The organism is Paenisporosarcina sp. (genome assembly GCF_049671445.1).
Classification (GTDB): Bacteria; Bacillota; Bacilli; order Bacillales_A; family Planococcaceae; genus Paenisporosarcina.
In genome coordinates this window covers 1-48185 of sequence record NZ_JBATUX010000074.1, presented here as the reverse complement: position 1 = coordinate 48185, position 48185 = coordinate 1, and the positions used below count along the sequence as shown (strand labels likewise).

Genomic DNA, 48185 nt, shown 5'->3' with positions numbered 1-48185 from the left:
AATTGTATCCAATATGGTGATTCAAGACCTTGAAAATTATAAAGAAGCAATTAAAGAGATGTATCGTTTGTTGGTTAAAGGAGGAAGTTTTGTCTTTTCAATATTACACCCTTGTTTCGTAACACCAGTTTGTGGGTGGGAGAAAAATAAAGAAGGGGAGAAGTTACATTGGAATGTAGACAATTATTTTTATGAAGGTGTCTATGAACAAAATTACCCTCAAGGTCAAGCAGATAAAGTGTTGTTTTTCCATAGAACATTAACGAGCTATTTTAACGCGATAACAGAAGCGGGTTTTATTCTAGAAGGTTTGGTTGAACCAAAGCCATCCAAAGAAATGCTAGAAAAATACCCTTCTTTCGAGGAAGATTTTAGATGCAGTGATTTTATCATGTTTAAATTGAGGAAGTAATTTTAGAGTGATTTGCAGGATATACAAGGTGTTGCAAACTAAGGGAGTGTTTTTTATGAAAGGTATCGACTTAGAATATCGTATAGTCGGAAATGGGGAGTCCACACTAATCTTAGAGACAGGGATTGGTGGTTCGTTTTATAATTGGTACTCTTTTATTCAAGAGATTAAGAAACACTTTACTGTAGTTTTGTACCATAGGGCAGGGTACGGGAATAGTCCAATTTCAAAAAAGGCTAGAACAACCAAAAATATTGCAGAAGAACTTAATGATCTTGTTGAGGAAATAGGAATTACCGATAAATTTATTTTAATGGGACATTCTTTCGGAGGTTTATGTGCCCAACAGTACGCACTAATGTACCCTCACAAAATCAAGTGCTTAATTCTTGTTGATTCCACTTCTCACAACTTTCAAAAGCTATACGATCTTACTATTCCTGTAATGAATTCCTTGATTTCAGTTGATGAGAGAATAAAAATTAATTTAAATAACTCACAACAAACAAAAGAAGAACTACAACTAAAGTACACAGATATGATTAATGATTATAACAAGATTTTACCATCCCAAGAAGTAAAAGGTTTTGAACAGTTCATGACAAATCCACTCTTATACAAAGTCATTGCCAATGAATTTGAAAACTTTGGGGAAAGCAGCAAAACCATACAGGCAATGGGTGAGTTTCCTCAGATTCCGTTAATAGTCATAGCAAGAGATAAAGAGATTTCAATCAAATCCTTTACCGAAAATGACATACCTGAGGAAGAAGCCGTTTTATATGAACACGTATGGCGGGAGCTGCAGATAGAGCTATCTCAGTTGTCTAGTAAAGGAGAGTTAGTGATTGCGGAAGGCAGTGACCATCAAGTCCATCTTGATCGACCTGACACTGTAATTCAGTCTTTAAAGAGATTTTTATAGATTCAATCATAGTAGTTTGAAATGAAGGAGAATGTCGGTTGGATGTAATCGCAAGGAATTTCAAAAATATTTTGATTGTCATGTTATTTTTAGTTACTGTAATAAATGTTCTTGTCCAGGATGATCAAGTTACAACGGTATTTAATGTAAGTGCACTAATTCTGGGTATCATAGTACTCATAATTTCAAAACGCCAAAACAAATAAAGTACAAAAGACTGTAGCCAAGAGATTTTGTTACAGTCTTTTTGTAATTTATTGGGTGAAACCAATTAAATTGTCTGCGAAGCGGATTAATTTACCGGCGTAGCCGAATAAACATCAGTTGAAGCTGAATAAACCTCTAGTGAAGTCGATTAAAAACGGAACTTCATTAGCAATTGAAGCCTTAAGTTGTTACAGACATTCCTTGACCCGCGAGATCCTTCATCATATTTCCTACACCGGCACCTGATGCTCCAGACATTCCTGAACCAGCAAAATCCTTCATTAATTTGTTAACTTCTGGTCCAACTCCTGTTTGGCCCATCATTCCTTGTTGTTGCATCATGGCTTTAAGTGGGCAAAACTTAACCGTTCCTTCGGCTGCTTTCATTGCGCCTAATGCCACCATCATGCGACCTTTGTTACATTGAGGGTTGCGGGAAAGTTTAGCGGTGCCGTAAGCGAGCATACTAAGTCCAAGTGAAAGTCTTGCGAGTGCATTACGCGTACTTATGTTTTGAGTTTGTGACATTTCTATGTTTCCTCCTGTCTGAATTTTCGAATAAGTGTTGATGCGGTCTGTATTTTCCCTAGTGGCTATGCTAAAATTAAGGAAATACAGCTTGTCGCCATAACGGGGCAGGCTGCTGTCTTTTATTAAACGGATTACCGTAATTCTTAATAACAAATCAGTTTAAAAAAGAAACATTGTTCGTGAAAGGGGAATGGATAACATGCAACACCCTTTGTGGAAAATTGGGGAAATCCGCCATCAAATCAGCATGATTGATGGGAAAGCGAGCCCCGACAAAATTATTGTGAATGCTACATACTTACATAGTGTTTTAAAGAAATGGGTAGAAGGAAATATTTGGATTTCGAAAGATCGCATTGTGTATGCAGGTCCAGAGATGCCGACGAATGTGACGAATGCAGAAATAATTGATGCAAGTGGACAGGTAATCGTGCCCGGATATATTGAACCTCATGTTCATCCATTTCAACTTTATCATCCCCAATCATTTGCTGATTATGCAGCTCAATTAGGTACTACTACTTTTTTATCAGACAATCTCATTCTCTTTTTATTACTCGAAAACGAGAAAGCGTTTACACTGTTAGATCAACTAAATAAACTGCCATTTTCTTTTTATTGGTGGGCAAGATTTGATTCTCAAACAGAGCTAGAAAATGAAGAACAATTGTTTACGACTAAATCGATTAGTGAATGGTTGGATCGCCCTGAAGTATTAATGGGTGGAGAATTAACTGGTTGGCCAAGATTATTAGCTGGTGACGATCAACTGTTGTACTGGTTGCAATCGGCGAAAATGAAAGGCAAAAAAGTGGAAGGTCATTTTCCAGGTGCATCTGAAAAAACGTTGGCACGCATGCGATTACTGGGAAGTGATGGTGACCATGAGTCAATGACTGTCGAAGAAGTGGAACGTCGGTTATTGCATGGATTTGCCGTAACTCTGAGGCATTCTTCGATTCGACCTGACTTACCACATTTACTAAAAGGCATTGTAGACAAAGGTTTGGATGTTTTTGACCACTTAATGATGACGACAGATGGCTCAACACCTTCGTTTCATATCGATGGTGTGATGGATAAATGTATCCAAGTAGCGCTTGATGCAGGAGTTCAACCAATTGATGCGTATCAAATGGCTTCCTACAATGTGGCTCGATATTACAACATGACAAGTTTGCATGGTTTTATAGCCACAGGAAGAATTGCATCTTTAAACTTCTTGGAAAATGAACGAAATCCAGTACCAGTAAGTGTTTTGTCAAAAGGAGTCTGGATGAAAAAAGATGGCCAAAAAGTTCAGCAATTGCCAACAATCGATTGGTCTGTTTTAGGTGAATTAGAGTTGCCATTCGATTTACATGATGGTGACTTTCAATTCTCCATGCCATTTGGAATTGAAATGGTCAACGATGTAATAACGAAACCATATAGTGTATCAATTTATACGGGCGAAGCTAGTTTAAGTACTGAGCATGATGAGAGTTATTTGATGTTAGTAGACCGCAATGGAAAGTGGCGGGTCAATACAATGATTAAAGGTTTTGCAACATCTGTGCAGGGTTTTGCCTCATCTTACTCGAATACAGGAGATATTATCCTCATTGGTAAAAACCATGATGATATGTTGGCAGCATTCAATGAAATGAAACGATTAAAAGGCGGCATTGTACTAGTTGAGGATAATGAAGTCGTGGCTCATATTCCACTTCGTATTGGTGGCGGCATGTCGGATGAAAAAGTTGAGGATTTAATTAAACAAGAAATTACATTGAAAAAAGCATTACACGAAAGAGGCTATAAATATGGGGATGCTATTTATACGTTACTGTTTCTACAATCGACGCATTTACCGTATGTCCGTATTACCCAACGAGGCATTTTTGATGTAATGAAAAAATCCGTGTTGTTCCCTTCATTTATGAGATCTTAATGAAATAGGAAATATCAATTCAAACATATTGTGATTAAAGTAATGTATTTTGCATACGTAATAAGAAGAGACTAACCAACACTATTTGTAGTTTACAATTAGGGGGATTTTGGGAAATGAAGAAATGGCTGTTTATGATAGTCTTGCTTCTTATGGTGACTGGCTGTTCAAAAGATAAAGAAGAAACAGTAGATACAGAAGAACCAATAATTACAGATGAGAATTCACCTGAAGAAACGGACGAAAAAGTAGTACTTCCTTATGCTGCGCCATTTTCTGGGGAACGTTCGGAAGAAGAATTTACGAATCGTCCGGTGCTTGTGACCGTTAATAATCATCCAAAAGCAAGACCTCAATCAGGCCTTGCAAGCGCGGATATTGTCTATGAAATGGTGGCAGAAGGCAATATCACCAGACTATTAGCTTTATATCAAAGTGAATTGCCTTCACAAATCGGTCCTGTTCGAAGTGCACGCGATTACTTTATCAATATTGCAAAAGGATTGGACGCTTTCTATGTAGCACATGGCTATAGTCCTGATGCACAAATGATGTTGAGAAATGGTGAAGTTGATCATATCAATGGCATGCGCTATGATGGTACGCTCTTTATTCGTTCAAACGAACGCGTGTCTCCACACAACTCGTATATTACAGGTGACCATATCCTTGAAGGAATGGAAAAAGAGGGTGCACGACCGACGATTGAAAAATTGCCGAGTTTTGAATTTTATAATTCTGCACAAGATGTACCACTTAGTGCACTAGCAAGTATTATCGATGTCCGCTATGGTAGTAGCGAAGACTTTCACCATATGTATTCGTATGATACACTTACTCAACAATACAGTCGTACTTCTGGTGGGACAATCACTCTAGATAACGAGTCACAAGAAGAAATTAGTTTGGCTAATGTTCTGTTTTTTGAAGTGGTACATCAAACAATTGATAAAGCAGGACGTCAACAACTCGATTTATCATCGGGTGGAAAAGGCTATTTATTCCAAGCGGGTGTCATGAAAGAAATTGAATGGCAACAAGTAAATGGTGTGCTTGTCCCCATGGAGAATGGTCAACCTGCTAAACTCGTTCCAGGGAAATCTTGGGTTCATTTAGTGAAAACCAATCCTGGTCTCGACCAGATGGTTACTTTCACGCCTTAATAACGAAGCAGGCTTGAAAAGGAGGTCAATTATTATGCAGGTAGATAAAATACGTGGCCATCAAACAGATCAATTGTTTAAAGCCATTTTAGAATTGAAAGATTTAGAAGAGGTCTATCGATTTATTGATGATCTATGTACAATAAGCGAAATTCAATCGTTATCTCAACGATTTGAAGTTGCGCATATGTTACGTTTGAAGAAAACATATGAAACGATTAAAAATGAGACCGGTGCCAGCACAGCAACCATTTCGCGTGTACGTCGTTGTTTTGATTATGGAAACGATACATATGATGAAATGCTCGGTCGCTTATATCCAGACGAAAAACCATTTCAATTTCCAAAGTACTGAACAGAGACCAACTCTGTTCAGTTTTTTTGTTATACTAGATAGATGTAAAAGTATTACGATAGGTGGGAGTCCATGGAGTATTTACAGTGGCGTCACGTTTTTAAATTAGATCCTGCAAAAGTGCTTTCTGATGAAGCGCTAAAGCAAGTGTGTGAATCTGGAACAGATGCCATATTAATCGGTGGAACCGATGGCGTGACATTAGAATTAGTGGTCGATTTATTAATAAAAGTTAGACAATATACAGTACCTGTTGCCCTAGAGATTTCAACAATAGAAAGTGTTACACCTGGTTTTGACTTCTACTTCATTCCTTCTGTGTTGAATAGTTCGAAAACGACGTTCGTTAAAGATCTACAAGTCGAAGCAATAAAAGAATTCGGCGATTTTATGGACTGGACTGAGCTTGTACCCGAGGGATACTGCATTTTGAATCCAGATTGTAAGGCGGCACGTGTAACAGATGCCCAGACCGAATTAAGCGTAGATGACGTGATTGCTCATGCCAGATTAGCTGAACACTTTTTTAATATGCCTATTTTTTATTTAGAATATAGCGGGATGTATGGTGACCCAGCAGTGGTAAAAGCAACAAAAAAAGTCTTAACAAAGACACGTTTGTTTTATGGTGGTGGGATTACATCTGCACATCAAGCGTCTGAAATGGCTAAAATAGCTGATACGATCGTAGTAGGAAATCATCTCTATGACAACTTAGACGAAGCCCTTGAAACAGTAAAAGCTGTGCACGCCCTGTCTCTTTGACAATTAGCTGTAGCAGTTTATAATTAAAGAACTAATGTTCGTAAAAAAGGACGGTGCACTATGGAAGTAATCGTACAGAATTTATTAAAAGGGATGAATCCCGAACAAGAAAAAGCTGTAAAAGCTACTGAAGGACCTCTACTTATCATGGCTGGAGCGGGTTCTGGTAAGACGCGCGTATTGACGCACAGAATCGCTTATTTAGTCGTTGAAAAAGAAGTATATCCTTCTAAAATATTAGCCATTACCTTTACAAATAAAGCGGCAAAAGAAATGCGTAACCGTGTCGATGGTTTATTAGGAAATGGAACAAGTCAAAGCATGTGGGTATCAACATTCCACTCGATGTGTGTGCGTATTTTACGACGTAATATTGATCGCATCGGCTATTCGAAAAGCTTTTCTATTTTAGATACATCAGAACAACTAACCGTAATTAAACGTATAATAAAAGATCAAAATATTGACTCCAAACAATTTGATGCTCGCTCGATGTTAAATATCATTAGCTCCGCAAAAAATGAGTGCATGGACGCTCAAACATTTGCGAATCAAGCGAATCAATTCAATCCATATGAGAAGACTGCAGCACAAGTTTACACGGCTTATGACAAACGTCTTCGTAAAAACCAATCCCTCGACTTTGATGATTTAATCATGACAACTCTAACTCTCTTCAAACGTGTACCGGATGTCTTGGAGTTTTACCAAAACAAATTTCATTATATCCATGTCGATGAGTATCAAGATACGAATAAAGCACAATACGAACTTGTGCAAATGCTAGCAGCTAAATTCAATAATTTATGTGTAGTAGGCGACTCGGATCAATCGATCTATCGCTGGCGTGGAGCGGATATTCAAAACATCATGTCCTTTGAAAAGCATTATCCAAACGCACAAGTGATTATGTTGGAACAAAATTATCGCTCGACAAAACACATCTTAAAGGCTGCGAATGACGTGATTAAAAACAATACAGGGCGTTACCCAAAAGAATTGCGAACAGACAATGGTTCTGGTGCAGCGATAAACGTCTACAAAGCATATGACGAAAAACAAGAATCACAATTTGTGGTTAAAACCATTCAAGAATTAATGGAAAAAGACAATCATACTCTTGATGATTTCGCTGTTTTATATCGCACGAATGCACAGTCTCGTGTAATAGAGGAAGTTTTGCTTAAATCGAACATGTCGTACACTATTGTTGGAGGTACGAAGTTCTATGATCGTAAAGAGATTAAAGACTTACTGTCGTATTTACGATTAATTGCCAACAATGAAGATGATTTAGCTTTATCACGTATTATTAACGAACCAAAACGAAACATTGGAGCGACTTCATTTGACCGTATGGCGAGGTTTGCAATTGAACAGGATCGTTCCATTTTTGATGCACTACAAGAAGTAGACTTCATGGGCTTGCCTGCTAGAGCTGCTAATGAAGCTGCAAAGTTCCACGAAATGATGTCTGGATTCATAAAAATGCAAGAGTTCTTATCAGTTACGGAGCTTGTAGAACAAGTTTTAGATAGGACAGGTTATCGCAATATGCTAAACAATGAAAAGACCATTGAATCGGAAAGCCGTTTAGAAAACATTGAAGAGTTTTTATCTGTAACGAAAGCGTTTGAAGAACGCAGTGACGATAAAACGCTCGTATCCTTCTTAACGGATTTAGCGTTAATTTCTGATTTGGACAAGTTGGATAATGAAGAAGACGTCTCTAAAGGAAAAGTAGTTCTGATGACGATGCATGCTGCAAAAGGACTTGAGTTCCCGGTCGTGTTTATTATCGGTGCAGAGGAAAATGTCTTCCCACATTCACGTTCAATCGGTGACACGGATGAAATGGAAGAAGAACGTCGTCTTATGTACGTAGGAATCACACGTGCTGAAAAGCGCCTATATATTACATGTGCTCAAACGCGTACCTTATTCGGTCGAAGTGGTTTCAATAATCCTTCTCGATTTATCTCGGAGATCTCAGAAGACATTTTAGAACATGTAACCTTAAAACAATCTGCAGGGACTGGCAGAAGTAGCACGACTAGCCGAGCGGTACCAAGCACAACTCGTGCGGCTGTTAAACGTCCTGCATATAATGCTTCTGGCGGAGACAAGCTTGGATGGACAACCGGTGACAAAGCCGTCCACAAAAAATGGGGCACTGGAACCGTTGTCAGTGTACGTGGTGAAGGCGAGAACACAGAACTCGATATCGCATTCCCAAGTCCAACTGGTATTAAGCGACTGTTAGCTAAGTTCGCACCTGTTGAAAAAGCATAAGTAGATGAACTTTAAAAAGTCCGCTCAAAATAGCACGTCGAATCTCTTCGTTGGCTTGCTTTTCCGTTCCTCACGTATTAATTACAAGAGGAACTTCTGCAATACTTACATCTTGTAAGCACTGCAGAAGCCAGCACATTCTGTGCAAGTGCGGTACTCAAAGGCTACTCCGACTAGACCTTCTTGGCTCTTTTGATGCCCCTTTTTAAAGTTTTATTAAGAGAACATGTGGTCAGAACAATATAAATAGAAGAGCATGTTATAAAGAAGAGGGAATCGGCTCCCTTTCCGCGGACGAACAGGCAAGCCTCCTCACTCGTACCTCGCTGCGGGGTCTTGCCCGCCCGTTTTCCGCGGGGAGTCGCATATTCCCTAACTATGGGAACACAATGTAAGTGAACCTTTAGAAAAGCTACGTCAAATAATGTAATTGATATTAAAGAATCTACAAAAGAGTACGTTTGCGCCTAGCATGCCGCAAGAGCGTGAAGAATGAGACCCACAAGTATGTGGTTTTCATACTTGTTGGCTCATGCGTAACGTGCGGCAAGCGCAAATGTACGATAAACAACAATATAGTTTAACAGAGCCTTTTATTTAAAGAACGAGCGGAGGAACGTTTCAATGGATAAAGTTCAATTAGAAGAACGTGTAAAAGAACTTAACCAACTTTTACATGACACAGGTTATGCCTATTACGTGCTGGATCAACCGCTCGTGCCAGACGCGGTTTATGACCAATATTTACAGGAACTTATTGCTATAGAAAGTGAATTTCCTGATTTAATCTATCCGGATTCTCCTACTCAACGAGTTGGAGGAACAATCCTTAAAGGATTCAATAAAGTAGCACACACTCATCCAATGCTTAGTCTATCGAATGCATTTGGTCGAGAAGATTTAGACGATTTTGATCGACGTATTCGTGCAAGCATCGGGGATGACTTTTCCTATGTATGCGAATTAAAAATAGATGGCTTGGCCATTTCACTGACTTATGAAAAGGGAGTCTTCGTGCGCGGAGCCACTCGTGGGGATGGTCGCGTAGGGGAAGACATTACCGAAAATTTAAAAACCATTCGTTCCATTCCCTTGCGATTGAAGAAACCGGTCACGATAGAACTTCGTGGAGAAGCCTATATGCCGAAAAAATCCTTTATCGCGTTAAACGAATTTCGTGTTAAGAACGAAGAAGAACAGTTCGCGAATCCTCGAAATGCTGCAGCGGGATCTTTACGTCAACTTGACCCGAAAATTGCCGCGAGTCGTAATTTAGCAATCTTCGTTTATGGCATTGGAGGAGACGGAGAAGCTTATCAATTAGATAGTCACGCAGAAGCGCTCGATTATTTAGATGAATTAGGCTTTCAAACCAATAAAGAACGAAAAACGTGTCATTCAATTGACGAGGTACAAGCCTATATCGAAAAGTGGACAACAAAACGACCTGATTTGGCATATGAAATCGATGGTATCGTTATTAAAGTAAATCGTTATGTTCACCAACAAGAATTAGGATTTACAGCAAAAAGTCCGCGATGGGCAACAGCTTATAAATTCCCGGCTGAAGAAGTAGTGACAACATTGCTTGATATTGAATTAACAGTAGGGCGCACTGGTGCATTAACACCAACCGCGATACTTGAACCAGTAAAAGTAGCGGGAACGACAGTCGGACGTGCTTCTTTACACAACGAAGATTTGATTCGTGACAAAGACATTCGTATCGGAGACACGGTCATCATTCGTAAAGCGGGTGACATTATTCCAGAAGTCGTAGCTGTGGTTATGGAAGCGCGTAAAGAAGACTTACCGGTATATAAAATGCCAACACATTGTCCGGTATGTGAAAGTGAACTAGTTCGAATTGAAGGAGAAGTAGCGCTGCGTTGTGTGAATCCTCAATGTCCTGCTCAAATTACAGAAGGACTGATTCACTTCGTATCGCGCAATGCGATGAATATAGATGGACTTGGTGAAAAAGTGGTGGAGCAATTATTCCGCGAAGGGCTCATTCATGACGTCTCTGATTTATTTACTTTAACAAAGGATCAATTAGTTCAACTCGATCGAATGGGCGATAAATCGGCAACGAATCTAGTAGCCGCTATAGAGGCATCGAAACAAAATTCAATGGAGCGGGTGTTATTTGGATTAGGAATTCGACATGTGGGCGAGAAAGCTGCCAAAATACTATCTGAAGAACTAGGTGATATGAAAACACTTGCACAAGCAACTCCCGAACAACTCATAACCATTCATGAAATAGGCGATAAAATGGCGGATTCAGTTGTTCGTTATTTTGATAATGAAGAAGTGCAAGAATTGATTAAGCGACTCGAGGATCTAGGTGTTAATTTGTCTTATACAGGCAAGAAAGTAGATCTTTCGAATCTTAATCATGTGCTGACGGGTAAAACAGTTGTATTAACTGGGAAATTGGAACAATTGACACGACAAGAAGCAAAAGAGAAAATAGAACTCGTAGGCGGAACTGTCGCTGGAAGTGTTAGTAAAAAAACGGACATTGTCATCGCAGGTGAAGATGCCGGTTCAAAACTTGATAAAGCTCAGACTTTAGGAATTCCAGTATGGGATGAAAATCGTCTAATTGAAGAATTAAACTAATGAAGGAGTCCTTCCTATAATGAAACGAACTAGCTGGATTCCAGCCATTATTTCCTTAGTATTAATCGCTGGTTGTGCACCAGACTTGGCTAAAGATACGGAAGTTATTAATGAAACAGAGAAAAACGAAGAAGTAGCGACAACGATTATTCCAAGCATGCAAATTTCGCAAGAATACTACCGAACTCTTTTACCGTATGCACCAAGTAAAAGCAGAGGATTAGTCGTTACAAATATTTATTCGAAATATGATATTAAAGAAGTCGAAAATGGTTTACTGCGTTTATCTCAACGTACATTTTCTCCGGATGATTACCTTTTCCAAGAAGGACAGATGTTAAATAGTGAAACGTTGGGTAATTGGTTACAAAGAAAAAGAGAAGAAGTTAAAGATAAAGATAAAAAGAAAGATGATAAACCGAAACCGAATATAGGTTTAAATCCCTTACTACCTGGCGGGGAAATCACAGCTGAGTTAGCTAAAACAGACCCTATGTATTTGGCGCACATCGTCGAACAAAATTACATGGTGAAAACGAAAGACAATAAAATCAAACTCGGTGGCGTTTCTATTGGGTTAGCCATGAACTCTGTTTTTTATTACAAGCTTGGTGATTACGGTCCATATGAACAACCGATCCCTCAAGCGACAATCGAAAAACAAGGGAAAAAGATGGCAGATGAAATTATCAAACGTATGCGTGAGATGCCTGGCCTTGAGGAAGTTCCCATTACGGTCGGACTATTTAAACAAGAAGACCGCAATTCAATTGTACCAGGTAGTTATTTTGCATACAGTGTAGCGGATGAAGGCAAATCGTTAGGAGAATGGACTAATATAAATGAAGAATACGTCATTTTCCCTCAACCTGCGTCTGAAGTTAAGTATCGTGAAGTCAGTGATTCATTTAACAACTTTAAACAAGATGTTGAAGAGTATTTCTCCAATTATACAAGCATAATTGGAACAGGTTTCTATCAAGAAGATCGTATTAAAAAATTGACCATTGATATTCCTATCCAGTTTTATGGATCGGCAGAATTAATTGGTTTTACACAATATATGACAGGACTTGTGATGGAACATTTCCCTGCATCCATGCATGTTGAAGTCAGTGTCACGTCAATTAATGGACCTGAAGCAATTGTTATTAAAAAAGCAGACGATAAAGAACCTTATGTCCATATTTATGATTAAAATGTAGGTTGAGACACTTAATCTGGAAATAGATGTATGAGTGACAGCTTAAAGCTCAAAACTAGATACAAAATTAGAACAAGAATAGGGATAGCTTCAGTGCTGTCCCTATTCTTTTAATGTGAGAAATGATATGATATTAGGCATGATTGTGAATTCGGAGGTGTAAAAATGGCGAATATATCAAAAGAAGAAGTAAAGCATGTTGCCCATTTAGCGCGACTTTCTATTACAGACGAAGAAGCTGAAAAGTTTGCAGGTCAACTTGCAGCAATTACAAATTTTGCTGAACAGTTAAATGAACTAGACACAACGAATGTTGTACCAACTACTCATGTCTTACCACTTGTAAATGTTACACGTGAAGACAAGGCTGTTGCAGGACTTGACCGTGATAAAATGATGAAAAACGTTCGTGAGCAAGAAGATGGCCAAGTAAAAGTACCATCAATCTTAGACTGATTTTGACGTAAGGAGGGACTTCCCATGACATTATTTAACCATTCATCCAGTGAACTTCAAGCAATGATACATAACAAAGAACTTACCATTGCGGATCTTACTGCTGAAGCATATAACCGTATCGAAGCATTAGATGGCGATGTGAAAGCCTTTTTAGCTTTAAATAAAGACCAAGCCTTTAAACAAGCCGAAGAAATGGATCAAGTGCCTACTTCTGAACGTGGTCCTTTATTTGGATTGCCTATTGGCGTAAAAGACAATATTGTAACGGAAGGCATTGAAACTACATGTTCTTCTAAAATCTTACAAGGATTTAACCCGATTTACGATGCAACAGTTGTTCGCAAATTGCGCGAGGCTGGCATGATCACAATTGGTAAATTGAACATGGATGAATTTGCTATGGGTTCATCAACTGAAAACTCAGCTTACAAAATCACACGTAACCCATGGGATTTAGATCGCGTTCCGGGTGGTTCTTCAGGTGGTTCTGCAGCTTCAGTGGCAGCAGGAGAAGTACCATTCTCATTAGGATCTGATACAGGTGGATCTATTCGTCAACCTGCATCTTTCTGTGGTGTTGTTGGGATGAAACCAACTTACGGTCGTGTATCTCGTTTTGGATTGGTGGCTTTCGCGTCATCTCTTGATCAAATCGGACCAATTACACGCAATGTAAGAGACAATGCACTTCTACTTGAAGCCATTTCAGGTGTCGATGAACACGATACAACATCTGCAAACGTAGATGTACCAAGCTTTGTGGAGTCATTAACTGGAGACATTAAAGGTCTTCGCATCGGTGTTCCTAAAGAATATTTAGGAGACGGTGTCGGCGAAGCTGCTAAACAATCGGTATTAGACGCGTTAAAAGTATTAGAATCTCTTGGTGCAACGTGGGAAGAAGTATCTCTTCCACACTCTAAATACGGCTTAGCAACTTACTATTTACTATCTTCTTCTGAAGCCTCTTCAAACTTAGCTCGTTTTGATGGGATTCGCTATGGTTTCCGTGCAGAAAACGTGGAATCATTGATGGAATTATACAAAGAAACGCGTGCTCAAGGTTTTGGAGACGAAGTGAAACGTCGTATCATGCTAGGAACATTTGCGCTGAGTGCAGGTTCTTATGATGCGTACTATAAAAAAGCACAACAAGTTCGTACATTGATCAAGCAAGATTTTGATCAAGTATTTGAAAAATACGATGTCATTATTGGACCTACAACGCCTACACCAGCATTTAAAGTGGGCGAGAAAAACGATGATCCATTAACGATGTATGCAAATGATATTTTAACAATACCTGTAAACTTAGCGGGTGTACCTGGAATTTCGGTTCCATGTGGATTCTCTGAAGGAATGCCACTAGGCTTACAAATTATCGGAAAACACTTTGACGAAGCAACGATTTACCGTGTAGCTCATGCATTTGAGCAAGCAACAAGCTTCCATAAAGAAACTCCTCAACTATGGGAGGGAGCAAACTCATGAACTTTGAAACAGTTATTGGTTTAGAAATTCACGTAGAGTTGAAAACAGATTCAAAAATGTTTTCTCCAGCACCTAACCATTTCGGTGCTGAACCTAATACAAATACACATGTAATCGACCTTGGTTATCCGGGCGTATTACCTGTTGTTAATAAACGCGCAATTGATTACGGGATGAAAGCTGCATTGGCATTAAACTGTGAAATTTCAACACACACGAAATTTGACCGTAAAAACTACTTCTATCCGGATAATCCAAAAGCGTACCAAATCTCTCAATTCGACCAACCAATCGGTGAACATGGCTGGGTTGAAATTGAAGTAGATGGCTACAAAAAACGCATTGGGATTACGCGTTTACATTTAGAAGAAGATGCTGGTAAGTTGTCACATACGGATAAAGGTTATTCACTTGTCGATTATAACCGTCAAGGAACACCATTAATCGAAATCGTGTCAGAACCAGATATTCGCACACCTGCTGAAGCATATGCGTACTTGGAAAAAGTAAAATCAATCATCCAGTACACAGGAGTTTCAGATTGTAAAATGGAAGAAGGTTCACTTCGTTGTGATGCCAATATTTCATTACGTCCATATGGTCAAGAACAGTTCGGTACAAAAGCTGAATTGAAAAACTTGAACTCGTTTAACTTTGTACGTCGTGGCTTAGAACATGAACAAGTTCGTCAAGCTGAAGTATTACTTGGAGGCGGAGAAATCCTACAAGAAACTCGTCGTTTTGATGAGTCAACTGGTAAGACTTTGTTAATGCGCGTAAAAGAAGGCTCAGACGATTACCGTTACTTCCCAGAACCAGACTTAGTTGATCTTGTAATTGACCAAGCATGGATGGATCGTATTCGCGCGGAAATCCCTGAACTTCCAGACGCTCGTAAACAACGTTATGTTGAAGAGTTAGGATTGCCATCTTATGACGCAATGGTCTTAACATTGACGAAAGAAATGTCCGATTTCTTCGAAGCAACGATTGCACTAGGTGCTGATACAAAACTTGCATCGAACTGGATGATGGGAGAAGTTTCTGCATACCTAAATGTTGATCAAAAAGAATTACATGATACAAACCTAACTCCAGAAGGATTAGCTGGCATGATCAAGCTAATTAGTGATGGAACGATTTCTTCGAAAATCGCGAAAAAAGTATTCAAAGAGCTTGCGGACAATGGTGGAACAGCTGAACAAGTCGTGAAAGATAAAGGCTTAGTTCAAATTTCTGACGAAGGCGCCCTTCGTGACATCGTTACTCAAACTCTTGATGCGAATCCGCAATCTATCGAAGATTTCAAAAACGGTAAAGACCGTGCGATTGGCTTCCTAGTCGGTCAAATCATGAAAGCTACAAAAGGACAAGCGAACCCACCGCTTGTAAATAAAATTCTACAAGACGAAATTGCAAAACGATAAACTTGAAAAAGCGACTCCATGAATTTGGAGTCGCTTTTTTTGCATTTTAAAGTGATTGTTGTCGAGTATGTCTCACCTAGTTAACTTGCATATGAACCCTATTTGAGCGATAAAGTGTCGAGTTTGAACGATAAATCTCCAGATTGAGCGATAAATCTCCAGTTTGAGCAATAATGTGACTAGATTGAGCGATAAATCAAAAAGCAGCCAGTAATCCTGTCTCACTCACAAGATAAGTTAACCTAGCGAAACAAAATCTCTAAATACTGACTCTTCCATTGGGAGCATATTTGTTTATAAAATAATGTCGAAAAAGGACTTATTTCCTGGGGAATATTTGTCGAATCAACTCTCAAAAAGAAAATAAAAAAGAAAGTCACATACAACTCTAATTAATAAAGCAAGCAATTTCACATAAAAGGTATTACTTTGATTAATAAAGAATAGATTTTATAAGAACTCATTGTGTGGAGAAAGATTATTCAAAAAGAACAGGAGTGAAGTGATGGATTCAAATCGAACCATTGTCAATGCTTTTACTGGGGAGGAGATTACTTTCCTTAAAACTTCTAAAGAAACACATGATAAATATATCCTTATTAAAGTTTATTTACCGCCTCATTCAGAAGGTCCGCCTTTACATTACCATTTGGCATTTAATGAACTTTTTGAAGTCATTGAAGGAGAATTGACTGTGCAAGCCAATGATGAAAAAACCATATTAAAAGAACAAGAACAATTGCTTGTTGATAAGGAAGTGCATCATCGATTCTCTAATGAATCCGATCAACCAGTCAAATTTTTTGTGACACTTACACCTGGTTCTCAATTTGAGGAATCAATGAGAATAGGCTATGGCTTGATTGCAGATGGAAAAACGAACAAAAAGGGCATCCCAAAAAATATTTTTCATTTAGCTATGCTTTTAAAAATGCAAGATACTAATTTAGCAGAAGTGCCATCATTTGTTCAAAAAGCGATATTTGGAAATGCAGCTTCTATTGGGAATCGCTTAGGGATGGAAAAATCGCTTAAAAAGTATCTCTAGATAATAAGGAAAGCCTCTCGATATCACCGAGAGGCTTTCCTTATTTATCCTGTAAATACTTGATCGTAAGGGAAACGATAGTTTACTTTTTTCGGTTTCATTAATAAGAAAAACAAAGTAAGTGGACCAATGCGCCCAACAAACATGACCATGCTTAGTAATACTTCACCTAGGTCGCTTATTTGACCGGTGATGCCCATCGACAGTCCGACGGTTCCAAAAGCAGACACGACTTCGAATGCGAGAGGCAAGAATGGGATTTTTTCTGTGACAGTTAACATGAAGATAAATCCAATGACGAGCAATAAACTAATGGTAGTAATGGCGAGTGAGCGAATCACTGTATCAATACGAATGGAGCGTCCAAACACATCGGGCTCTCCTCTTTGGCGCAAGAATGCAATTGTAGCTAGAATAACAACCATAAAGGTGGTTAGTTTAATTCCTGACGCAGTCGAAGCACTACCTGCACCAATAAACATCAGCAACATTGTAAACAAAATTGTCGGATCTTCCAACTTGCCAAAATCCACTGTATTGAATCCAGCAGTACGAGGAGTCACGCCTTGGAAATAGGATGTCATAATTTTCTCGTATAAAGGCATATTACCTAATGAGCCAGGATTTCCGTATTCCAATAAGAAAAACGTGAGAGCAGCTACAGTGTTTATGATAATCGTACCGACAATCATCATTTTTGTGTGCAGAGACCATTTACTAAATGAGTTTTTTTGATAAATGTCTATTACCACCGTAAAACCTAGCCCGCCTAAAATGAAAAGCAAAGATAATATGATGTTGACGATCGGATCGCCAGAGAAGCCAATCAAGTTGTCTGGAAACAAAGCAAAACCGGCGTTATTAAAAGCTGAAATCACATGAAAGACACTTAAATATAAAGCTTCAGGAAAACCGAATTTAGGTAACCAGTGCATCGTCATAATGAAAACAGCTACAGCTTGAACCGTTAAAACAAACGTTAAAATTAACTTCACTAATTTTACGATTCCACCAACCGAGTTTTGATTGAAAGACTCTTGCAAGTAAATGCGATTTTGAAGACCAATACGTTTACCAAGGAAAATCAATAACGCTACGGCAAATGTCATTAAGCCAATACCGCCACATTGGATAAGAAACATTAGTACCACTTCTCCAAATACAGTCAACGTGGTTCCTGGGTCAAAAACGCTGAGTCCAGTCACAGTAGTTGCCGATGTAGCAACAAACAATGCATCCGTCCACGATATAGGTATGGTTGTAGCAAAAGGGAGCTTTAAACACAGTGTTCCCATGAATATTAAAAACAAAAAACTTCCTGCTATTACTAGAGGGGGTGAGATTTTAATGCTTTTCTTTTTGACGTTACGCATTCAGACACTTCCTATTTTTAAGAATCCAAAATAATAGCTAACTCTATGCTTCTTTAATTAATCTGTCAACAAGAAATTTGATTCATTTGAATGAAGCGAGTAAACTGATTTCAAAGGAGTTGGTTTATTAATGAAAACTGAACAACAATACTTTGAGGAAGCCATTTCTCTGCAAGAATATATGGACAAAATGGACTCGCATAAAGACAATAGTCAAGTAATTTATAATCAATTTCATGTCCCACAAGATGATGAATTTATTACGTTATTAAAAGAAAAAGCTTCACACATATTGGTTATCACAGAAGATTGGTGTGGCGATGCGATGCTGAACAACTCCATTTTACGTCGAGTTGCGGAAGCGGCAGATATTGAAGTTCGAGTGGTTTACCGAGACCAGACATTAGAATTAATGGACCGCCACTTAACAAATGGTGGTCGTTCAATTCCGGTTTATTTATTATTAAACCAAAAGGGTGAAGTTATTTCAAAATGGGGTCCACGCGCACCCAAATTACAAGAATACATCCTAAAACTCAAACAAAATCTACCGAATTCAGAAGACCCAACATTTAAAGACAAACAAAAAGAATTTATTGAAAAAGTTACTGCAGAGTATGTTTCGACACAAGAGTACTGGTTATGGGTATATGAAGACATTCGCAAAGAATTTACAGCGGCCTTACAAAAACAGTCATAATTGTTCTTAACCTCGCATTCGTATATAATAAAGAAATCAAGCCGAGGCAGTTGTCCGGCTTCTTTTCGTGGCTATTAGATTGCAGACGATGTATTGATGCAACTTTTTAATCGCGTACGAGTCCTATTAATTGTTGAAAATGTAAAGCAGGAAGGAAATGTGTGTATGAAACGTGCACGTATTATTTATAATCCTACATCAGGCCGTGAACTATTTAAAAAACACTTGCCAGAAGTACTAGAAAAATTAGAGGTTGCTGGTTATGAAACCTCGTGTCACGCTACGACGTGTGAAGGCGACGCGACAGAAGCAGCAAAACAAGCAGTAAAACGAGGTTTCGACCTTGTAATTGCAGCAGGTGGCGATGGTACGTTAAACGAAGTCGTTGCAGGAATCAGTGATTTCGAAGAACGTCCTAAAGTCGGCCTTATTCCTATGGGAACAACAAATGACTTTGCTAGAGCATTGCGCATTCCTCGCGATATTACTAAAGCGGTGAACATTATTATAGCGGATGAAACCATTCCGGTAGATGTTGGCGTAGTCAACGATCGCTATTTTATTAATATCGCGGGCGGCGGAAAGTTAACCGAATTGACGTATGATGTTCCAAGTAAGTTAAAAACAGTTCTTGGTCAACTAGCATATTACTTAAAAGGCATCGAAATGTTGCCTTCAATTCGCGCTTCTCAAGTACGAATCGAGTACGATGATGAAGTATTTGACGATGAAGCCATGATGTTCTTAGTCGGCTTAACCAATTCTGTAGGCGGATTTGAAAAACTTGCGCCGAACTCAAGCATTAACGACGGGAAATTCACTTTGTTAATCTTGAAAAAATGTAACATCGCAGAGTTTATCCGTTTAGCAACACTTGCAATTGGTGGAAATCATTTAGATGATCCACTGGTGATTTACAAAAAAGCGAGTCACATAAAAGTAACAGCTGACGCCCATGTTCAACTGAACTTAGATGGTGAATACGGTGGTAACGCACCAGCAGTATTCGAAAACCTACACCGTCATATCGAAGTGTTTGTTCCTATGAAGGACATTCGCGAACAAGATCGTCCATAAATAACTGATGACCGCTACCTTTATAGGTAGTGGTTTTTTTGATTCGCTCATAGAACCGCTGAAACCGCTGATAGTCGACAGAGATGCGCTGATAGACGACAAAAAAGCGCCGATAGACGACAGAGAACCGCCGATAGACCGATGAAACCGATAAAAGCGCTGATAGACGACAAAGATGCGCCGATAGACGACACAAATCCGCCGATAGACGACAAAGAACCGCCCATAGAAAAGGGTTTGACCATTTATCTATAAATTACCTCCTTGCCATTGCGAATGAAATGTTTAAAACGGAGCATTCTACTTTCAAGGAGGTGACAGATATGGCTAACAATAATTCTGGAAGTCGTAACAAACTTGAAGTTCCTGGAGCAAAACAAGCTTTAGACCAAATGAAATATGAAATCGCACAAGAATTTGGTGTTTCACTAGGAGCAGATGCTACTTCTCGCGCAAATGGTTCAGTTGGTGGAGAAATTACAAAACGCTTAGTACGACAAGCTCAACAACAAATTGGCGGAACTACAAATCGATAATTTTCTTAAGTAAAAGCGCTCTGTACAGTAGTGTGTATTCAACCGATTTAATCATTCATCAAAAGTGAATGTTAATTTTTAATAAGAAAGAGCGTTTCCTGGAAAGATGGGAAGCGCTCTTTTAGCGTTATAACAACTTATATAAATAATATTCATTCGTTGGATTGCCATCAATTATTAAAGAATGTACTTTTTCGCCTTCTAAGGTGAATCCCATTTTTTTATATAGATTGAATGCCTTGTCATTATCTTTAATGACTGTAAGCTCAAGTCTAGTTAGTTTGGCTTCTTTTGCCCAATCAAATAGTTGATCGAATAATTTAGTGGCAATGCCTTGTCCTTGATACATATCCAATACACCTAACACAAGATAAGCAGAATGCTGGTTGCGCTGGAACTGATTGCCGATTGCTGCAATGAATCCAACCAAATGGTTTTCAACTTCTGCAACAAAGATGATGCTGTTCTTTTTCGATAAAATCGTTTCAATCGATTTTGCTTGCTGTTCAGGAGTTGTTTGTCTTTCACCAGGTTCGTATAACATAAAATTCGACTCATCTAGTTTTTTGCTGAGTGCTAAAAATTGTTCTGCATCATTTACTTCAATCGGTCTGATTTTCATTTTGTTTCCCCCTTAAATCTACAACAATTCCAATGCTTCACCTTGTGCACCTGCGAGTTGCGGTAAGGTTTCAATTGGTTCAAAGCGGAATCTGAACGTCAGCCCGTTGTCTACACCATCACTTTCGACAATATGTTCCCAGTTCACTTGATCACCAACGTAATCCAAGTGGAAGAAATTGCGTTCATAGGCAGTATCTTTTCCTTGTGGATAGTAGTTATATTTATGAACTTTGCCCATAAATGATAGAGCATCTCGGACAAGTCCGGTTTCTTCGTTAATTTCTCGGTATAGTGCATCAATTAATGGTTCATCTTCTTCGATTGTGCCACCTGGAACTTGCAAGCCAGCTTCAGGAAAGTCTTTGTGTTCAAAAACGAGCAATTCTAAATTAGGTTCTTGTCCTTTTGTAATATAAGCTAGGACTTTTCGTTTGGTTTCCATGCTGTTCACCTCTAAATTAAGTATGATTTACCTAGAATACAAAATAATCCAAACTTTCGCAATATTAATTTTCTGCGCTATTCACATTTCCTTCACAAGTGCGTGACAAAATGGATACATCCCGTTATTTTAAAGGAGTTCAAATGGGGTATGATAGGAAGTAAGGGTGGTGACTTCATGTATAAGAATCACGAGAGAAAATTGATGTGGGTTGTATTTATCGTTGCAGCCATTATGATGTTGTCGATACTAGGTCGGATTTTCGGAAGTTAAAGGGAGGGAATTCAAATGGGAAATGAAGAAGCTGTATTCTTTAGTCGCATTTTAACAGAATTGACACTATCGTTTCATATTATCTATGCCACGATTGGTGTTGGTATTCCACTTATGATCATGATTGCACAGTGGGTCGGAATTAAGAAAAATGATGAACACTATATATTACTGGCAAGACGCTGGGCTCGTGGATTCGTAATCACCGTTGCTGTCGGAGTCGTGACAGGAACAGCCATTGGTCTACAGTTATCATTATTATGGCCGAACTTTATGGAACTAGCAGGTAATGTTATTGCTTTACCACTATTTATGGAAACGTTCGCGTTTTTCTTTGAAGCTATTTTCTTAGGAATTTATTTATATACATGGGACCGTTTTGAAAATCAGAAAAAGCATTTATTAATACTGATTCCAGTTGCTATTGGCGCGTCTTTTTCAGCTGTGTTCATTACCATCGTGAATGCGTTTATGAACGCACCTCAAGGGTTTGATTTAGTAAATGGGGAGTTAATCAACATTAACCCATTACTAGCTATGTTTAACCCAGCTATGCCTACTAAGGTTGCTCATGTTGTGGCAACGGCATACATGACGTCAGCATTCGTGTTAGCATCAATTGCTGCTTACCGTTTATTAAAAGGCTCAAATCATGTCTACCATAAAAAAGCATTATTCTTAACGTTAAAGCTAGGATTAATTTTCTCTATTGCAACAGCTATTATTGGAGACTTTTCCGGTAAATATTTAGCAGAATACCAACCTGAAAAGTTAGCAGCTGCCGAATGGCATTTTGAAACAGAAGAAAATGCATCACTGGTTATGTACGGTATATTAGATGACGGTGAAGTAAAGTATGCAATCAAAATTCCTTATGCTCTTAGTGTGTTGGCACATGGGAATCCATTTGCAGAAGTTAAGGGACTTGATCAATTCCCTGAAGATGAAGTACCGCCACTTTATATTCATTACTTATTTGACTTAATGGTGACCATTGGGATATCACTAACAGGATTATCCGCTCTATATGTCTTCGCTACATGGAGAAGATGGTCGTTTGTTCAAACCAAATGGTTCCGCTGGATACTGGTTGCAGGTGGTCCGCTAGCGATGCTCGCAATCGAAGCAGGTTGGTGGTTCGCAGAAGTAGGGCGTCAACCGTGGGTACTACGAGGTATCATGCGTACTGAAGACGCTGCGACTACAAGTGGTCAAGTAGATCTCATGCTCGCGTTATTCGCAGGTCTTTATTTAATACTTGGAATCGGAAGTGTTGTTGTACTTAGACGCATGTTCAAAAAGAATCCAGTTGAGCAGGAAATCGAAGATCGACGTAAAGAACAGGGTGGTGATCTAACATGACACTTGAAATAATCGGAATTTCAGTCTTATGGATGTTTTTATTCGGTTATGTTATCGTGGCATCAATTGACTTTGGTGCCGGATTCTTCAATGCGTACAACACCTTAACAAGACGTGAACATATTTTAACGAATATTATCGAGCGTTATTTATCACCAGTATGGGAAGTAACGAATGTATTTCTAGTGTTCTTCTTCGTTGGTGTCATCGGGTTCTTCCCGAAAACTGCCTTCTATTACGGAACAACACTATTAGTGCCAGCAAGTATTGCCATCGTCTTACTCGCAATACGAGGTTCATATTACGCGTTTGCCATGTATGGTTCATACGGACATAAAGGATATACGTTCATGTATGGAATGTCAGGATTATTCATCCCAGCATCACTATCTGTAGTACTGACGATTTCTGAAGGTGGATTTATTTCCATGGTTGATGGAAATCCTGTCTTAGATTACCTAGGATTATTTACGAGTCCTTTAACGTGGAGTATTGTCGTCTTGAGTATTACCGCATTGCTGTATATCTCGGCCGTATTTTTAACATGGTATGCCAATAAAGCGGGAGATTCATCCGCAACAGAATTACTTCGAAAATATGCACTCATCTGGTCTTTACCAACGATGATTACAGCAGGAGGCATCATTTTCGAGTTACGAAGTCATAATCCTGAACACTATGCACGCATCTTGGATCTATGGTGGGTATTCGGACTGTCCTTCTTGCTGTTTGTCGGTACCGTATGGCTCATTTGGAAACGCAAAAACTACGGTCTAGCGTTTGGTTTATTAGTCGGCCAGTTTGCGTTAGCATTCTTCGGATACGGGATTTCACATGCCCCGTACTTGTTGTATCCGTATTTAACGATTTACGATAGCTTCACCAACGAAGCGATGGCGATTGCATTGATTGTTGCGTTTGTTGCCGGTTTAGGATTATTGCTTCCTTCGTTGTATCTATTGTTGAGACTGTTCTTATTCAATAAAGACTACGTTCGTGGAAACAAGGATTATCATGCCTAAAGGAGGCCAATCACATGAATGATTTCTTCATATTTTACGCACCATTTATCGTTTTAATTGGCTCGATTATCACAGCATTTTGGTTCGCGCCAAAAGACGGACCTGTGCGAGAAAAAGAATAAATCAAAACGCTTGGATAAGATTCATTATCCAAGCGTTTTTTTGAGTACTGAGCTACTTTTTTGACTTGTCGTGTGAGTACTGTCCACTCGCTGTGGGTTTTCGTCCATTCAACCTGATTTTCCGTCCACTCGCTACCAGTTATGGTCCATTTAACTTGGGTTTCCGTCCACTCATGAACCATTTCAGTCCATTCGCTTGGAGGAGGACACCAATCCTCTGGAAAAAGACACCGGTTATATTAGAATCAATCAATGTACTATTCTATTTGACATAATCGGTAAGAATATAATACTATAGTAGTAATTAGTTGAATCGTAACTCCTAAAGGGGAGTAGCTTTTACAGCAAGGTCGTCATTACGGAGTTATTATTCTCCCGGCTTTGTTGGCAACGACTTCGTTGTTAGCAAGACCTTTACCAATTGGTAGAGGTCTTTTATTTTTTAAACCTTTGCCGTTTCTGGTAAAGGTTTTTTTCTATTTACAGACCAGAAACGCACCAATGAATTGGAGCACCTCAGCTATAAATATAAACAGGAGGATATCAATGATACTGAGGAAATACATGGCGCTATTAGGAGTAGGTTCTGCACGAATCGATTTAATTCTTGAGAAGGATACGTACGTTGTGGGGGAACAAGTAAAAGGTGTTTTTGTGGTCAAAGGCGGACTTATTGGCCAACAATTGAAGCGAATTGATTGTGATTTAGTGATGTCTGATGATGAAAATCAAAAGGCTAAGGGGAAAATCGTTGACTCCATTACGATTTTTACGACTAAGTACATTCACTCGAATACTGAAAATCACATCCCTTTTACATTTCGCATTCCGAACTCGTTATATGTAGGCAATCTGATGTCGTACCGTTTCAAATCTAGTCTGGCTTTCAACGAAGGTGTAGAAAGCTTGGATCATGATGTCATAACGATTTTACAAACAGAATAATAGGCTTGTTAAATGAACAAAGTCACCAACAACTATCGGAAATTTGAAAGGATGAAATGATATGGATGTATCAATATTATTAGAATACGGATGGGTTTTACTTTTACTAATTGGTCTTGAAGGACTACTGGCAGCAGATAATGCACTTGTACTTGCGATTATGGTAAAGCACCTCCCAGAAGAAGAGAGAAGACGGGCATTATTTTACGGACTAGCAGGCGCATTCGTTTTCCGTTTTGCTTCTTTGTTCATCATTTCCTTCCTAGTCGATGTTTGGCAAATACAAGCAATAGGAGCTTTATATCTGTTATTCATTGCGATTAATCACATCGTTCGAAAACTTTACTTCAAAAATAAGATTCAAAAAACTGATGTAAAAGAAAAGAAGAAATCGGGATTTTGGGGAACAGTTTTCAAAGTGGAATTGGCGGATATCGCTTTTGCAGTTGACTCGATTTTAGCGGCGGTCGCGATGGCAATGACTCTTCCAAATACTAACCTTCCTGAAATTGGGGGGTTAGATGGTGGAAAGTTCCTCGTCATTTTTGCAGGAGGATTAATTGGTTTAGTTATCATGCGTTTCGCAGCAAACTACTTTGTGACATTGTTGCATGCGAAGCCGGGTCTTGAAATTGCAGCGTTTGCGATTGTCGGCTGGGTGGGTGTGAAACTTGCTGTCCTGACTTTGGGGCATCCAGACGTAGGCGTGATCTCATATGAATTTGCACATTCTACTGAGTGGAAACTCATCTTCTACGGAGTGTTACTAGGGATAGCAGCAGCTGGTTGGTTCTTGACGAAGAAACCGGACGAAGAACAGCTTACAGATAACCGCGATATATAAGATGAAAATGGACTCTTTAAAATGGAGTCCATTTTGTTGCATATTAACTGTTCAGTACTTGATATAACATCAAATTTCCTTATAAAGAGCCAGTATTTTCTAAAGGGATTGCACTAAACTCAATATCATATTAAAATGTAATAAAATAATGATACAATAATCGGTTAGTTAGGGTTCTATAAAAAATATAGCAAGTTTGCTTATAAGCAATACAATAGAATCATAAATTTCTCTTATAAAAAGGTTGAAAATGAACGTGGAAAATATAAAATATTTCTCATTTTGCATTCAGAACTCTAGCTGAAATGAAAATATATAGAAGAGAAGGAATGATTACATGAATAGCAAAATGAGTCAGTTGCTTGAGGACAGAAAGAATGTTCATGTACTGTATTCGTATAATGAAGTAGAGCATTACATTAAACAGGTATTGGGGTTTATCGAAGATGGAATCGCCTCTGGAGATTACGTTATTCTGATCGAAAATGACCGTCTTTATCCTATCATTGACAGAGAACTGAGCAAACGCTTAACGAAAGAACAAATGGAGTTCATTCACTTTGTAAATAGCATGGATTTTTATTGGTCAAGTGGCAGTTATCATCCTCCTGCAATTGCTGAATATTTTAATAAAACGGTACAGCCATACGTGGAAAACAAAGTCTCTTTCCGCTCTTGGGCACATGTGGAATGGGCATCGATGGAAGAGCCGCTGCATATAATTGCAGATTTCGAAAATATAGTAGATGAAGCGGTAAATGAATTATCATTTCCATTAATTTGTGCGTACGAAGGTAAGAGAATGCCAGACTACCTCAAGACGATTTTATTGGAAACACATCCATATGTTCTAATGGAAGATGATTTTATCATCTCGGAAAAATACCAGCCATCGAATGTGTGAAATAATAGAAACACGCTTAGGAAAATCTCTCCTAAGCGTGTTTTATTTTTTTGCTCTGCATACTAATTGTCGAACATCAGCTATCCATAAACCAGTTCATTTTTCAATCAAACCTGTTATTCAAATAAAGATTCAACTAGAGAGTTAGGAAGAGCACTTTCTCCACCGATGATATAATACTTTTCAGCTAAATCAGCATACTTAGAAATTGTATCTTTCGTTGTTTGCTGGGCAACTGAAGGATTCGTTAATATTACCGGATTGCCATGAAGAGCTGCTAAAGCAGAACCAGACAGTGCATCCGGATAATTTGATCCAGTTGCAATAAATGCGCTAGACATATTTAGTTCACTAGCAAAGTGATTAATAATGCTACTATTTGTTTCGTAACGAGTTACCCCGTTGATTCGCATATGATTTGGGAAACCAATAGCAACTTTATCTGGAACAACAGACGATCCGCCAATAACAAAAGTCTGACTAAAGTTGCTAGATAGAACAAACTGGTTAACAGAAGTAGGAATTGCATTTTTCTTCGTTAAAAGAATTGGCATGTTAAGTGAAGCGGCGATAGGTGCAATTGAAAGAGCATCTACAAAACTTTCGCCTGTAACAACTACTGCTCGATTTGCACTACCAAGTTGTTTAGCAATATTGACAGATGTTTCATAGCGATCTGAACCTTTAATTCTAGAAATATTCGTAATTCCTAAAGCATTTATATCTTTTTCAACATTAGCAGTGATAGCGGATACTCCACCAATTAATATTACTTTTTTAACTTTTAGTCGTTTAAGCTCAGCTTTCACAGAGGCCGGAAGTGCGTTTGTATCTGTTAATAAAAGAGGAGCTTTATTTTTATAAGCCAGTGGTGTGGCACTTAATGCATCTGGATAATTTCTTCCTGTTGCTATGACCGCAACGTCTGATTGTACCCAGCCTTTTATTGAAACATTTACAGCTGTTTCATAACGACTAGAACCAAAAATACGCTCCACTGTAGCTTCTTTTTTATCAAGAGAACTTACTGCACTGTAAGCATCAAGTCTTCCCCAGCCTGAAACATTATCATATCCTGGTACAGGCTGTTCAACGGGGTAAGGATTTTCTCCCGGATATTCTGGATATTCCGGATATTCACCAGGATATGGATACTCTCCATTACCTGGATTATCTTGTTCATCAAATATGACATCATGTGCAGTTTTCGTTAAGATTTTTTCTACTTCACTTGGCAATAAGTCTGGATTTCGCGCGAGAAGAATGCCTGCAACTGCCGCCACATGTGGTGTCGCCATAGACGTTCCACTCATATATGTGACATTGCCATCTGGCATAAGACTTGGTATCTCTGTTCCTGGTGCAACAAGGTCTATTCCTTTTCCATAATTGGAATAATCCGAAACAATGTCAAGACGATTTGTTGCTCCTACTGAAATTGCATACTTTGAAGATGCAGGATAAGCGATTCCAGGGGATCCATCATTTCCAGTCGCTGCTACAATAGTTACGCCACGATCATTTGCGTATTTGAGCGCATATTCGAGTACTCTACTGTACGAGCCACCTAGACTAAGATTAATGACGTTAGCTCCTTTGTCTACCGCATATTTGATGCCGTATGCAATTTGCTCCGTGTCACCACCACCACTTTCATCTAGCACTTTAACAGGTAAAATTTTAGCATGTGAATTGATACCAGACATTGAAAACTGGTTATTTCCTTCAGCTGCAATGATACCTGAAACATGAGTACCATGACCGTTATCATCCATTGCATTTGAGCTATTATTTATAAAGTTATAACCATCATCTGCGAGTACACTCCCACTTAAATCTGCAAGTGTATAATCAACCCCAGTATCTACCACTGCAATGATCGTTTCATTTAAGGGATTTCCTTTTAGCAATTCTTGAAGTTTTTCAAATTGAATATCAGCATCAGCTATACCATGACCACTTCCATCATTCTTTAATGACCATTGATAAGGATATTGTGAATCAGCTGATAACGCATGGTATTGCTGAACAGGTTCAACGAATTCTACTTCAGGAAGGTTAGAAATTTTCACTGATGCTGCTTTTAAAGAATTAGATGATACATTTAAACTAGACGAGTTGTCTTCGACTTCCATCACAAACATATTCGGGAAGACAGAGCCCTTCATTCCTAGAGGGGCAATAGACTGAATGCCAATTGCTTCTGTTTTCGCTTGAAGGTTGCTTAGTTTTGCACCATTTTTCATTTTAACAAGTAAACGGTTTTCATTGCTGCTTACATTTGTTTTGGTAAATCCGCCCTTAGTTAATATAGAAGAGACAGTTTTATTTGTTAGATTTGATATATCTATACTCTTACCAGTTTTTTCGATTTCATCTTTTAAGAAATTTGGAACTGACTCTAGAGCAGTTGCATACAAATTATTGATTGATTTCTGATCTTCTTGTGTAATTTTGTAAGTACTTGAACTGCCATTTGTTGCAACGTTCGTAAATAAACCCTTCAATTGCATTAAATCATTATAAACGTTATCTCTTAACGTTTTGTTGAATACCATTTTTGAACTGACGAATGGAGCAATTTTATAGTACATTGCTGAAAGATCTTTGCCTTTTTCTGTTTTTGCTAGTACATCTTCACGAATAGTTCTTAAATCTTTTAAAATACTTTTACCGTTTTCTCGTTGTTTTGTACTTAGTTCTGCAGGACACTCTTCCGCCATGACTAGATTAGATGGAGGTAGTGTGATGCCATCATAGCTTATTGTGTAAGGAGTAACCGTATCCTCTATTTCACCTTCACTATATTCGTCCACATAAGATTCAATCTTTATATAATAAGGTCCAACCCATGCAATCGGAAAATCAATGATTGCAGGTGCATTTGTATATGAATATCCCATATATCTTTCAAATGCGCGATTGTCTATCGCATTTTCTAAACTAGAGAAAATTGTTATTATTAACTCTTTTTCGGATTGAAGCTTCATACGTAAATGAGTGAAATCTTCAATTTCACTTTTTGTAGGATCAATTTTATACCAATGAGTTTGTTCTGAAGACTCAAAAACATCTTCTACTGGAGTTGAGAGGATTAATGTTTCTTCCTCTTTAGGTACGTTTGCTTCATTTGCCTTAATTTCCTTCAATGGAAGCTGACTGAAGAATAATACTGAAATTAATAAAACAACCATAAATCTAACAAACTTTCTTTTCATTTAAAATACCCTCCATTTAGTATATTGAAAAAATACCTACATTTTCCATTAAACAGGAATCTACTAATTTATGCAATCAATATTTCTGAATTCATAAACTTTAATTCCAAACAATAACAAAGATTCTAGACATTTAAAAATGGGCACTTTATTTTTGAATTTGAGCTATAAATAAAAGCTTTTTTCCTACTACTATTGAAATTCTAAAATAGTAATAAAAGGGATGGGGAAAGGGGGATCGAACGGTGGAATAAATTATTGGAGAAACTGAAAAAACGCTTGATAATCCAAGCGTCTGAGATGGTCCTAACAATATTCTTTTTTAATAATAGAAACGTTTTCCTCATGGCATCCTTTTGTGAAGTTCGAGGGAAACGACATTTCTTTTTCCAATCTAAGAATTGGTTCTTCATCTTTTCGAGTCACCGCATCTATTAACCGTTCAAGATAATCTTGTGCTAGTTCGACTCTTCGTGTCATTTCTGCCTTACTCTCGGTAACTTGTCCATGTCCAGGAACGAGTATCTCTACAGAATGTGAATCCAATATCATCCGCGCTTTTTGCAATGTTTCAAGATAAGCTTTCGCGCTATCAAATAAATAGGGAAGTTCAAAGTCTGACAGATAATCACCTGTAATCCAAATACCTAAAGGCTCAATGATGGTAAACAGCCCATCATGTGTATGTCCAGGTGATAAGTAAAAGGTGAATTTGGTATCGCCTACTACTAACTGCTGCCCGTCGTTTTCAATCACAATATCAATCGTGGGAAACTCAATATCATACGGCCGTTCTACATAGTATTCATTGTCAAAAGACTGGATTAAATCCAGTTTGTATTGTTTTCTAGGATGCTCATGCATGCCTTTGCTGCCGATTACTTTCGCATCCGGGAATGCGTGGTAGCCGATAATATGGTCAAAATCGCCATGTGTAAATAATAAATACACATCTTTACCTTTTCGTATGTGTGCCACGTGTTCTTGAATTTCCTTAACTTCAAGGGGTAGCCAGGTAGGATCGACAACTAAGATCAAATCATTCGTTTCAATGACTGAACTGGTGGTCTTCCATAGAGCGCTTTGAAATACGGTTAGCCCGTCCTTTTGAAAGGCAATCATATCGTCTTTCCAGTTGATGGAATCAATAAAATTTTGCCCGTACTTTTACGACTTTCTAAGTATCGATGAGCTTCTTGTCCATCATGCAATGCAAAAGTAGTCGGCATAGATACGCGTACTTTTCCTTCTGCCATCCAGCCGAACAATTCACTAGATCGAGTCACACGCTGTTCAAGGGAAGTGAGGACATTCCAAAGGTCGCCGCCTGTCAGAGTTTTAGATGTATCCATCAACATTCGAGGGTCAATCGAAACTGGGTCGCCGCCAGCCATTCCATAAAACACAACGGTACCTCCGATGCGTGTTGCTGCAAAACTATCCATCAATGTAGAACCAACTGATTCGTAGACAACATCCACACCTTTACCATTCGTCTCATCAAGTACTTCAGAAGTCCAGTCATCTGAGTAGAGGAAAACTCGATCCGCACCAGCTTCTTGCGCTGCCACAGCTTTTTCCTTAGTAGAGGTTAAGCCAATTACCTTACCGCCAAGTAACTTCGTAATTTGAATAAGAAGTTGTCCTACACCACCAGCTGCTGCATGAACAAGAACCACATCGCTGTTTTTTACCGTGTAACTGTCCTTCGTTAAATAATGTGCCGTCAATCCTTGCAACAAAACAGATGAAGCTTCTTCAAACGAGATGGTTTCCGGTAGGGGGATGGCTTTGTCCATTGGAACAGCCACTAACTCAGCATTGGCAAAAGGGACATCCGCAAAAGCAAGGCGATCTCCTATTTGAATACCTTCTATACCTGCGCCAACTTGTTCTACAATGCCTGCGCCTTCATAGCCTAATATATAGGGAGGATTCCCTTCTAAATGATAATTTCCTTTCCTTCTATAGACGTCGGCAAAGTTCAAGCCGATTGCTTTCATTCGAATTAATACTTCGGTCGGTCCGATTACAGGGTCCGGCATGTCACGGTATTCTAAAACTTCCGGTCCGCCAAATGTGTTATATATAAGTGCTTTCATTATAAAAACTCCTCTTTTTAAGAATGAATTCGTGTAGACTCATTTCATCATACCAAATGGACAGAAATAAGCTAAATAGAGAGGACGAATAGAGTCATTTCGAGAGTGAAATAGGCGAATGGTCGGAAAGTGGTATTAAGTGGTCGGAAATAGTCAATGAATGGGCGGAATGTAAGCATAATTGGGCGGAAAGACCGTTTAAATGAACGCAAATAGAGGTTAAGTGGGCGAAAATAATAACAAGATGAAATTCAGCATTGAAAATAGTTCATTATTTCCATTATTTATCAATTGATGAAACTTTACTTTCCTTAGAGACGTATCCAAATTAATTGACATGAAAGTAATCGAATAAAAGGAGTTGTTATGGATGGGTTTGTTTAGAATGTTGTTCTCAAAACATAAGTGTTTAGTCTATACTGCCTTTGGAAATGACAATTATTATAAAGTGGTAGGAAAGTTAAGTGGGGATGGAGTTTCGTATGAAACGGTCAGCATAAGGAGCGCAAATATGAATCAGTATTTTAGTAACAATGATTTTACTCAATACGATATCTATGTGAAAGAAGTAGATAAACATAAAGCGCAGCAAGCCATTCGCAGGTAATGGGGTACCAAAAAAGGTCTCACAGGCGATTAACGCTTGAAAGACCTTTTCGTATGACCTAACTGGATTAGACTTACATCCACTCACTTATATAGTAGCGAAATTGTTTTCTCCACCAATCCCAGTCGTGATGGGAATCATGACCCCAAAAATCAATTCGAGCTCATACAGAGGTAAATAAATTAATATATGCACGGCGCAAAGAAACGATTGAACGAGTATTTGCAGATGCAAGGCGATTCTTACTTTTGCTGCCATGAATCTTAAAAAGATAGCCACCTGAAAGTGGGTAACTCCAAACTGGCATAAATTATGCCAAGGAGAGGTCTATTTATCAGTAAATAAACCATAAATTAACAAAATAGCTTCCGAGAACCAACTAAGAAGGTATTTTGTCGACAATCTGACACTTTGATGCTATCAAAGTGTTTTTTACGTTGTAATTTATTTAGTGTTGAATCTTGTTTCATAGACGAGCATAGAGGAGTAGTCATCATCAGGTACAGCATATAATTTTATTCCATGATCCGTATTTTCTAGGTATACAGGGTTACGTGTAATAGTATGCCCTTGAGGTGAAAATAAAGAAATCGGCAGTTCATGTTTAGTATCCATCGATTTCATATCTAGTAATGCAAGGCCGCCTAGTTCATATTTAGCTACATTACTACCTTGCTGTGGCAGTTCTGTAATACCGCTGCAAATCATATTATCATTTCCTGCACTTTCACAGTCCTGATAATCGATAAAATGACTGGGGTTTCTTGTCTTGCTCAGTACTTTTCCTTTTTGATCAAACTCGTAAAATGTTCGTGAACCCCAGCTTACCGCCTTTATTTTTCCTTTTTCACCGTCACGTAAGATCCCGCCGATATGGTCATTCGTTCTAAACATTTCCTGTGGTTTCAAGGTTTTCGGATCCACTTTATAGATTATGGATTCACTGTTGGGGCGGTATTCAGCAACCGATACCCAAATCGATTCCCCATCAAAAGCAATACTACCGGGATGATACATATCTCCTTCACCTAGTTTAATATCTTGTAACAGTTTTCCCTGCCCATTGTAAACGAAGAGGTGACCGATTCCTTTTCCAGGTGTACGGTCATATCCATCACGAGGACGTTCGAATTTAACAGGTTTTTCAATGATCTCTACTGAAGACATATAGTATAAGTCACCAATCTTCGTCATTCCTTGAGGGTGATAGGTGTTAAACTGTAGATCCACCTTATCTTTCTCTGCCCATTCTGTATTACGAGACAGTTGTTTGAATTTGTCGACAAGCTGTTCTCCATCATTTTTTGTTTGAAGAACATCCGGGTTTGCATACGTCGTTGTAACTGAACCTATCGCTAAGGCTGCCGCGAGTGTGAGAAACAATTTTTTCATCATTCATCCTCCTAGTCGTCTAATGTTTCATCTGTTCAACCATTGAGGTAAAACAGTATCATTTTTGCTGCTAGAGTAATAAGCGGAATTTTTCGTACCGCTATTCTTAGGTGAGTGTATTGTATATCTTTATTGATGCCCCCCTCTTGAATAAAGTCCACTTAATCTTACTAAATAGTTATTAAGATAAAGTAAAAGGATTATAGTGTTTGTATGAATATTTGTTTACAAAGTATGAAGGGCTAGACAGGTCAAAGCGAAGTTAGCGGGAGAGATGGGTTTTTAGTGGGTGAAAACATTAATTATATCTATCCCCAGGAAGATAGATTTCTTTTTGTTAGGAATAACGAAGTGATAGAAATGATTAAAGAATGAATAAGGCCAACGTCAAACAACGGGAACCATCCAACAAAAGGCCTTTATCACTTAAGGAGGACAATAAACTTCTTACAGCGGACCGCCCCTTCTTACAGCCGTTCATTTGTTCCATCAATCTGTAATTCCATAAAACCATCATTTCATATAACCTTAATACTAGTGGATAGGACAGGCTTAATTTTGTTTTACAGGTGCTATAAGTATTATTCTTTTTAGGGGAGACCTTCTCCCTATTTTTATTTACATTTTTTTATTGAATCTACTCATGTTCCTTTACATTGGCTCTGTATACTTTTCTTGTAAAACCAATTTAAGAGTTTGGGGATGAGAGAATGATCAGAAAAAAAGTAATATCTGCAACTATAGCTGTACTCACGATGAGTTCACTTATAGTTTCAGGGCAGGAGGCAACTGCAGCCGAAAAGTCTTTTGGTCCAAAAGGGTTCGACTTACAAGCACACCGTGGGGGCATGGGACTCACGGTTGAATCTTCTATTGCATCGTTTTCACATGCGCTGGAACTTGGTGTGAGTACACTAGAGCTGGATGTACAAATCACTGAGGACGATAAAGCGGTGGTTACCCATGACCGAAAGATATCAAATGCAGTCTGTAAGGATACTGCCCCTACATTTGAAAATGACCCGGAGTATCCTTATGTAGGGAAATACATAAAGGACCTAACCCTTGAGCAGATCCGCACGATGGACTGCGGTTCGTTGAGTAAGTTGCAATACTCTGGACAGGTGACGAGTCCCAGAGCAAAAATGCTTTTGCTGACTGACGTCTTTGATCTGGTAAAACAGTATGATGCGAAAAAGGTATGGATGAACATCGAAACAAAAGTTGAAGCAGGTGCTCCACATGAGACGGCTCCACGTGAAGATTTTGTCCATATTGTAGCCCGTGAGGTTCGAGAGGCGGGAATGCTCGACCGGGTTTCGATTCAAAGCTTTGACTGGGGTTCTCTAATGATGATGCGTGAAGTCGAGCCAAGCCTTCCGGTCGTGGCACTTACAAACGGTCCTCAATTCCTGCAGCCAGGACAGCCGGGAGCGTCACCTTGGCTTGGAGGCATCGATATAGATGACTTCGGAGGAGACCTTGTTGCAGCTGCTCGTTCATTCGGAGCTGATGCAATCTCACCGGTACACGGATTTCCCCAAAACGGCAAGATTACAGATGAGAACTACGAACCTTATGTAACAGCAAAGATGGTAGATGATGCACATCAGTCAGGTATGAAAGTCATCCCATGGACAGTAAACGATAAAGCAACAATGAATAAACTCGTGCATGACGGTGTAGACGGTATCATCACCGATTATCCGGATCGTCTCCGTGAAGTCATGGCAGAGCATGGTTTTAATCTGCCGAAGAAATATAAAGCCTCAAAATAATAAATGAATACAAAAAGCAGATAGCGTTAATAAAAAGTAATGCTGATTTTGGGGGCCAAATTCACCGGAGGAAAAAAGTAGAATGAACATCGTTATTAAACTGACTTTCTGCATGCCAAAAACAGTAAATAGTGTCTTTTAATTTTTTCTCAATCAAAAGCTAAAAAAGCAGCTGGTCTTTGGCTATTTTGTGCTTTTGCAGATGGATTAACCGATATTTCTAAATCGACTTACTCGGAAATCCTGGCGTACGATTACCAGCTGCTTGGTTGTTTTTTTATAAATTATTGCTGAATGAGCTGTTTCATTTCCCTAATCGGGCTTATGAGAATGGCTGTACTGAAGCCTGCCCATTCGATAGCTTGATGCATTTGTGGCATGGGCGGCTCCGCGACGTAGCGGTCGCTACCGATTGCTGTAGCTTTGAAATGAAAAATAAAATAGCAAATAGCAATAGTGATTGGTTCTGGAGTTGATATTATAGTAGGTACTGTCATAGCTAATTTGAAAGGCTGGAAGTTAATAAATACCATAAAAAACAGTCGTCTAATCGTGCTACTTATAGAGGCCGATTGAGTTTTTATTTAAGGAGAAGTGATTAAATACTGAAATGCTTAGGACCGACTAGCTGGTCCTTTTTTTCATTAGATAAAATTTAAAAAAGGTGTTAGCTGATTTAAGGTGAATTTATAGTACATAAGGAAAACTAATGTCATTAAAGGAGAGTTAAATAGTATGGAAATTCAAGTAAATACGAAATTAAAAATAGCAAAGCCGGTTAACGAGGTATTTGAAGCACTTGTAGATCCTACGCAAATGGCCAATTATTGGTTTTCATCGGGTTCTGGAAGACTGGAACAAGACAAGACGATTACATGGAGATATGAAGAATACAATGCGGAAGTGGAATTAACAGTAGTAGAAATCCAAGACAATAAGAAAATCGTATTCAAATGGGGTGCACCAGGGGACGAACATGTAGTTACGATTACGTTGAATGAGTTGAATCATACGACGACAGTTATTGAAGTAAACGAAAAAGGGTGGAACGAATCTGATGAAGATTTGATCAATAATTTGTTAGGGAATAAAGAGGGCTGGGTTTATATGTTAACCTGTTTGAAAGCATATTTAGAAAACGGCAGTAGTAATTTGAGAGCAGCAATCGTCTTCTAATTGCATAGTAGTCATAAATACAGGTATACAACTGAATGGAGTAATGATCATGCCATTTTTAGGTATTATCTTTTTAAATGTGATTTTGCCCATACTGATTCTTTTAATCATTGGCGCAAGCCTACAAAGGAAATTCAATTTTGATTTAAAGGCGCTCTCAAATCTTATTACGTATTGTTTTATGCCAGCCGCAGTATTTATGAATATTTATGAAACCGATATCGACATTCAAGTCCTTCTGCAAATCATCGGTTATTTAGTAGTTTTTAGTGTCTGTCTAATGATTGTTGGCGCAGTTGTAAGTAAAATTCTTAAACTGGATAAAGGGGAATCAGGGATATTTAATAATAGTGTCGTGTTGATGAATTCAGGGAACTATGGAATTCCGGTAAGCCAGTTAATATTTCAAGCTAACCCACTTGGCATATCTATTCAAATTATTATGGTGGTCTTTCAAAATATTCTCACCTATACATATGGTTTATACAACTTAATCTCTGCAACCAAGTCTGGACTTGATATATTGAGAGCACTATTGTTACTACCAATCATTCATGCCATGATACTCGGTGCGCTATTCAATGCGTTTCATATCACGATGCCAGAGTTCATTTGGATTCCAATCAACCAACTGGCCAATGCATTCATCGCCATAGCCCTGATTTTATTAGGTGCACAATTGGCGAAAATTCAATTTAGAACGCTCTTTAACAAGATGATAGTGGTTAGCACGATCGGCAGATTAATAATTGGCCCAAGCATTGCACTTCTGCTGATTTACATTTTCGGAATAGAGGGCATAGTCGCGCAGTCGTTATTCATCGGCAGTTCATTTCCAACTTCAAGAAACAGTGCAACTCTCGCCTTAGAATATGATGTTTATCCAGACATAGCAGCTCAAACCGTGTTATTAACGACCGTATTCAGTAGTATCACAGTCACCATTGTTGTGTATTTAGCATCAATATTGTTTGTTTAGTAAGATATGAGTTTTACATGAGCCAGTGATTTTATTCAAACAAGGAGGGGATTTCATATGAAAACAATTGGTCTAATAGGCGGCATGAGCTGGGAATCGTCAGCTAAGTATTACCAGCTAATCAACCAAGAAGTGAAAAAGCAATTAGGTGGATTACATTCGGCCAAGTGCATTTTATATAGTGTAGACTTCGCAGAAACTCAGCGTTACCAAGCAGCAGGTGAGTGGGATAAAGCTGGACAATTATTAGGGGATGCGGCACTGTCTTTGGAGAAAGCGGGAGCAGATTTCATTATCATTTGTACCAATACCATGCATAAAGTGATTGAGTATGTAGACGAAAAAATTAGCATTCCTATTTTACATATTGCGGATGCAACAGCAAATGAAATTCTAAAGTCGGACATACGCACGATTGGATTACTCGGCACTACCTATACGATGGAGCAAGACTTCTACAAATCTCGCATAGAGTCTAATGGGATTAAGGTATTGGTGCCAAATAGTGAGGATAGACAAGTCATAAATAAAATCATTTTTGAAGAATTGTGTTTAGGAGAAATTTTGCCATCATCAAGGGAGAAGTACAAAAAGATTATCAAGCGTTTGGTTAATGATGGAGCGGAAGGGATCATCCTTGGTTGCACAGAGATTGGATTATTAGTGAAACCAGAGGATTCAGTAGTTCCATTATTTGATACAACCGTCATTCATGCTCTTGAAGCCGTTAAGAGCGCATTGGAATAAATCAGTAAAGAGAAAGGGACTTCAACTAGAAGTCCCTTTCAATATGAAAACTATATTAGCACTTCAAAAATTGTAATAATAACCAAAGGCAGAATGGAAGCTACAACAAAACCTACGGCGATTGAAGATGTTACATAAAGCAGTAACCTAGAATACGTAATCTGCTTCTTTTTATAGGCTAAGGTGAACAACTTAATAAGATGATAGACAGTCGTAATCGTTATAAAAATGGTGAAGATACTTGTTAGTATGGCTTCCATTCTAACCCAACTTTCTTGAAATGGTAGTAACTCTTCAGAGGCTTATTGTTAAAATTCAAGCGGAAGACTTAGTTGCCAAGAAACACCGAACTTGTCGTTCACCCATCCGAACTTCGCACTAAAAGAATATGCGGCGAGAGGCATCAAAATTTCTCCACCTTGAGATAATTTTGCGTAAGCCACATCAATTTCTTCTTCAGAATCGCACGTGACAAACATCGAAATGGAAGGCGTGAAGGTGAAATCATGTTTCACATTGCTATCACTAGCCATAAACTCTTGTCCTTTAACGGAAAACGTTGCGTGTAAAACTGAACCCTCTACACCAGACTCATCTGGACCATAATGCAGCATACTAATAATTTCCGAATCCTCAAATAGAGAAGTATACATTGTCATCGCTTCTTCAGCAGATCCTTCAAACATTAAGAATGGATGAATTTTTGGTTTTACTAGATTCACTGTTATCTCTCCTTTTGCTCAAATACCCGTACTATTATGTTTCTACACCATTCAATAAATTCCTTTATTAATTCAACGATTCATTGAAACATGCTATCTTGTTCTCCCTATTTCACGGTCTCATGATACAATTAAAGCAATTGAAATGGAGGAAGTTATATGTCTTTACCCGTACAAAAAAACGACCGCATCACGGTTTCTATAGAAGACTTAACGCATGACGGAGCAGGTGTCGCAAAAATAGACGGCTATCCGTTATTTATTGTGGGCGCATTGCCTGGTGAAACAGCAGAAGTACACGTCTTAAAAACGTTGAAATCATATGGTTTTGCTAAATTAATCGAAATCATTACCCCATCTGAACACCGCGTGGCACCACCTTGTCACGTCTTTGATGAATGTGGCGGATGCCAAGTCCAACATTTATCTTACGAAGGACAACTAATGTGGAAACAACAAATGGTGAAAAATGCAATGGAGCGTCTCGCGAAGTTGCCGCATGTACCTGTACTTCCTGTAAAAGGAATGGACAACCCTTGGCGTTACCGCAACAAATCTCAAATTCCATTTGGCATTCAAGATGGGAGAGTAGTTGCAGGCTTTTATCAAACCCGTTCACATGAGATTGCAGACACCGATGTTTGTATCATTCAAACGGAAGAAGCCGACGAAATCCTTCGTGAAATGAAAAAAGAATTAGGCCGACTTGGCATTGCTCCATATAACGAAAAAACGAACCAAGGCATGTTACGTCACGTCGTCATTCGTAAAGGACGAGCAACTGGAGAAATCATGGTCGTACTGATCACGAAGAAAAAGAAATTCCCTCAACAAGTTGAAGCGGTTGCAGCAATCAAACGAATCCTGCCACAAGTCACTTCGATTATACAAAACGTAAACGAAGAAAAAACCAATGTGATATTTGGCGAAAAAACCATTACACTCTGGGGTAAAGATGCCATTGAGGATTTAATCGGAGATGTGCGATTTGAAATTTCTGCGCGTTCATTCTATCAAGTGAACCCAGAACAAACAGAAGTGTTATACCAACAAGCATTAGACTATGCACAGCTAACGGGTACCGAAACTGTCATTGACGCCTACTGTGGAATTGGAACCATTTCTCTGTTCTTAGCGAAACAAGCGAAGCAAGTATTAGGAGTAGAAATTGTGCCACAAGCCATTGAAGACGCGAAACGAAACGCAGAAATAAACGGACTACACAACACCTACTTCGAAGCAGGCCCAGCAGAAGTCGTCATTCCAAAATGGTACAAAGAAGGCAAAACAGCTGACGTACTAGTAGTCGATCCACCACGTAAAGGGTGTGACGAAGCTTTGCTTCAAACGATTTTAGAACAAAAACCAAATCGCATTGTCTATGTATCATGTAACCCAGCAACACTTGCAAGGGACTTACGCATATTAGAAGATGGTGGATATGAAACGAAAGAAGTTCAACCTGTCGATATGTTCCCACAGACTACGCATTGTGAAGCGGTAGCTTGGTTGGAATTAAGGAAATAATAGAAAAGGAAGTCCGGAATCTATAATTGATTCGAGGACTTCCTTTAGGTTAAAAAGAAGCGGGACATTTGGATTTATAGATGAGAGTTTGAAGTTGTATCCATCATGAAAGGATTTGAGTTTGAAAATGATAGATAATTTTTGGCGTGATTTACCACGACCATTTTTCGTACTTGCACCAATGGAAGATGTAACAGATGTTGTTTTTCGTCACGTAGTAAGTGAAGCGGGTCGACCGGATGTGTTTTTCACAGAGTTTACAAACTCGGATAGCTATTGTCATCCAGAGGGCATGAAAAGTGTGCGTGGCCGTTTGATTTTTACAGAAGATGAACAGCCAATGGTGGCACATATTTGGGGAGATAATCCCGAAAATTTCCGTCAAATGAGTATTGGCATGGCAGAGCTTGGATTTAAAGGAATCGATATTAATATGGGCTGCCCTGTACCGAATGTGGTATCGAGAGGGAAGGGCAGTGGCCTTATCCTGCGTCCAGACGTTGCGGCGGAACTTATTCAAGCAGCAAAAGCGGGCGGATTGCCTGTCAGCGTGAAAACACGACTTGGTTACAAAGAAGTAAATGAGTGGGAAGAGTGGCTAACGCATATTTTAAAACAGGATATTGCGAACCTTTCTATTCATTTACGTACAACAAAGGAAATGAGCCAAGTAGATGCACATTGGGAGCTGATTCCTGAAATCAAAAAATTACGTGACCGTATCGCACCAAATACGCTACTAACCATCAATGGAGACATTCCTGACCGTCAAACTGGGCTGCAGCTTGTAGAACAATATGGTATAGATGGCGTTATGATCGGGCGAGGTATTTTTAAAAATCCTTTTGCTTTTGAAAAAGAGCCAAAAGAGCATAGCAGTAAAGAATACCTTGATCTTTTAAGACTGCAACTTGATCTTCAAGATCAATATGCGGAAGCTCTGCCACGTTCGATCACAGGGCTACATCGCTTTTTCAAAATTTATGTCAAAGGATTCCGTGGAGCGGGTGAATTAAGAAATCAATTGATGAACACGAAATCAACAGATGAAGTGCGTGCATTGCTTGATAACTTTGGAAAAGAATGTTTATGAGACCGGAAAAGTAAAATGTTTTAACGCTCAAAAAGTTAGAGAAAAAATGAATCTCAACTATTGGTTAATTCGAGACTTTGCGTTCTTACCTCAGTAGCCTATTGGAATTGAAAAAGTAAAATAGTAAGAGTTTATTAGTAAATACATGTTTAAAAAGTTCAAGCCCCAAATGGCTTGAACTTTTTTTGTACTAAGTAATTGTCAAAGAATTGGAATACATGTGATTTTAATATGGCTAAACATGGTAATATGAAATGAATTAAAGATATAAGAATTTTCTAAATTTATTTCAGGGGTGATAAAAATGAGGAGAAATGATTTATTAACAAAGACAAAAATGTCAGAGTTAGTTGGTTGGTCAGAATCCAACGGCAGAAGATGGGTGAAAAACTTCAAAGAATTCTTACCAACAGAAACAAAGTTAAATAAGGTTATGTACAATATGGAATCATTAAGAATTATGAAGTTTCTTAAGAGATTGAATGAGGAAGGTTTTTCAGTGATGGAAATAAAAACCATTCTTAGTTCTGAAGGACTGCCAACTAATACTATAGAAGAACAAAAGATAATTGATAACTACAGAGTGGAGAGAGTCATCAAGGATTTCAGTCACGGAGTCAAAGAGACCATTCCTTCAACAAAATATATGTTAATACCTTACTTAGAAGTTATAAAAGACGGTAGGACGTACTCTGCTAGTGAAGTTACTGAAAGGCTAGTAGAATACTTTAAATTAACTGAAGATCAAAGATTAATGAAGTATGAAAATAGTAGTGACACCATATTTCTAACTAGATTACGGAGTGTGAGATATAGCTTAAAAAAGGAAAATTATATTGAAGAAGTTAATAAACTATCATATCAAATCACTAACGAAGGCTTGGAATTACTTAGTGAAAGTAAAGGTGAAATTGAAGATGAAATTAGTGAATTAGAAAGAGTAGTAGATCCATTGACTGTGGTAAAAGAAAAGTTGAATGAATTAAGAAATGAATTGGCAGATACTTTACTTAAGCATCTAAGAACTGTTCATTGGATGAAATTCGAAGACATTGTTGTAGAACTATTAACAGTAATGGGATATGGAGATGGAGAAGTCACTCAAAGATCTAATGATGAAGGTTTGGACGGGGTTATAAAAGAAGACAAATTAGGCTTAGATAATATTTATGTCCAAGCAAAACGGTATGCTATCAATAATTCCGTCGGTCGTGATGTAGTTCAGAGCTTTTCAGGGGCTTTGGATGGGAAAGGAGCAAGAAAAGGTGTCTTTATTACCACGTCACATTTCACTGAAAATGCAAAGAAATATGCAGAAAGATTGGAATCTAAGAAAATCGTTTTGATAGACGGCATCGAACTATCTAAATTAATGATTGCGCATAATGTGGGTGTTAATAGTAGCCAAACTTTTATAGTTAAAGCAATCGATTATGACTACTTTAAAGATGAATAGTATTTAATTGATTCTGATGGTTTTAGGCAAGATTGTGAAGGTTTTCACTTAGACTAACGGGCCGTTAGTTGAATAACAAACTGATAAAGTCTTGTGTTAATAATATTTTGTAAGGAAGTGAACTCAATGAAAAAGTCAGAGGAAAATTTTTACGATCAAGTACAAAGGAAACGATTAATGTTTTTGATATTAAGTATGATAGCAATTGTCTTTAATACTGGTATCACATTTACTTTTGTAATACCGGGTTTAAAAGGATTTAGTTTGTATCTAACAATCATTTACTTAGCCTTTTATTTTCTTATTGCAAATATATTCGTTGGTTTATTTAAAGAACGATTATATCTTGTATTTACAACAAGCTTGCTTTTAAGTTCTCTAGGAATGGGATGGCGATTATGGCTTGAATGGGGAGAATTTAGCTTAGTTGAACATGTGAATCCAGTGGTGATAATTGCTTATCCTTGTTTCGTTGCATTTATAATTTCAGTAATGTATCAATTCTTAACTAAATTTAAGTCTAAAAAAATAATAATTGTTGATAAATAATTGGTGCGATTTTGACTTATGAATTTAATAAAGTATGTGAGTAATATTTAATTAACGTGTGGTTAGTTGAAGAACAGGAAATCGTCAGAGAAGGTCATTTTTGTTTGCCTAAACCCCGAAACGCATTAATTGTTGCATATTATTTTGTAGGTGAGTACTAGGGATTATTTATTATATGAGAAAGGATGTGAAGTTATTTGAGTGGTTATCAAGCAATGCTATTTGATTTAGATGATACCTTACTTATTAGGGATAAGGCAGTAGATAAAATGTTTTTAATGATTTTAGAAGAGTGTTATGAGGATGTTAAACATTCAGCAAAAACCGAAATGCTGCAAAAATTCAAGGAATATGACAAAAGAGGTTATGGCAATAATCATAAAATTAAAGTTTTGGAATCATATTTTGATGAGTTTCCACCAAAATATAGATTGCCACGCAATGACATTCAAGATTTTTGGAATAATAATTTTCCTCATTGTTTTTCTATAAACCAAAATACTATAAATATCGTAAATACTATAAAGAGGCATGTAAAAGTTGCAATAATAACAAACGGCTCAACTCAGAGACAAAAAGCTAAAATAATTAACACTAATTTAAATAGTTGTTTTGATATAATCATTATTTCTGAAAAAGTGGGATTTAGTAAACCTGACAAACGCATTTTTGAATTAGCATTAAATAAGCTTAATGTGCAACCGGAAGCGGCATTATTCGTTGGAGATGACATAGAAAAGGATATGGGTGGTTGTCAAAATGCATATATGAAGGGAATATGGTTCAATCCTCATATGATTAAGAATGATACCGAAATAAAACCATATGCCGAGATTAATTCTTTTGATAAGTTATTAAGTTATTTTACATAAGTAAGTATAATCAGATGTTATTTTACTTCCCAATATATTTATCATGAGAAAAAATAATAATAGTTTGCTTAATTCCGGAGAAAATTTTCATAAATAGATGCGGATTTTAAAAGAAATACATCTACCCTATTAATGGACATTTATTAAATCGCTCTATTGTTCATTGAAGATGTTGCTAAAGCCTCTTCAATAAAATTATTACTTTTTGAGTTCTAAAAACGTAATAATTCGTATATAGATACAAGGAATTTCTCATTGTCCACAACCCCCAGACTAAATCGGCATATCCCCTTTCTCTACTGCAGAATGAAGGAAGTTCCAATTATTTTATTGAAAGGTGCAAAGGTTCACTCAAGATTAACGAAATCTATTTACCAATCCATAAAGAATCAAGGAGGTTAGAAAGATGAGAGCAGCTATTTACAGTTCATATGGTCCCCCTGAAGTCCTAGAGATAAAGGATGTCGAACAGCCATCCATCAAGGATGACGATAGGGTGTTGATAAGAGTGCATAACGCTTCGGTCAATGCATATGACTATCTGTTCCGAAAGGGCTATTTGCCTACAAGGTTAGAGAATGGTCTTACAAAACCTAAAAATCACATACTGGGCATAGACGTTGCGGGAACGATTGAAGCGGTCGGCAAAAACGTGTATAGATTTAAGGTTGGCGATCATGTTTTCGGCAGTTGTTTAGGATCCCATGCAGAATATGTCACCCCTCGTGAGAATGTCCTAAGTCTTATGCCGAAGAACGTCACCTTTGAGGAGGCAGCGGCAATACCGTGTGCTGCTCAGACGGCGCTGCAAGCATTGCGAGATGTAGCACAGATAAAGCAAGGCCAACGGGTCTTAATCTATGGTGCATCTGGTGGTGTTGGACATTTTGCTGTTCAGCTCGCTAGATACTTCGATACTGAGGTAACAGCTGTTTGCAGTACCCCAAATCTACAGTGGGTTAAAGAACTTGGAGCGAATTATGTGCTGGATTATACCAAGAAAGATTTTGCAGATGACGGTAAAAAGTATGACATCATTCTCGATGCGGTTGGTAAGCGGACCTTTTTCAGCTGTATGCGGTCTCTAACCGAGACTGGTGTTTATATTACAGAACACGCTCTTTACCCCAAGTACCACCCTGTTCAACTGATGGTAAGTTCTTTGATTGGCCGAAAGAAAGCAAAGATACATCTTGCAAAACCTAATTACAGTGATTTGGATTTCTTACGAGGTCTTGTGGAAGAAGAGAGAGTAAGACCCGTTATTGAAAAGATTTTTCCTTTAAATCAAATTGTTGAGGCTCACCGGCATGTTGAAAGTGGGCGTACAAAGGGTAAGATAGTTCTTCAAGTCGAAACAGAGTGATTGTACCAGCTTCAATTTGAACTATGAGTTGCAACTTGAAGCGGTTTTTCCAGTGAATTTAATTGATTCGTATTCAACTAACTGATGCTTTACTTCAATAGGGAGTAAAGCCTTTTTCTTATTCAAATAAAGGCGCAGGTTAGTTCAATAAGAGGTATATATTAAGCTCTAATTAGAACACTAATGAACGTAAGTTTAATCGAAAGGAGAGAATTATGACAAAGAAAGCACTGTTAATTATTGATGTTCAAAACGGAATGTTCCAAGAAGATAATGTTGTCTACATGGGGGACAAATTGCTACAGATATTAAAAGATTTATTAAGCCAAGCACGATTAACTAATACACCGATTTTTTATGTACAGCACAATGGCTCAGTTGGGCATCCATTGGAGTATGGTGCAATGGGATGGAACATTCATTCTGCTATTACCCCACAAGAAGAAGATATTATCATTCATAAAACAACTCCAGATTCATTTTTTAATACCTCTTTAGATGAGGAATTGAAAAAACAAGGTATTGAACATCTTATTATTACAGGAATTCAAACAGAAGCTTGTGTTGATACAACTTGTAGAAGGGCTTTTAGTATGGGATATAAGGTAACTTTAGTTTCCGATACACATAGTACGTGGGCTTCGGAGGAATTAACTGCCCAACAAATTATTAATCACCACAATAGTGTGTTAGGTTGGTTTGCCGATGTTTATCCTAGTAATGACATTAAATTCAACTTATAGGTTATATGAAATTATAAACATTACGAAGGTTTTCACTTAAACTCCCATGAAAATTAAAATATAGGCATAACGGAAAGACGTGACAGAAGGAGTGAATGAACTGTTTGGTAAAAAGAAGGATTCACGTTTAGTTGCATTAGAAAAAATAAAGAAACAAGAAAAAAAGGATAATGTTTTGGCAGATAAGAAATTGAGTAATCTTAGAAAACGGATAGATGAAGCTAAGAAAAACAAGTAACGAGTACATAAAAAAAGAAGGAACAAAAGATTAGTCCTTGGGCTGCTTAGGTAGCTCTTATTTTTCTTCAAATAGCGGGGCAGGTTTGTTGAAAGTGCGTAGTATGGTCGAACTGTGAATTAACAACTTCCAATTTCCTAATAAAGGTTGTGTTACAATTTTCTTTATAAGAGACGATAGGAGGATATAAAATTGAAGGTATTACACAATTATATCCAGGCAACAAACACTCATAAATTTGATGAAGTTAAAAAATTTCTTCATCCTAATGCTGTTTATTACTTCTCAGATCGAAATTGTACAACTCACGATGAAATACAGACATATTTTGAAAACGCATGGTCAATTGTTAAAAATGAAAACTACGAAGCACAAGAAGTGCATTGGCTATTCTCAGGAAGTAACTCAGCAACTTGTACTTATACCTATTTCTATGAAGGCTTTATCAATGATAAATATGCAAGCGGCCATGGAAGGGCCACAAATGTATTCGTCAAAGAATCCGATGTCTGGCTTTTAATTCACGAGCATTTAAGTCCTTTACCCAAATAATTTT

At 38.1% G+C, this 48185-nt stretch carries 46 protein-coding genes and 1 pseudogene; 36 read left to right on the top strand and 11 right to left on the bottom strand.

Going from position 1 to position 48185, the window contains the following annotated elements:
- Together WBG45_RS09930 and WBG45_RS09925 are read left to right on the top strand one after the other, a co-directional pair.
- Positions 1-412: pseudogene (locus WBG45_RS09930) on the top strand (SAM-dependent methyltransferase); the annotation flags it as partial.
- 55 nt (positions 413-467) lie between these two features.
- Entirely contained in the window at positions 468-1337 is an 870-nt protein-coding gene (locus WBG45_RS09925; protein WP_424414153.1) for an alpha/beta fold hydrolase, read from the top strand.
- 387 nt (positions 1338-1724) lie between these two features.
- Here WBG45_RS09925 and WBG45_RS09920 read toward each other — a convergent pair whose 3' ends face one another.
- A complete protein-coding gene (locus WBG45_RS09920) occupies positions 1725-2072 on the bottom strand; it encodes a YgaP-like transmembrane domain (protein WP_424414151.1) in 348 nt (115 codons plus the stop codon).
- A gap of 202 nt (positions 2073-2274) precedes the next feature.
- On the opposite strand from WBG45_RS09920, the gene WBG45_RS09915 reads away from it, so the two are divergent.
- From WBG45_RS09915 to WBG45_RS09865, 11 genes are all read left to right on the top strand, one after another.
- Positions 2275-4008: an adenine deaminase C-terminal domain-containing protein gene (locus tag WBG45_RS09915; protein WP_424414149.1), complete on the top strand. Its 1734-nt coding sequence runs from the start codon at positions 2275-2277 to the stop codon at positions 4006-4008.
- Between the two features lie 116 nt (positions 4009-4124).
- Positions 4125-5171 (top strand): DUF3048 domain-containing protein, encoded by a 1047-nt coding sequence (locus WBG45_RS09910; protein WP_424414147.1) that lies wholly within the window; start codon positions 4125-4127, stop codon positions 5169-5171.
- Between the two features lie 34 nt (positions 5172-5205).
- On the top strand, positions 5206-5526 hold the full coding sequence (locus WBG45_RS09905; RefSeq protein WP_024533631.1) for a YerC/YecD family TrpR-related protein: 321 nt from the start codon (positions 5206-5208) through the stop codon (positions 5524-5526).
- Between the two features lie 72 nt (positions 5527-5598).
- Positions 5599-6291 carry a heptaprenylglyceryl phosphate synthase gene (locus WBG45_RS09900; RefSeq protein WP_424414145.1) on the top strand — a complete coding sequence of 231 codons (693 nt, stop codon included), beginning with the start codon at positions 5599-5601 and terminating at the stop codon, positions 6289-6291.
- Positions 6292-6351: 60 nt separating this feature from the next.
- Positions 6352-8583: a DNA helicase PcrA gene (gene pcrA / locus WBG45_RS09895; protein ID WP_424414143.1), complete on the top strand. Its 2232-nt coding sequence runs from the start codon at positions 6352-6354 to the stop codon at positions 8581-8583.
- Between the two features lie 624 nt (positions 8584-9207).
- On the top strand, positions 9208-11211 hold the full coding sequence (gene ligA / locus WBG45_RS09890) for an NAD-dependent DNA ligase LigA (RefSeq protein ID WP_424414142.1): 2004 nt from the start codon (positions 9208-9210) through the stop codon (positions 11209-11211).
- A gap of 19 nt (positions 11212-11230) precedes the next feature.
- On the top strand, positions 11231-12409 hold the full coding sequence (locus WBG45_RS09885) for a CamS family sex pheromone protein (protein WP_424414140.1): 1179 nt from the start codon (positions 11231-11233) through the stop codon (positions 12407-12409).
- Positions 12410-12580: 171 nt separating this feature from the next.
- A complete protein-coding gene (gene gatC, locus WBG45_RS09880; protein ID WP_024533636.1) occupies positions 12581-12871 on the top strand; it encodes an Asp-tRNA(Asn)/Glu-tRNA(Gln) amidotransferase subunit GatC in 291 nt (96 codons plus the stop codon).
- Positions 12872-12895: 24 nt separating this feature from the next.
- Positions 12896-14365, top strand: a complete 1470-nt coding sequence (gene gatA / locus WBG45_RS09875; protein WP_424414138.1) for an Asp-tRNA(Asn)/Glu-tRNA(Gln) amidotransferase subunit GatA — start codon at positions 12896-12898, stop codon at positions 14363-14365.
- Entirely contained in the window at positions 14362-15792 is a 1431-nt protein-coding gene (gene gatB / locus WBG45_RS09870) for an Asp-tRNA(Asn)/Glu-tRNA(Gln) amidotransferase subunit GatB (protein WP_424414136.1), read from the top strand. Before gatA ends, gatB begins: the two co-directional genes overlap by 4 nt.
- Before the next feature lie 505 nt (positions 15793-16297).
- Complete coding sequence (locus WBG45_RS09865; protein WP_424414134.1) at positions 16298-16840, top strand: cupin domain-containing protein; 543 nt, start codon at positions 16298-16300, stop codon at positions 16838-16840.
- 44 nt (positions 16841-16884) lie between these two features.
- On the opposite strand, the gene WBG45_RS09860 is transcribed toward WBG45_RS09865, so the two are convergent.
- Positions 16885-18213: a TrkH family potassium uptake protein gene (locus WBG45_RS09860; RefSeq protein WP_424414132.1), complete on the bottom strand. Its 1329-nt coding sequence runs from the start codon at positions 18211-18213 to the stop codon at positions 16885-16887.
- 130 nt (positions 18214-18343) lie between these two features.
- Between WBG45_RS09860 and WBG45_RS09855 the strand changes: the two genes are divergently transcribed.
- From WBG45_RS09855 to WBG45_RS09845, 3 genes are all read left to right on the top strand, one after another.
- A complete protein-coding gene (locus tag WBG45_RS09855; RefSeq protein WP_424414131.1) occupies positions 18344-18913 on the top strand; it encodes a thioredoxin family protein in 570 nt (189 codons plus the stop codon).
- Between the two features lie 165 nt (positions 18914-19078).
- The gene (locus tag WBG45_RS09850; protein WP_424414157.1) at positions 19079-19990 is read left to right on the top strand and encodes a diacylglycerol kinase; all 912 of its coding nucleotides are present in this window, start codon (positions 19079-19081) and stop codon (positions 19988-19990) included.
- A gap of 323 nt (positions 19991-20313) precedes the next feature.
- On the top strand, positions 20314-20526 hold the full coding sequence (locus tag WBG45_RS09845) for an alpha/beta-type small acid-soluble spore protein (RefSeq protein WP_024533643.1): 213 nt from the start codon (positions 20314-20316) through the stop codon (positions 20524-20526).
- Positions 20527-20653: 127 nt separating this feature from the next.
- On the opposite strand, the gene WBG45_RS09840 is transcribed toward WBG45_RS09845, so the two are convergent.
- On the bottom strand, positions 20654-21148 hold the full coding sequence (locus WBG45_RS09840; RefSeq protein ID WP_424414128.1) for an N-acetyltransferase family protein: 495 nt from the start codon (positions 21146-21148) through the stop codon (positions 20654-20656).
- 18 nt (positions 21149-21166) lie between these two features.
- Positions 21167-21592, bottom strand: coding sequence for an NUDIX hydrolase (locus WBG45_RS09835; RefSeq protein WP_424414126.1), 426 nt, complete (start codon positions 21590-21592; stop codon positions 21167-21169).
- A gap of 288 nt (positions 21593-21880) precedes the next feature.
- On the opposite strand from WBG45_RS09835, the gene WBG45_RS09830 reads away from it, so the two are divergent.
- The 6 genes from WBG45_RS09830 (at position 21881) to WBG45_RS09805 (ending at position 27064) form a co-directional block, all read left to right on the top strand.
- Positions 21881-23227 (top strand): cytochrome ubiquinol oxidase subunit I, encoded by a 1347-nt coding sequence (locus WBG45_RS09830; RefSeq protein WP_424414124.1) that lies wholly within the window; start codon positions 21881-21883, stop codon positions 23225-23227.
- Complete coding sequence (locus WBG45_RS09825; protein ID WP_424414122.1) at positions 23224-24249, top strand: cytochrome d ubiquinol oxidase subunit II; 1026 nt, start codon at positions 23224-23226, stop codon at positions 24247-24249. Before WBG45_RS09830 ends, WBG45_RS09825 begins: the two co-directional genes overlap by 4 nt.
- A gap of 14 nt (positions 24250-24263) precedes the next feature.
- The gene (cydS, locus tag WBG45_RS09820; RefSeq protein ID WP_424414121.1) at positions 24264-24371 is read left to right on the top strand and encodes a cytochrome bd oxidase small subunit CydS; all 108 of its coding nucleotides are present in this window, start codon (positions 24264-24266) and stop codon (positions 24369-24371) included.
- A 546-nt stretch (positions 24372-24917) separates the two neighbouring features.
- Positions 24918-25316, top strand: coding sequence for a sporulation protein (locus tag WBG45_RS09815; RefSeq protein ID WP_424414119.1), 399 nt, complete (start codon positions 24918-24920; stop codon positions 25314-25316).
- 61 nt (positions 25317-25377) lie between these two features.
- Positions 25378-26160, top strand: a complete 783-nt coding sequence (locus tag WBG45_RS09810) for a TerC family protein (protein WP_424414117.1) — start codon at positions 25378-25380, stop codon at positions 26158-26160.
- Positions 26161-26497: 337 nt separating this feature from the next.
- On the top strand, positions 26498-27064 hold the full coding sequence (locus WBG45_RS09805; protein WP_424414115.1) for an MEDS domain-containing protein: 567 nt from the start codon (positions 26498-26500) through the stop codon (positions 27062-27064).
- 116 nt (positions 27065-27180) lie between these two features.
- On the opposite strand, the gene WBG45_RS09800 is transcribed toward WBG45_RS09805, so the two are convergent.
- The 3 genes from WBG45_RS09800 to WBG45_RS09790 form a co-directional block, all read right to left on the bottom strand.
- Complete coding sequence (locus tag WBG45_RS09800) at positions 27181-30282, bottom strand: cell wall-binding repeat-containing protein (RefSeq protein ID WP_424414113.1); 3102 nt, start codon at positions 30280-30282, stop codon at positions 27181-27183.
- A gap of 306 nt (positions 30283-30588) precedes the next feature.
- The gene (locus WBG45_RS09795) at positions 30589-31404 is read right to left on the bottom strand and encodes an MBL fold metallo-hydrolase (protein ID WP_424414112.1); all 816 of its coding nucleotides are present in this window, start codon (positions 31402-31404) and stop codon (positions 30589-30591) included.
- Entirely contained in the window at positions 31401-32384 is a 984-nt protein-coding gene (locus tag WBG45_RS09790) for a quinone oxidoreductase family protein (RefSeq protein WP_424414110.1), read from the bottom strand. Before WBG45_RS09790 ends, WBG45_RS09795 begins: the two co-directional genes overlap by 4 nt.
- A 370-nt stretch (positions 32385-32754) precedes the next feature.
- On the opposite strand from WBG45_RS09790, the gene WBG45_RS09785 reads away from it, so the two are divergent.
- Positions 32755-32991, top strand: a complete 237-nt coding sequence (locus tag WBG45_RS09785) for a hypothetical protein (RefSeq protein WP_424414109.1) — start codon at positions 32755-32757, stop codon at positions 32989-32991.
- Positions 32992-33078: 87 nt separating this feature from the next.
- Here the strand turns inward: WBG45_RS09785 and WBG45_RS09780 are convergent, their stop codons facing one another.
- Both WBG45_RS09780 and WBG45_RS09775 read right to left on the bottom strand, forming a co-directional pair.
- Complete coding sequence (locus tag WBG45_RS09780; protein WP_424414158.1) at positions 33079-33249, bottom strand: hypothetical protein; 171 nt, start codon at positions 33247-33249, stop codon at positions 33079-33081.
- Between the two features lie 186 nt (positions 33250-33435).
- Entirely contained in the window at positions 33436-34383 is a 948-nt protein-coding gene (locus WBG45_RS09775; RefSeq protein WP_424414108.1) for a DUF6454 family protein, read from the bottom strand.
- A 710-nt stretch (positions 34384-35093) separates the two neighbouring features.
- Between WBG45_RS09775 and WBG45_RS09770 the strand changes: the two genes are divergently transcribed.
- Positions 35094-36161, top strand: a complete 1068-nt coding sequence (locus tag WBG45_RS09770) for a glycerophosphodiester phosphodiesterase family protein (RefSeq protein WP_424414107.1) — start codon at positions 35094-35096, stop codon at positions 36159-36161.
- A 284-nt stretch (positions 36162-36445) separates the two neighbouring features.
- Here the strand turns inward: WBG45_RS09770 and WBG45_RS09765 are convergent, their stop codons facing one another.
- Positions 36446-36658: a hypothetical protein gene (locus tag WBG45_RS09765; RefSeq protein ID WP_424414106.1), complete on the bottom strand. Its 213-nt coding sequence runs from the start codon at positions 36656-36658 to the stop codon at positions 36446-36448.
- A 238-nt stretch (positions 36659-36896) separates the two neighbouring features.
- On the opposite strand from WBG45_RS09765, the gene WBG45_RS09760 reads away from it, so the two are divergent.
- The 3 genes from WBG45_RS09760 to WBG45_RS09750 are packed head-to-tail and all read left to right on the top strand — an operon-like array spanning position 36897 to position 39063.
- Complete coding sequence (locus WBG45_RS09760) at positions 36897-37337, top strand: SRPBCC family protein (protein ID WP_424414104.1); 441 nt, start codon at positions 36897-36899, stop codon at positions 37335-37337.
- Positions 37338-37386: 49 nt separating this feature from the next.
- Positions 37387-38316 (top strand): AEC family transporter, encoded by a 930-nt coding sequence (locus tag WBG45_RS09755; protein ID WP_424414102.1) that lies wholly within the window; start codon positions 37387-37389, stop codon positions 38314-38316.
- A 57-nt stretch (positions 38317-38373) separates the two neighbouring features.
- Entirely contained in the window at positions 38374-39063 is a 690-nt protein-coding gene (locus WBG45_RS09750) for an aspartate/glutamate racemase family protein (RefSeq protein WP_424414100.1), read from the top strand.
- A 308-nt stretch (positions 39064-39371) separates the two neighbouring features.
- On the opposite strand, the gene WBG45_RS09745 is transcribed toward WBG45_RS09750, so the two are convergent.
- On the bottom strand, positions 39372-39785 hold the full coding sequence (locus WBG45_RS09745) for a VOC family protein (RefSeq protein WP_424414098.1): 414 nt from the start codon (positions 39783-39785) through the stop codon (positions 39372-39374).
- Positions 39786-39944: 159 nt separating this feature from the next.
- Between WBG45_RS09745 and rlmD the strand changes: the two genes are divergently transcribed.
- The 9 genes from rlmD (at position 39945) to WBG45_RS09700 (ending at position 48181) form a co-directional block, all read left to right on the top strand.
- Positions 39945-41312: a 23S rRNA (uracil(1939)-C(5))-methyltransferase RlmD gene (gene rlmD, locus WBG45_RS09740; RefSeq protein WP_424414096.1), complete on the top strand. Its 1368-nt coding sequence runs from the start codon at positions 39945-39947 to the stop codon at positions 41310-41312.
- 127 nt (positions 41313-41439) lie between these two features.
- Positions 41440-42405: a tRNA dihydrouridine synthase gene (locus WBG45_RS09735; protein ID WP_424414094.1), complete on the top strand. Its 966-nt coding sequence runs from the start codon at positions 41440-41442 to the stop codon at positions 42403-42405.
- A gap of 337 nt (positions 42406-42742) precedes the next feature.
- A complete protein-coding gene (locus WBG45_RS09730; protein WP_424414092.1) occupies positions 42743-43861 on the top strand; it encodes a restriction endonuclease in 1119 nt (372 codons plus the stop codon).
- Positions 43862-43987: 126 nt separating this feature from the next.
- On the top strand, positions 43988-44410 hold the full coding sequence (locus WBG45_RS09725) for an ABC transporter permease (protein ID WP_424414090.1): 423 nt from the start codon (positions 43988-43990) through the stop codon (positions 44408-44410).
- A 215-nt stretch (positions 44411-44625) separates the two neighbouring features.
- Positions 44626-45282, top strand: a complete 657-nt coding sequence (locus WBG45_RS09720; protein WP_424414155.1) for an HAD family hydrolase — start codon at positions 44626-44628, stop codon at positions 45280-45282.
- A 406-nt stretch (positions 45283-45688) separates the two neighbouring features.
- Positions 45689-46648, top strand: a complete 960-nt coding sequence (locus WBG45_RS09715; protein WP_424414088.1) for an NAD(P)-dependent alcohol dehydrogenase — start codon at positions 45689-45691, stop codon at positions 46646-46648.
- Between the two features lie 215 nt (positions 46649-46863).
- Positions 46864-47391 carry a cysteine hydrolase family protein gene (locus tag WBG45_RS09710; protein ID WP_424414086.1) on the top strand — a complete coding sequence of 176 codons (528 nt, stop codon included), beginning with the start codon at positions 46864-46866 and terminating at the stop codon, positions 47389-47391.
- Between the two features lie 79 nt (positions 47392-47470).
- On the top strand, positions 47471-47629 hold the full coding sequence (locus WBG45_RS09705; protein ID WP_424414084.1) for a hypothetical protein: 159 nt from the start codon (positions 47471-47473) through the stop codon (positions 47627-47629).
- Between the two features lie 192 nt (positions 47630-47821).
- Positions 47822-48181: a YybH family protein gene (locus tag WBG45_RS09700; protein WP_424414082.1), complete on the top strand. Its 360-nt coding sequence runs from the start codon at positions 47822-47824 to the stop codon at positions 48179-48181.
- Positions 48182-48185: the final 4 nt, after the last annotated feature.

Coding starts and splice junctions, on each gene's coding strand:
- WBG45_RS09925 (WP_424414153.1), top strand. CDS start 468: ATGAAAGGTATCGACTTAGAATATCGTATAGTCGGAAATGGGGAGTCC.
- WBG45_RS09920 (WP_424414151.1), bottom strand. CDS start 2,072: ATGTCACAAACTCAAAACATAAGTACGCGTAATGCACTCGCAAGACTT.
- WBG45_RS09915 (WP_424414149.1), top strand. CDS start 2,275: ATGCAACACCCTTTGTGGAAAATTGGGGAAATCCGCCATCAAATCAGC.
- WBG45_RS09910 (WP_424414147.1), top strand. CDS start 4,125: ATGAAGAAATGGCTGTTTATGATAGTCTTGCTTCTTATGGTGACTGGC.
- WBG45_RS09905 (WP_024533631.1), top strand. CDS start 5,206: ATGCAGGTAGATAAAATACGTGGCCATCAAACAGATCAATTGTTTAAA.
- WBG45_RS09900 (WP_424414145.1), top strand. CDS start 5,599: ATGGAGTATTTACAGTGGCGTCACGTTTTTAAATTAGATCCTGCAAAA.
- pcrA (WP_424414143.1), top strand. CDS start 6,352: ATGGAAGTAATCGTACAGAATTTATTAAAAGGGATGAATCCCGAACAA.
- ligA (WP_424414142.1), top strand. CDS start 9,208: ATGGATAAAGTTCAATTAGAAGAACGTGTAAAAGAACTTAACCAACTT.
- WBG45_RS09885 (WP_424414140.1), top strand. CDS start 11,231: ATGAAACGAACTAGCTGGATTCCAGCCATTATTTCCTTAGTATTAATC.
- gatC (WP_024533636.1), top strand. CDS start 12,581: ATGGCGAATATATCAAAAGAAGAAGTAAAGCATGTTGCCCATTTAGCG.
- gatA (WP_424414138.1), top strand. CDS start 12,896: ATGACATTATTTAACCATTCATCCAGTGAACTTCAAGCAATGATACAT.
- gatB (WP_424414136.1), top strand. CDS start 14,362: ATGAACTTTGAAACAGTTATTGGTTTAGAAATTCACGTAGAGTTGAAA.
- WBG45_RS09865 (WP_424414134.1), top strand. CDS start 16,298: ATGGATTCAAATCGAACCATTGTCAATGCTTTTACTGGGGAGGAGATT.
- WBG45_RS09860 (WP_424414132.1), bottom strand. CDS start 18,213: ATGCGTAACGTCAAAAAGAAAAGCATTAAAATCTCACCCCCTCTAGTA.
- WBG45_RS09855 (WP_424414131.1), top strand. CDS start 18,344: ATGAAAACTGAACAACAATACTTTGAGGAAGCCATTTCTCTGCAAGAA.
- WBG45_RS09850 (WP_424414157.1), top strand. CDS start 19,079: ATGAAACGTGCACGTATTATTTATAATCCTACATCAGGCCGTGAACTA.
- WBG45_RS09845 (WP_024533643.1), top strand. CDS start 20,314: ATGGCTAACAATAATTCTGGAAGTCGTAACAAACTTGAAGTTCCTGGA.
- WBG45_RS09840 (WP_424414128.1), bottom strand. CDS start 21,148: ATGAAAATCAGACCGATTGAAGTAAATGATGCAGAACAATTTTTAGCA.
- WBG45_RS09835 (WP_424414126.1), bottom strand. CDS start 21,592: ATGGAAACCAAACGAAAAGTCCTAGCTTATATTACAAAAGGACAAGAA.
- WBG45_RS09830 (WP_424414124.1), top strand. CDS start 21,881: ATGGGAAATGAAGAAGCTGTATTCTTTAGTCGCATTTTAACAGAATTG.
- WBG45_RS09825 (WP_424414122.1), top strand. CDS start 23,224: ATGACACTTGAAATAATCGGAATTTCAGTCTTATGGATGTTTTTATTC.
- cydS (WP_424414121.1), top strand. CDS start 24,264: ATGAATGATTTCTTCATATTTTACGCACCATTTATCGTTTTAATTGGC.
- WBG45_RS09815 (WP_424414119.1), top strand. CDS start 24,918: ATGATACTGAGGAAATACATGGCGCTATTAGGAGTAGGTTCTGCACGA.
- WBG45_RS09810 (WP_424414117.1), top strand. CDS start 25,378: ATGGATGTATCAATATTATTAGAATACGGATGGGTTTTACTTTTACTA.
- WBG45_RS09805 (WP_424414115.1), top strand. CDS start 26,498: ATGAATAGCAAAATGAGTCAGTTGCTTGAGGACAGAAAGAATGTTCAT.
- WBG45_RS09800 (WP_424414113.1), bottom strand. CDS start 30,282: ATGAAAAGAAAGTTTGTTAGATTTATGGTTGTTTTATTAATTTCAGTA.
- WBG45_RS09795 (WP_424414112.1), bottom strand. CDS start 31,404: ATGATTGCCTTTCAAAAGGACGGGCTAACCGTATTTCAAAGCGCTCTA.
- WBG45_RS09790 (WP_424414110.1), bottom strand. CDS start 32,384: ATGAAAGCACTTATATATAACACATTTGGCGGACCGGAAGTTTTAGAA.
- WBG45_RS09785 (WP_424414109.1), top strand. CDS start 32,755: ATGGGTTTGTTTAGAATGTTGTTCTCAAAACATAAGTGTTTAGTCTAT.
- WBG45_RS09780 (WP_424414158.1), bottom strand. CDS start 33,249: ATGGCAGCAAAAGTAAGAATCGCCTTGCATCTGCAAATACTCGTTCAA.
- WBG45_RS09775 (WP_424414108.1), bottom strand. CDS start 34,383: ATGAAAAAATTGTTTCTCACACTCGCGGCAGCCTTAGCGATAGGTTCA.
- WBG45_RS09770 (WP_424414107.1), top strand. CDS start 35,094: ATGATCAGAAAAAAAGTAATATCTGCAACTATAGCTGTACTCACGATG.
- WBG45_RS09765 (WP_424414106.1), bottom strand. CDS start 36,658: ATGACAGTACCTACTATAATATCAACTCCAGAACCAATCACTATTGCT.
- WBG45_RS09760 (WP_424414104.1), top strand. CDS start 36,897: ATGGAAATTCAAGTAAATACGAAATTAAAAATAGCAAAGCCGGTTAAC.
- WBG45_RS09755 (WP_424414102.1), top strand. CDS start 37,387: ATGCCATTTTTAGGTATTATCTTTTTAAATGTGATTTTGCCCATACTG.
- WBG45_RS09750 (WP_424414100.1), top strand. CDS start 38,374: ATGAAAACAATTGGTCTAATAGGCGGCATGAGCTGGGAATCGTCAGCT.
- rlmD (WP_424414096.1), top strand. CDS start 39,945: ATGTCTTTACCCGTACAAAAAAACGACCGCATCACGGTTTCTATAGAA.
- WBG45_RS09735 (WP_424414094.1), top strand. CDS start 41,440: ATGATAGATAATTTTTGGCGTGATTTACCACGACCATTTTTCGTACTT.
- WBG45_RS09730 (WP_424414092.1), top strand. CDS start 42,743: ATGTCAGAGTTAGTTGGTTGGTCAGAATCCAACGGCAGAAGATGGGTG.
- WBG45_RS09725 (WP_424414090.1), top strand. CDS start 43,988: ATGAAAAAGTCAGAGGAAAATTTTTACGATCAAGTACAAAGGAAACGA.
- WBG45_RS09720 (WP_424414155.1), top strand. CDS start 44,626: ATGCTATTTGATTTAGATGATACCTTACTTATTAGGGATAAGGCAGTA.
- WBG45_RS09715 (WP_424414088.1), top strand. CDS start 45,689: ATGAGAGCAGCTATTTACAGTTCATATGGTCCCCCTGAAGTCCTAGAG.
- WBG45_RS09710 (WP_424414086.1), top strand. CDS start 46,864: ATGACAAAGAAAGCACTGTTAATTATTGATGTTCAAAACGGAATGTTC.